General features: G+C 63.8%; 52 protein-coding genes and 1 pseudogene (1 of these 53 only partly in view). 20 read left to right on the top strand and 33 right to left on the bottom strand.

Annotation, left to right across the window (positions count from 1 at the left end):
• A protein-coding gene (locus AWB82_RS24000) for an FAD-containing oxidoreductase (RefSeq protein WP_086971663.1) crosses the window boundary here: on the bottom strand, window positions 1-335 show its beginning. The gene continues 1,048 nt to the left of window position 1, outside the view; the window shows 335 of its 1,383 coding nt (coding positions 1-335); its start codon is at window positions 333-335; its stop codon lies off the left edge, out of view.
• Window positions 336-578: 243 nt separating this feature from the next.
• On the opposite strand from AWB82_RS24000, the gene AWB82_RS23995 reads away from it, so the two are divergent.
• Window positions 579-1,892, top strand: coding sequence for a cation:proton antiporter (locus AWB82_RS23995; RefSeq protein WP_086971695.1), 1,314 nt, complete (start codon window positions 579-581; stop codon window positions 1,890-1,892).
• Window positions 1,889-2,503: an AAA family ATPase gene (locus AWB82_RS23990; protein WP_407643038.1), complete on the top strand. Its 615-nt coding sequence runs from the start codon at window positions 1,889-1,891 to the stop codon at window positions 2,501-2,503. The genes AWB82_RS23995 and AWB82_RS23990 overlap by 4 nt, the downstream gene beginning before the upstream one ends.
• On the opposite strand, the gene AWB82_RS23985 is transcribed toward AWB82_RS23990, so the two are convergent.
• The 3 genes from AWB82_RS23985 to AWB82_RS23975 all read right to left on the bottom strand — a co-directional run bounded on the left by AWB82_RS23985 (window position 2,500) and on the right by AWB82_RS23975 (window position 5,219).
• Complete coding sequence (locus tag AWB82_RS23985) at window positions 2,500-3,609, bottom strand: saccharopine dehydrogenase family protein (RefSeq protein ID WP_086971661.1); 1,110 nt, start codon at window positions 3,607-3,609, stop codon at window positions 2,500-2,502. The two genes, AWB82_RS23990 and AWB82_RS23985, sit on opposite strands and share 4 nt — an antisense overlap.
• 151 nt (window positions 3,610-3,760) lie before the next feature.
• Complete coding sequence (locus tag AWB82_RS23980) at window positions 3,761-4,216, bottom strand: Lrp/AsnC family transcriptional regulator (protein WP_086971659.1); 456 nt, start codon at window positions 4,214-4,216, stop codon at window positions 3,761-3,763.
• 112 nt (window positions 4,217-4,328) lie between these two features.
• Entirely contained in the window at window positions 4,329-5,219 is an 891-nt protein-coding gene (locus AWB82_RS23975; RefSeq protein ID WP_086971658.1) for a LysR family transcriptional regulator, read from the bottom strand.
• Window positions 5,220-5,382: 163 nt separating this feature from the next.
• Here AWB82_RS23975 and AWB82_RS23970 point away from each other — a divergent pair, with 163 nt between their 5' ends.
• Both AWB82_RS23970 and AWB82_RS23965 read left to right on the top strand, forming a co-directional pair.
• A complete protein-coding gene (locus AWB82_RS23970; protein WP_086971656.1) occupies window positions 5,383-5,898 on the top strand; it encodes a Spy/CpxP family protein refolding chaperone in 516 nt (171 codons plus the stop codon).
• Between the two features lie 117 nt (window positions 5,899-6,015).
• Window positions 6,016-6,444 (top strand): PGDYG domain-containing protein, encoded by a 429-nt coding sequence (locus AWB82_RS23965; protein WP_086971691.1) that lies wholly within the window; start codon window positions 6,016-6,018, stop codon window positions 6,442-6,444.
• 7 nt (window positions 6,445-6,451) lie between these two features.
• Here AWB82_RS23965 and AWB82_RS23960 read toward each other — a convergent pair whose 3' ends face one another.
• The 8 genes from AWB82_RS23960 to AWB82_RS23925 all read right to left on the bottom strand — a co-directional run bounded on the left by AWB82_RS23960 (window position 6,452) and on the right by AWB82_RS23925 (window position 14,086).
• Window positions 6,452-6,817, bottom strand: a complete 366-nt coding sequence (locus AWB82_RS23960; protein ID WP_086971654.1) for a DUF3022 domain-containing protein — start codon at window positions 6,815-6,817, stop codon at window positions 6,452-6,454.
• Between the two features lie 51 nt (window positions 6,818-6,868).
• Window positions 6,869-7,660 (bottom strand): YhfC family glutamic-type intramembrane protease, encoded by a 792-nt coding sequence (locus AWB82_RS23955; RefSeq protein WP_086971653.1) that lies wholly within the window; start codon window positions 7,658-7,660, stop codon window positions 6,869-6,871.
• Window positions 7,661-8,752, bottom strand: a complete 1,092-nt coding sequence (locus AWB82_RS23950; RefSeq protein WP_086971651.1) for a LacI family DNA-binding transcriptional regulator — start codon at window positions 8,750-8,752, stop codon at window positions 7,661-7,663.
• A gap of 104 nt (window positions 8,753-8,856) precedes the next feature.
• Window positions 8,857-9,825, bottom strand: coding sequence for a 2-hydroxyacid dehydrogenase (locus AWB82_RS23945; RefSeq protein ID WP_086971649.1), 969 nt, complete (start codon window positions 9,823-9,825; stop codon window positions 8,857-8,859).
• A gap of 49 nt (window positions 9,826-9,874) precedes the next feature.
• Complete coding sequence (locus AWB82_RS23940; RefSeq protein WP_086971647.1) at window positions 9,875-11,158, bottom strand: MFS transporter; 1,284 nt, start codon at window positions 11,156-11,158, stop codon at window positions 9,875-9,877.
• Between the two features lie 44 nt (window positions 11,159-11,202).
• A complete protein-coding gene (locus AWB82_RS23935) occupies window positions 11,203-12,204 on the bottom strand; it encodes a sugar kinase (protein ID WP_086971645.1) in 1,002 nt (333 codons plus the stop codon).
• Between the two features lie 41 nt (window positions 12,205-12,245).
• Entirely contained in the window at window positions 12,246-13,061 is an 816-nt protein-coding gene (locus AWB82_RS23930) for a sugar phosphate isomerase/epimerase family protein (protein ID WP_086971644.1), read from the bottom strand.
• A 134-nt stretch (window positions 13,062-13,195) separates the two neighbouring features.
• A complete protein-coding gene (locus tag AWB82_RS23925; protein ID WP_086971642.1) occupies window positions 13,196-14,086 on the bottom strand; it encodes a LysR family transcriptional regulator in 891 nt (296 codons plus the stop codon).
• A gap of 116 nt (window positions 14,087-14,202) precedes the next feature.
• Here AWB82_RS23925 and AWB82_RS23920 point away from each other — a divergent pair, with 116 nt between their 5' ends.
• The 4 genes from AWB82_RS23920 (at window position 14,203) to AWB82_RS23905 (ending at window position 20,099) form a co-directional block, all read left to right on the top strand.
• Window positions 14,203-15,276: a YeiH family protein gene (locus tag AWB82_RS23920; RefSeq protein WP_086971641.1), complete on the top strand. Its 1,074-nt coding sequence runs from the start codon at window positions 14,203-14,205 to the stop codon at window positions 15,274-15,276.
• A 196-nt stretch (window positions 15,277-15,472) separates the two neighbouring features.
• Window positions 15,473-18,406, top strand: a complete 2,934-nt coding sequence (locus tag AWB82_RS23915; protein WP_086971639.1) for a molybdopterin oxidoreductase family protein — start codon at window positions 15,473-15,475, stop codon at window positions 18,404-18,406.
• Between the two features lie 15 nt (window positions 18,407-18,421).
• The gene (locus AWB82_RS23910) at window positions 18,422-19,141 is read left to right on the top strand and encodes a 4Fe-4S dicluster domain-containing protein (protein ID WP_086971638.1); all 720 of its coding nucleotides are present in this window, start codon (window positions 18,422-18,424) and stop codon (window positions 19,139-19,141) included.
• Between the two features lie 19 nt (window positions 19,142-19,160).
• The gene (locus AWB82_RS23905; protein WP_086971636.1) at window positions 19,161-20,099 is read left to right on the top strand and encodes a dimethyl sulfoxide reductase anchor subunit family protein; all 939 of its coding nucleotides are present in this window, start codon (window positions 19,161-19,163) and stop codon (window positions 20,097-20,099) included.
• A 22-nt stretch (window positions 20,100-20,121) separates the two neighbouring features.
• Here AWB82_RS23905 and AWB82_RS23900 read toward each other — a convergent pair whose 3' ends face one another.
• The gene (locus AWB82_RS23900; protein ID WP_086971635.1) at window positions 20,122-21,363 is read right to left on the bottom strand and encodes a cystathionine gamma-synthase family protein; all 1,242 of its coding nucleotides are present in this window, start codon (window positions 21,361-21,363) and stop codon (window positions 20,122-20,124) included.
• Window positions 21,364-21,554: 191 nt separating this feature from the next.
• On the opposite strand from AWB82_RS23900, the gene AWB82_RS23895 reads away from it, so the two are divergent.
• The 8 genes from AWB82_RS23895 to AWB82_RS23860 all read left to right on the top strand — a co-directional run bounded on the left by AWB82_RS23895 (window position 21,555) and on the right by AWB82_RS23860 (window position 31,063).
• Window positions 21,555-22,289 carry a glutathione S-transferase gene (locus AWB82_RS23895; RefSeq protein WP_086971633.1) on the top strand — a complete coding sequence of 245 codons (735 nt, stop codon included), beginning with the start codon at window positions 21,555-21,557 and terminating at the stop codon, window positions 22,287-22,289.
• A gap of 26 nt (window positions 22,290-22,315) precedes the next feature.
• Window positions 22,316-23,119: an aldo/keto reductase gene (locus AWB82_RS23890; protein ID WP_086971632.1), complete on the top strand. Its 804-nt coding sequence runs from the start codon at window positions 22,316-22,318 to the stop codon at window positions 23,117-23,119.
• Window positions 23,120-23,343: 224 nt separating this feature from the next.
• Window positions 23,344-25,233 (top strand): tetratricopeptide repeat protein, encoded by a 1,890-nt coding sequence (locus tag AWB82_RS23885; RefSeq protein ID WP_235023416.1) that lies wholly within the window; start codon window positions 23,344-23,346, stop codon window positions 25,231-25,233.
• A gap of 141 nt (window positions 25,234-25,374) precedes the next feature.
• A complete protein-coding gene (locus AWB82_RS23880; protein WP_086971628.1) occupies window positions 25,375-27,111 on the top strand; it encodes a ClcB-like voltage-gated chloride channel protein in 1,737 nt (578 codons plus the stop codon).
• 228 nt (window positions 27,112-27,339) lie between these two features.
• Window positions 27,340-27,606 carry a hypothetical protein gene (locus AWB82_RS23875; RefSeq protein ID WP_086971626.1) on the top strand — a complete coding sequence of 89 codons (267 nt, stop codon included), beginning with the start codon at window positions 27,340-27,342 and terminating at the stop codon, window positions 27,604-27,606.
• Between the two features lie 39 nt (window positions 27,607-27,645).
• Window positions 27,646-27,888, top strand: a complete 243-nt coding sequence (locus AWB82_RS23870) for a DUF2795 domain-containing protein (RefSeq protein ID WP_086971624.1) — start codon at window positions 27,646-27,648, stop codon at window positions 27,886-27,888.
• A gap of 521 nt (window positions 27,889-28,409) precedes the next feature.
• Window positions 28,410-28,793, top strand: coding sequence for a DUF2946 domain-containing protein (locus tag AWB82_RS23865; protein ID WP_200818195.1), 384 nt, complete (start codon window positions 28,410-28,412; stop codon window positions 28,791-28,793).
• Between the two features lie 161 nt (window positions 28,794-28,954).
• Window positions 28,955-31,063 (top strand): TonB-dependent receptor family protein, encoded by a 2,109-nt coding sequence (locus AWB82_RS23860; RefSeq protein ID WP_086971620.1) that lies wholly within the window; start codon window positions 28,955-28,957, stop codon window positions 31,061-31,063.
• Between the two features lie 21 nt (window positions 31,064-31,084).
• On the opposite strand, the gene AWB82_RS23855 is transcribed toward AWB82_RS23860, so the two are convergent.
• Window positions 31,085-33,475, bottom strand: coding sequence for an AsmA family protein (locus AWB82_RS23855; RefSeq protein WP_086971619.1), 2,391 nt, complete (start codon window positions 33,473-33,475; stop codon window positions 31,085-31,087).
• 125 nt (window positions 33,476-33,600) lie between these two features.
• On the opposite strand from AWB82_RS23855, the gene AWB82_RS23850 reads away from it, so the two are divergent.
• A complete protein-coding gene (locus AWB82_RS23850) occupies window positions 33,601-34,293 on the top strand; it encodes an ABC transporter ATP-binding protein (RefSeq protein WP_086971617.1) in 693 nt (230 codons plus the stop codon).
• On the top strand, window positions 34,293-35,108 hold the full coding sequence (locus tag AWB82_RS23845) for an ABC transporter permease (RefSeq protein ID WP_086971615.1): 816 nt from the start codon (window positions 34,293-34,295) through the stop codon (window positions 35,106-35,108). The genes AWB82_RS23850 and AWB82_RS23845 overlap by 1 nt, the downstream gene beginning before the upstream one ends.
• A 10-nt stretch (window positions 35,109-35,118) precedes the next feature.
• Here the strand turns inward: AWB82_RS23845 and AWB82_RS23840 are convergent, their stop codons facing one another.
• From AWB82_RS23840 to AWB82_RS23790, 11 genes are all read right to left on the bottom strand, one after another.
• Window positions 35,119-35,592: a VOC family protein gene (locus AWB82_RS23840; protein WP_086971613.1), complete on the bottom strand. Its 474-nt coding sequence runs from the start codon at window positions 35,590-35,592 to the stop codon at window positions 35,119-35,121.
• A 50-nt stretch (window positions 35,593-35,642) separates the two neighbouring features.
• Entirely contained in the window at window positions 35,643-36,110 is a 468-nt protein-coding gene (locus AWB82_RS23835) for a VOC family protein (protein WP_086971611.1), read from the bottom strand.
• Window positions 36,111-36,240: 130 nt separating this feature from the next.
• Entirely contained in the window at window positions 36,241-38,178 is a 1,938-nt protein-coding gene (locus AWB82_RS23830) for a hybrid sensor histidine kinase/response regulator (protein WP_086971609.1), read from the bottom strand.
• A gap of 74 nt (window positions 38,179-38,252) precedes the next feature.
• The gene (locus tag AWB82_RS23825) at window positions 38,253-38,717 is read right to left on the bottom strand and encodes a response regulator (protein WP_086971607.1); all 465 of its coding nucleotides are present in this window, start codon (window positions 38,715-38,717) and stop codon (window positions 38,253-38,255) included.
• Window positions 38,710-41,082 (bottom strand): ATP-binding protein, encoded by a 2,373-nt coding sequence (locus tag AWB82_RS23820; RefSeq protein WP_086971605.1) that lies wholly within the window; start codon window positions 41,080-41,082, stop codon window positions 38,710-38,712. Before AWB82_RS23820 ends, AWB82_RS23825 begins: the two co-directional genes overlap by 8 nt.
• A complete protein-coding gene (locus AWB82_RS23815) occupies window positions 41,079-41,708 on the bottom strand; it encodes a biliverdin-producing heme oxygenase (RefSeq protein ID WP_086971603.1) in 630 nt (209 codons plus the stop codon). Before AWB82_RS23815 ends, AWB82_RS23820 begins: the two co-directional genes overlap by 4 nt.
• Window positions 41,709-41,913: 205 nt before the next feature.
• Complete coding sequence (locus AWB82_RS23810) at window positions 41,914-42,216, bottom strand: hypothetical protein (protein WP_086971602.1); 303 nt, start codon at window positions 42,214-42,216, stop codon at window positions 41,914-41,916.
• A 21-nt stretch (window positions 42,217-42,237) separates the two neighbouring features.
• Window positions 42,238-44,964 (bottom strand): DNA ligase D, encoded by a 2,727-nt coding sequence (gene ligD / locus AWB82_RS23805; protein WP_086971600.1) that lies wholly within the window; start codon window positions 44,962-44,964, stop codon window positions 42,238-42,240.
• Between the two features lie 45 nt (window positions 44,965-45,009).
• Complete coding sequence (ku, locus tag AWB82_RS23800; protein WP_086971598.1) at window positions 45,010-45,939, bottom strand: non-homologous end joining protein Ku; 930 nt, start codon at window positions 45,937-45,939, stop codon at window positions 45,010-45,012.
• A 307-nt stretch (window positions 45,940-46,246) separates the two neighbouring features.
• Window positions 46,247-46,798, bottom strand: coding sequence for a DUF6013 family protein (locus AWB82_RS23795; protein ID WP_086971596.1), 552 nt, complete (start codon window positions 46,796-46,798; stop codon window positions 46,247-46,249).
• Window positions 46,799-46,952: 154 nt separating this feature from the next.
• Window positions 46,953-47,969: a zinc-binding alcohol dehydrogenase family protein gene (locus AWB82_RS23790; protein ID WP_086971594.1), complete on the bottom strand. Its 1,017-nt coding sequence runs from the start codon at window positions 47,967-47,969 to the stop codon at window positions 46,953-46,955.
• A gap of 110 nt (window positions 47,970-48,079) precedes the next feature.
• On the opposite strand from AWB82_RS23790, the gene AWB82_RS23785 reads away from it, so the two are divergent.
• On the top strand, window positions 48,080-49,036 hold the full coding sequence (locus AWB82_RS23785; protein WP_086971592.1) for a LysR family transcriptional regulator: 957 nt from the start codon (window positions 48,080-48,082) through the stop codon (window positions 49,034-49,036).
• A 60-nt stretch (window positions 49,037-49,096) separates the two neighbouring features.
• Window positions 49,097-49,936, top strand: a complete 840-nt coding sequence (serB, locus tag AWB82_RS23780) for a phosphoserine phosphatase SerB (protein WP_086971590.1) — start codon at window positions 49,097-49,099, stop codon at window positions 49,934-49,936.
• 39 nt (window positions 49,937-49,975) lie between these two features.
• On the opposite strand, the gene AWB82_RS23775 is transcribed toward serB, so the two are convergent.
• The 8 genes and pseudogenes from AWB82_RS23775 to AWB82_RS23740 all read right to left on the bottom strand — a co-directional run.
• Window positions 49,976-51,175, bottom strand: coding sequence for a cystathionine beta-lyase (locus AWB82_RS23775; RefSeq protein WP_086971588.1), 1,200 nt, complete (start codon window positions 51,173-51,175; stop codon window positions 49,976-49,978).
• Between the two features lie 70 nt (window positions 51,176-51,245).
• Window positions 51,246-51,890: a hypothetical protein gene (locus AWB82_RS23770; RefSeq protein WP_086971587.1), complete on the bottom strand. Its 645-nt coding sequence runs from the start codon at window positions 51,888-51,890 to the stop codon at window positions 51,246-51,248.
• A gap of 11 nt (window positions 51,891-51,901) precedes the next feature.
• Entirely contained in the window at window positions 51,902-53,086 is a 1,185-nt protein-coding gene (bktB, locus tag AWB82_RS23765) for a beta-ketothiolase BktB (protein ID WP_086971585.1), read from the bottom strand.
• A gap of 42 nt (window positions 53,087-53,128) precedes the next feature.
• Window positions 53,129-54,052 carry a sugar kinase gene (locus AWB82_RS23760; RefSeq protein WP_086971583.1) on the bottom strand — a complete coding sequence of 308 codons (924 nt, stop codon included), beginning with the start codon at window positions 54,050-54,052 and terminating at the stop codon, window positions 53,129-53,131.
• 3 nt (window positions 54,053-54,055) lie between these two features.
• Entirely contained in the window at window positions 54,056-55,447 is a 1,392-nt protein-coding gene (gene rimO / locus AWB82_RS23755; RefSeq protein WP_086971581.1) for a 30S ribosomal protein S12 methylthiotransferase RimO, read from the bottom strand.
• Between the two features lie 197 nt (window positions 55,448-55,644).
• Complete coding sequence (gene phaR / locus AWB82_RS23750) at window positions 55,645-56,220, bottom strand: polyhydroxyalkanoate synthesis repressor PhaR (RefSeq protein ID WP_086971579.1); 576 nt, start codon at window positions 56,218-56,220, stop codon at window positions 55,645-55,647.
• Window positions 56,221-56,374: 154 nt separating this feature from the next.
• A complete protein-coding gene (locus AWB82_RS23745; RefSeq protein WP_086971577.1) occupies window positions 56,375-57,115 on the bottom strand; it encodes a 3-ketoacyl-ACP reductase in 741 nt (246 codons plus the stop codon).
• A gap of 74 nt (window positions 57,116-57,189) precedes the next feature.
• Window positions 57,190-57,327 (bottom strand): annotated as a pseudogene (locus AWB82_RS23740) (acetyl-CoA C-acetyltransferase); the annotation flags it as partial.

The raw sequence follows: 57,327 nt of genomic DNA, 5'->3' as shown, positions 1-57,327 counted from the left end.
AACACGGTGAGATTCTTCGTCCCGCGCAGCCACTTTTCGATGCCCGTGCGCGAGCCGCCGATCACCTCGTCCTTGCGCGCCTTCACACGCGCCATGTCGATGGTGATGTCGCCGCCGATCATCACGCCATACTGCGCCGCAGTGCGCGCGACATGCGCGGCCCGCGCGCTCGCGACATAGGTCTTCGTCGGCGTGCAGCCGACGTTCACGCAGGTACCGCCGAACAGATGCCGCTCGATCACGGCTGTGCGCTTGCCGCTCTGCGCGAGCCGCGCGGCAAGCGGCGAACCGCCCTGTCCCGTGCCGATGACGACCGCATCGAAGTGCTGTGACATGTTGGATTCTCCCCGGTACTTTGCATGCACAACGCAAAAGACCGTGCGAATGAAGCGGATGATGAATGGCGTTGCCGCAATCGAAATGCATATTACGCGCAAGTCGGCGAGCAGGCAGCGACCCTGCCCGAAGCGCGCTTTTCGGACACACGGGCACGGCGCGTGCTGCGGTTGATCCGGGCGTCCCGCGTATCGCGGCGCGCGGTCCGCTCAGCCATCAGCATACGAAGTCCCAAGGCATTCATGATCGAGACGATCTGGTTTCTCGTCGTAGGCGGCGTGCTCATTTTCATGGGCCTCGCCAGTTCGACGTTCAAGCGCCTGCCGATCAGCACCGCGATGTGCTACCTCGCGATCGGCTTTGCGATAGGTCCCGGCGCGGCCAATCTGCTGACGCTCGACCTCGCGAGAGACGCGACGGTCCTGAGACGCATCACCGAAGTCGCGATGCTCGCGTCGCTCTTCGCCATCGGTCTGCGGCTGCGCGTGCCGCCCACCGACCGCATCTGGATTCTGCCGATCCGCCTCGGCTTCGTCGCGATGGTGCTCACCGTCGCCGTGCTCACGCTCTTCGGCGTCTATGTGCTCGGGCTCAGTTGGGGACCGTCGCTGCTGCTCGCCGCGATGCTCGCGCCGACCGATCCCGTGCTCGCCCATGACGTGCAGGTAGAAGCGCCCGGCGACATCGATCTGCTGCGCTTTTCGCTGACGGGCGAAGGCGGACTCAACGACGGCATCGCGCTGCCTTTCGCGCTGCTCGGCATCGCGGTGTGCCGCTTCGAGGCGACGCCGAACGAGGTGTTGCACTGGGACTTCGCGTTGCAGGCGATGTGGGGCATCGCGGGCGCGCTCGTAAGCGGCTGGCTGCTCGGCGCGCTCTCAGTGCGGCTCGTCGCCTATCTGCGCACGCGCCACGGACAGGCGCTCGGGCCGGAAGGCTTCTATGCGCTCGGGCTCATCGCGTTGTCGTACGGCGTCGCCGAATTGCTGCACACATACGCGTTTCTCGCGGTCTTCGCCGCGGGTCTCGCCATGCGCCGCGTCGAGCAAAAGGCAAGCGGCGACAAGTCCGCTCGCCAGGCGGTCGGCAATATCGATGCGGACGACGTCGGCGCCGCCGCGGCCGATCCCGAACGCGCGCACGCATTCATGGCCGAGCGCGTGCACGGCTTCACGATCGAACTGGAACGCATCGCCGAAGTGGCGATCATGTTGATAGTCGGCGCCGTGCTCGCGACGATGTGGCGCGATCTGTTCACGTGGCGGTCCTGCGCGCTCATCGTCGCGCTCTTTCTGGTGTTGCGGCCCGCGGCGGTCGAAGCGTCGCTCATCGGTTCGCAGGCGACGAGTCCGCAGCGACGCCTCATGAGCTGGTTCGGCATACGCGGCATCGGCTCGTTCTATTATTTGCTCTATGCGCTCGAACATGCGCCGCGTGATGCGGCCGGGCCGCTCGTGCCGCTCGTCATCGCGACCATCGTCGCTTCGGTTATCGTGCACGGCATCACCGCGACGCCGCTCATGAACCGGTATCGGCGCGCGCGCAACGATGAATGAACTTCGCAACTTCTTTCGAGGATCGATCCGGCGTGAAGCATCTGATTTTCTTTTGCGGTCATGCCGGCACCGGCAAGACGACGCTCGCCAAACGGCTCTTCGCGCCGCTCATGCAGACGACCGGCGAGCCCTTCTGCCTGCTCGACAAGGACACGCTCTATGGCGCTTATAGCGCAGCGGCGATCGGCGCGCTGACCGGCGATCCGCACGATCGCGACAGCCCGCTTTTCATCGAGCATTTCCGCGATCCGGAGTATCGCTGTCTCGTCGATACCGCCGCCGAGAATCTCGCGCTCGGCGTAAGTGTCGCGGTCGTCGCGCCGCTGACGCGCGAGGTGCGCAATGCACGCCTTTTCGATCGCGCGTGGCTCGGCATCGCCGACGATGTCGCCATTCGCGTCGTCTGGGTACACGTGGATGAAGACGTGGCGCGCGAGCGCATCGTCGCGCGTGGCGATCCGAACGACGCCTACAAGCTCGCGCATTGGGAGGAATATCGCGAGCGCCTCTTCTTTCCCGATGAAGCGCTCGCCCGGACGCTCGTGATGTTCGACAACACGACGCCGACCGATAAGGCGCGCGATGAACTGCTCGCGCGCCTGACCGGTTAAGCCGCCGCGAGCTGACGAGCCGTCGCCACCGCGTTTGCGCCTTCGTACAGCTTGCCGAAGCGGTTGTTCAGGAACGCCGCGAGCGGCACCTGCTCCTGACGCACGAAGCCGCTTTGCGGCAGCACGCCTTCGCGGAAGAGATCGAGCTCCGCGCAAATCGCGCCGGCGGTCGTGATCTGGATCGCGCTCATCGGCACGCCGCACACCTCCTTCGCGAAAATCTTGCGCGTGAACACGTCCTGCACAAGCTGCCCGCGCCGCATGCCCGTCACGGTGACGAAGATCAATACGACGTCCTGCGCCGTGGACGGCACCGCGCGTTTGAGCATCGTCTTGAGACCGTCGCGGTCGGTGGACATGCGCAGATCGTCGAGCAGGAACTTCATCAGATCGCGATGCCCCGGATAGCGCACCGATTTGTAATCGAGCGTCTCGACCTTGCCCGCGAGCGTTTCGCAAAGCGTGCCGAGTCCGCCGGACGTGTTGAACGCCTCGTACTCGATGCCATCGAGCGAAAAGTGCTCGACACCTTCGAGTGGCTGCACCCATTGCGTGCGACCCTCGCGGATCGCCTCGCACGGCTGGCAATACTCGTTGATGAGGCCGTCGATGCTCCACGTGAGGTTGTACTTGAGCGCGTTGGTCGGAAACTCGGGCAACGCGCCGACGCGCATCGCAACGATGCGCACATCGTCGAGACGCTTCGCCAGGTCGTGCGCGACGATACCGATGAAGCCCGGCGCAAGACCGCATTGCGGCATGAACGCGAGTTCGGAATCGTCGGCTATCGCACGGATCGCGTGCGTCGCGCGCACGTCCTCGGTCAGGTCGAAGTAATGCACGCCCGCCGCTTTCGCCGCAGACGCAACGTTGATCGCGAGGTAATACGGTAGCGCGTTGATGAGCGCATCGAAGCCGATCAATGCCTGGCGAAGCGCGGGCGTATCGGCGGAATCGACGCGGCGCGTCGGGATGCCTTGCGCATCGAGGAGCGCGAGCGCGTGTTCGTCGCGATCGAACGCGACAACTTCGAAATCCCCCGTTTCACGCAGCAAATGGGCAATGCTCTGACCGATCAATCCGGCGCCGACGAGGGCCACTTTCATATTCATCTCCTTTATGTGTGCGTTTGGCCGATCCACTTCCTCACACAGTTTAGGAGCGCGCGAATACTGATCCTAGACGCAAAATGATGCGCTTCGACGATGTTTTTCGTCGTTATGACGATCGAACAATGCGATTCGTATCGATCGATGTTTAACCGGCGCGTTCGATCTTGCGCGCGAGAATGATGGACGTCGTCGTCCGTTCGACGCCTTCCAGCGCGCCGATTTCATCGAGCAGATCGTTCAGGCGATCCGGCGAATCGGCGCGCAGCCATGCCACGTAATCGAATTCGCCGCTCACGGCGCATAACAACTGAATCTCCGGCATGCGCGCAAAGCGCTTCTGCAAGTCGCGGCCGTACTTCGGCGCGAGCTTGATGCCGACATACGCCTGAATGCTCGCATCGAGCACGTCCTGACCGAGCCGCACGCCGTAGCCCGCGATCACGTTGTTTTTCTCCAGCCGCGCAATGCGCGCGATCACCGTCGTGCGCGCGACGCCCAGTTGCCGCGCGAGATTCGCGACGCTTTCCCGTGCGTTCATCTGCAAAAGCGCAATGAGATTGCGATCGATGTCGTCGAGCTGGTCGAGGCGCGGCGGTCTCATGTAGGCGTCGTCCTTGGCATTTTGTGTTCTGCGTTATGCGTTTTGAATGCCATCTGGCATTCGGCATTTTGTGTTTTGCATTATCGCCGAGACAACGCGGAACGAACGCCCGTCAGACACCGAGCTTCGTCACCATGAAATCGACGAAGCTCGCGAGCTTGGGCGTCGTGCGCGTATCGCGCGGATAGACGAGATGCACGGGCGAAGGCTTCGGCAGGAAGTCCCGCAGCACGGCGGCGAGCGCGCCGCTTCTCAATTCGTCTTCGACGAGCGCATGCGGTTGCAGCACGAGACCGAAGCCGGCGAGCGCGGCCTTTTTGAGCGCTTGCCCGTTGTTCGTGCGAAAGCGTGCGGACTGCGTGCGGCGCGCATGCATCGCCTCGTCCTCGCCTTCGAGCCGCCAGCCCGCCTCGCGACCCCGATGCACGAAACCGAGGCATTCGTGGCGCGCGAGATCGGCGGGCGTCGAAGGCGTGCCCGCGCGCGCAAGATACGAAGGCGATGCGCACACCGTCATCGCGTACGGCTTGAGCGGACGCGCGACGAAGCTCGAATCGGCGAGCGTGCCGATACGCACGGCGGCGTCGAATCCTTCTTCGACGATATCGACCATGCGGTTGGTCAGATCGAGTTCGACGCTGATCTGCGCGAACGCCGCGAGAAACTCGGTCACGGCGGGCGTGACGAACTGCACGCCGTAAGTCAGCGGCACGGTGACGCGCAATACGCCGCGCGGGGTCGCGCTCATCGATTCGGCGAGCGAATCGGCCGAGTCGACTTCCGCGAGAATGCGACGGCAGCGTTCATAATATTCGCGGCCGATCTCGGTCAGACTCTGACGGCGCGTCGTGCGCACGATGAGACGCGCATCGAGCCGCGCCTCCAGCGCCTGAAGATGCTTGCCCGCCATCGGCGCGGAGATCGAAAATCGCTCGGCTGCGGCGCTCAGGCTGCCCGCCTCGACGATGGCGACGAAAACCCGCATGCTCAACAAAGTATCCACTGCGTTTTTTCCAGAGACGTTTCGAATGTAAGCAGTTGTGGCAATGCGGCCGAATCCGCACGCAATCGTGATACTAATATCCGCCGATGGCGTGATCGTCGCGCTGCCTTTCGACGCAGCTTACGAAGCACGCCGCTCTCCATATCGATCGAAGGTAATCTGAATGAAAAGAACACTCGTTGCATTGGCCGCTTTCTGCGCATTGAGCCCGGTTTTCGCGCAGTCGTCGGCGCCCGCTGCCGCATCGGCGCCGGCCGCGCAGGCCGCTGCATCCGCACCCGCCGCCAGCAAGCGCGAGGCGCGTGTCGAGGAGCGTATCGCGCAACTGCATTCGAGCCTCAAGATCACGCCGCAGCAGGAAGAGCAGTGGTCCAGGTTCGCCGACGTGATGCGCGATAACGGCCGCACGATGGCCGATCTGTACCGGCAGCGCATCGCGCAGCGCGACTCGATGTCCGCGCTCGACGACATGAAGCAATACGAGCAGATCACGCAAGCCAACGCCGACGGCACGAAGCGGCTCGTCGAGGCTTTCGAGCCGCTTTACACGAGCCTTTCGCCCGAGCAGAAGAAACTGGCGGATACGAGCTTCCGCTCGGACCACGGCAAGGCGCATCACACTGCGCATCGTCGTCCGCATGCGGCGCCCGCGGATGCGGCTTCGACGACGAAGCCCTGAACGAGCGCAGAACCGGAAAACCCGCATCGCACGATGCGGGTTTTTTCGTGCGCGAAGGTGCATATTGACGCGAATGCCGTTACGATCCGCTCCCTCACCGTCACTCCCGATCGCACCATGCTCCATGTTTCCCAACTCGATCTCGCTACCGATCCCGCCGCGCGCCGCGTCGTGAAAGACGAAGCCGTCGCCGTCGAATTCGCGGCCGCCGCGGGCGAACTCATGAGTCTCGAAGGCCCGAACCGCTACGCAAGCGGCGACGCCATCGTCACTGCAGGCAGCGGCGAGCGCTGGGTCGTGTCGCGCGAGCGCTTCGATCCGAAGTACGTGCCCGAAGGCGGTATCGCGCACGGCGAGGCTGGCGTCTATCGCAACCGTCCGAGCGTCGTGCTCGCGAAGCAAATGCACGAGCCCTTCTCGATCGCGCGATCGGCCGCCGGCGACACGCTCACCGGCGACGCCGGCGACTGGGTCATGCAATATGCGCCGGGCGATTACGGCGTCGTGAAAGCGGCGCGCTTCGCGAAGGTCTATCGCGACGCTTGAGCCAGGCTCAGGCGAAGTCCTCGCCCATCTCGATGTCCACTTCGCGCGGCACGCTCTGGCCGTTCGCGTACATCTCTTCGAGCGAGCCGAGCGTCGCTTCCACATACGCGCGCAGCACCGCGTAGCTGCGCGAGTGCATGCGCGGCGGCAACGCGCGATATCGCGCGAGCGCGGCCGGATCGAAGCGCACGTCGATCGCGATGCGCCGCGCGCTCGAACCGAAGCGCATCGCCACGTAATGAATCACGAGCGAGGTCCGTCGCGCATCGTCGCGGCGCTCGGCAAACTGCGTCTGCTCGGGAAAGAGATCGCAAATCACATGCGCGAGCGTGTCGATGTCCGCGCTCGGGCAGTCGTATTGATAGTCGTCCATTCGATGTCGATATTCGATTGAGGCAGCGGCCCGGATGCGCCCGGAACCGGTCTATGCGCCACGCGCCGCTGCCCGCCGATAGTAGCGCACGAGCGCCACCGCGACGATCACGCCGAGCACGAGATACACGGCGTCGGCGGCGATGAGCGGCACGAGCCGCGCCTGAAAGAGCGCGGCGGGCAAGCCGACCAGCGCGTGTGCGGCGATGAGCAGTGCGAGCGCATGACGCGAACGTTCACGCAGCATTTGCCACATCAGCGCGGAAAAACCGAGTTGCAACACGAACGCACTCGCGCGCTCGACGATAAAGATGCCCGCCGACACCGGCGACAAACTCATCAGCACCAGATGGATGCGCGCGATCGCTTCGAGCGGCGCGGTCGCGAAATGCGCGTCGAGCGTGCCGCGATTCGCGAGCACCGCATAGACGATCCACTGCGCCTGCACGAGCACGCCGACGATCCACGCTTCCGCCCCGCCGTGCCCGATGCCGTAACCGAGTCCCGGTCCGTGCCGGTCGAGCGCGCCCGGCTCGCGCGAAATCATCCATTTCATCGCGAGAAAGCGTCCGACTTCCTCGCACAGGCCTGCCGCGATCGCGCCATAGATGACGAACACGGCGGGATTCATGAGCCATACCGACGTGACCGGATTGCTCAGCATGAAGCCGTGCAGCGCGCGCTCGATGACCATCGCGAAGAGCGCGAACACCGCGACGCCGAGAATCGCCTCGCGCGGCGCGATGGCGAAGCGCGGCCGCAGCTTCTTGTACAGCACGATGGGCATCGCGGCGATGATGAGCGTCGCGAGCACGAGGCTCAGCAACGTCGTAACACTGATCATTCAAATTCCTTGTGATGCGTGCTGCGTGTCGTTGGGTATCGCTCGCGCGGTGGATGCGCGCACGACGAGTTCCCCCGGCAGCAGACATTCGCGCGCGGGCATCGCGGCGCCGCCGAGACGCTCGTGGAGAAATTCGACCGCGCGCCGGCCGATATCGTATGTCGGCTGGCGGACCGCCGTCATGCCGGCGAGCTGCGCCCATTCGGAATCGTCGATCGACATCAACGCGACGCTCGCCTGCCAGTCCGCGCCGTGACGCTCTTTCAGATGCACCGCGACGCGCAGCGCGACCGGCCCGTTCGCCGCGAAGAGCGCGACGCGTTTGCCCGCTGCTTTCGCCGCCGCGACGCGCGAGTCGAGCTCCGCGAGCGCGGGCGTCGCATCGGCGAGATCGATCACGAGCGTCGAGCCGTTCGCATTGAGCGCCGCCACGGTCTCGCGAAACGCGGCTTCGCGCAGGCGCCGCGAGCTGACATGCGTGACCGGCTGCACGACGAACAGCAACTCGTCGAAACCTTCATCGACGAGATGACGCGTCGCGAGTTGCACGGCGGCCGGGTTGTCGAGCCCGACCATGTCGGTGACGAAACCTTCGACCGAGCGATCGACGAGCACGACCGGAATGCCGCCGCGCGCGAAGCCTTGCAGCAGCTCTTCCTTCACGCCGAGCGCGTTGACGATGACGCCTTCGACGCGATACGTCGTGAGCAGTTGCAGATAGCGCCGCTCCATGTCGATCTCGTTGGCCGCGTGACAGATGAGCGGCATGTAGCCGAGCGCGTGGCACGCCGACTCGACGCCTTGCAGCACTTCGACGGAATACGGATTGGTGAGGTCGGCGAGCAGCATGCCGATCAGGCGATTGCGGCCGCGCTTGAGGCCTCGCGCCATCTGGTTGGGCCGATAGTCGAGCTTGGCGATGGCCGCCTCGATGCGCTCGCGCAGATCGGGCGACAGCACGCTGATCTCGCCATTCAGATAGCGCGAAATGCTGGTCTTGCCCGTTCCGGCTTCGCGGGCGACATCGGTGATGGTGGCGCGGCGCGCGCCGAATGCGAGCGTACGGTTCGTCAGTGTGGGATCGTCGGACATAGTGGTCGTGGGCGCGCGCTTCGCCGTTAAGCGAGACGCGATGCCGTCATTATCGTGCTCCTCGCATCGCGCATGTTAGCGCATGCCCGCGCGACCCCGCGTTTTCAGCGCGCGAGCACGTCGCGATTGACGATGTTGCGCGTGAGCGTGCCGTCCAGCGCGCCGATGAGATTTTCCGCGGCGTTGCGCGCCATCGCGTGACGCGTTTCGTGCGTGGCCGAGCCGATGTGCGGCAGCGCGACGACGTTTTTCATCGCGAGCAACGGCGAATCGGCGGGCAGCGGTTCGTGCTCGAACACGTCGAGGCCCGCGCCGCGGATCGTGCCGTTTTTGAGCGCTTCGATGAGCGCGTGTTCGTCGACGGTCGGCCCGCGCGATGCGTTGATCAGAATCGCGCTCGGCTTCATCTTCTTGAGTTCATTCGCGCCGATGAGCCCGCGCGTCTCAGGCGTGAGCGGCACTTGCAGGCAGACGAAATCGGATTGCGCGAGGAGTTCATCGAGTTCGACACGCTTGGCCGCGTATTCCTTTTCCGCCTGCTCGTTCGCGCTGCGATTCGTGTAGAGCACGTTCATGCGAAAGCCGAGCGCCGCGCGCCGCGCGACCGCCCCGCCGATGCGTCCGAGACCGACGATGCCGAGCGTCTTGCCTTGCACGTCGACACCGAAGAGCGTCTCGTCGATGCTCGCCTTCCAGTTGCCTTCCTTGACCCATTCGGCGAGTTCGACGACGCGGCGCGCGCTTGCGAGGATCAGCGCGAAGACGGTATCCGCGGTGGATTCGGTGAGCACGTCGGGCGTGTGCGTGAGCACGATGCCGCGGCGCGTGAGGTCTTCCACGTCGAATTGATCGAAGCCTACGGAGACCGTCGAAAGTGCTTTGAGGCGTTTGGCGCCTTCGATCATGTCGGAGGATATTTTCACGCTCGCGCCGATGGCGCCGTCGGCATCTTTCAGCGCCGCGACGAAGGCAGCGTGGTCTTTCGGATCGACGTTCACCACTTCGGCGTGATCGCGAAGGTAGGCTTCGACATCGGTGGGCAAGGCTTTGTAGGCTACGATTTTTCGGGTCATGGTGAGATTGCTCGCTGGTCGGTGTTGTTTGGATTGTCGCCGATGAAAATCAAGAGCGCACGGCAACACCCGCACGAACCGCAGCTTGCGGCTTCACAGCCAACGTAAGCCACACAGCGAGCAGCAACGCAGCGCTCATGAACACATAGGAAGCAGCCGGCGATCCGGTCGCGCCATTCAAATACCCCACGAAATACGACCCGACGAACGACCCCAACGCACCCATGCTATTGATGAGCGCCATCGCCCCGCCAGCGACGTTCTTCGGCAACAACTCGGGCACGATCGCGAAGAACGGCCCATACGGCGCATACATCGCGGCGCCCGCGATCACGAGCAGCGCATACGATGCCCAGAAGTTCGTCGAGCCGAGCAAGTACGATCCCGCGAACGCCAGCGCGCCGATCAGCAGGAACGGCCACACGAACGCCTTGCGTGCCTGAAGCTTGTCGGAGGCCCACGAAGCCAGCAGCATCGCGACGGTCGCGGCGAGATACGGCACCGCGGAGAGCCAGCCCGTCTCGACCATGCCGAGCGTCGATCCGCTTTTCAGAATCGAAGGCAGCCACAGCACGAAGCCATAAACGCCGATGCTCCAGCAGAAATACTGCGCGCACAACTTGATCACCGCCGGCGACTTGAACGCCTCGCGATAGTTCTTCACCGGCTTGATCGCCGCCTGCTCGGCGCGCATCGTCGCATCGAGATCGTTCTTTTCCTGATCCGTGAGCCAGCTCACCTGCGCGGGCTTGTCCTTCACGATGAACCACCAGATTACCGCCCACACCACCGCGGGCGCACCTTCCGCGATGAACATGTGGCGCCAGCCGAACGAGTTCACGAGATAGCCCGATACGACCGACATCCACAGCACCGTGACCGGATTGCCGAGAATCAGGAAAGTATTCGCACGCGAGCGTTCCGACTTCGTGAACCAGTTCGCGATGAAAACGAGCATCGCCGGCATCACCGCCGCCTCGACGACGCCGAGCACGAAACGAATCGCCATCAGCGACGGAATGTTGCTCACCATGCCCGTGAGCGTCGCGCAGCCGCCCCACAGAACAAGACTCCAGAACACGAGCTTCTTCACGCTGCGGCGCTCGGCATAGATCGCGCCCGGAATCTGGAAGAAGAAGTAGCCGAGGAAGAACAACGCGCCGATCAGCGACGACAGTCCCTTGCTGATGCCGAGATCCTGATTGATGCCCGCGGCCGCCGCGAATCCGTAGTTGGCGCGGTCAAGATAAGCGAGGCTGTACGTGATGAACACGATCGGCATGATCGCCCACCAGCGGCGCACGGCCAGCGTGGGAGTGGAAGAACTTTGCATGGTTGTCTCCGAACGCAATTCGGTTGAATCCCGGTTGGTGGCTTTCAAGCCAGATCGAATGCGGCTTTCGCCGTCTTGTCGTTTGAATCCTGCGCTTCGAGCAGATCGAGCGCGGCGCGCGTCGGCAGGCCTTCGCTGTCGCCGATCACCTGAATCGCCAGTGCGCCGATGCGGTTGCCGCGCGCGATCGCGTGGCGCACGTCGCGTCCTTCCAGCAGTGCGCTCACGACGCCGACCGCGAAGCCATCGCCCGCGCCGACCGTATCGACGACATCCTGGACCGGCACGCCCGGCACGATGCCTTGCTCGCCGTCCGCCATGCGGAAATACGCGCCGTGCGCGCCCAGCTTGACGACGACGCCTTTCGCTCCCCGGTCGAGATAGAACGCGGCGATGTCCTCCGGCTTCGCGTAGCCCGTCAGCGTCAAACCTTCCGACACGCCCGGAAGAACCCAGTCGGCCAGCGCGGCGAGCGCGTTGAGCGATTCGGCCATCGCCTCTCGCGACGGCCACAGCGTCGGGCGCAAGTTCGGATCGAACGAGATCGTCTTGCCCGCTGCACGCATTTCGCGGGCCATGTGGAAGGCGAGTTCGCGCGAGGTCGCCGAGATCGCGGGCGCAACGCCCGTCAGGTGCAAATGACGCGCGCCGAGCACGTAATCGGCGGCGTAATCGCCGAGCGAAAGGTGGCTCGCGGCCGAACCTTTACGGAAATATTCGACAGCCGGATCGCTGCCGTCGTCGCACTTGCCCTTGAGCTGGAAGCCGGTCGGATAACGATCGTCGATCGTCACGCGGCGCGCGTCGATGCCTTCGGATGCGAGCACGTCGAGCACGTAGCGGCCGAACGAATCGTTGCCGACGCGGCTCATCCAGCCCACCTTGAAGCCGAGGCGCGACAGTCCGATCGCGACGTTCAGGTCCGCGCCCGCGACGCGCTTCGTGAATTGACCGGCCTTCGCGAGATCGCCGGTGACGGCCGCGACGAACATCGTCATCGCTTCGCCGTAGGTGACGACGTCGAGGGCGTAAGGCGTGGCTTGCATGTCGACTCCTTCAGATGAATGCTGAATGCAAAATGCGTAATTCAAAATGCCGCGATTCGTGCGACCTGGCGCGCGGCGTCGGCATCGAGCGAAACGTCCGCGCCGGGAATGAACGGATATTCGATACCGCGCGGCACGGCGTCCGGCAACTGTGCGAGCAGCGTCGCGAAACGCGCGTCGCCGTTCGCGGGCGCGGCGGCGAAACGGCGCGCGCCCTCGCCCATCACCGACTTGCAGTGCACATAGCCGACGTGCGGCGCGAGGCGCTTCGCCGCGTCGAGCGGATCTTGCTCCGCCCAGTGCCAGTTGCCGGTGTCGAAAGTCATCGCGAGGCCGCTTTGCGCGGGCAGCGCCGCGAACAGCGCATCGAACGCGCCGATCGTGCCGCCCGCCTTCAGTTGCCCGTTCTCGACGACGACGCGCGCGCTCGATGCGGCGATTCCCGACATCAGACGGTCGAGCGTCGCCGGATCGGTTGCGACGCCGCGCTCCGTGCCGCCCAGTTGCAGCTTGACGATGCGCGCGTCGAGCGCCGACGCCTCGTCGATGGCGAGCCGAAGCGCGTCGAGGTCGAGCGAGCCGTCGTCGCGAAAAAGCGTCGCGGGCGTCGAATAGACGGCCCACAATCCGTGCGCGCGAATCCGTTCGCCCAGTTGCGCGAGCGCGTCGGACTGCGCATCGGCTTCGCTGCCGAATAATTCGCGACGCACTTCGAAGCCGTCCGCGCCCGCACGCGCCGCGGCGGCGGCCCAGACTGCGTGGCCGTCGCGTCGGATTGCGTCCGCGCCGAACGCGCTCGCGACGATTACGATCTCGGGGCGCTTCTCATGAATCCGGGAACACTCGCTCACTTGCATCTCGCTGTCTGTTTTGGCACCAAAATCTCTGCTGGAACCGGTTCCATAAACGATTTTCAAAAAGGACGCCGAAGCGCCCGTGTCGTGAACGAATGGTGCGTCAGACCGCCATCGACGCGCCATAGTGGAATTCCCTAGCCGAGCAGACCCGGCTCCTCGCACAACTCCAGGAAGCGCGCGGCGACGCGCGACGGCGTTGCCGCGTGCGGCAGCAGGATCGAAAAACGACGCGTGAGCGGCTGCGGCGCAATACGCACGCGCTGCAACGCGCTGTCTTCGTGACGAATCGACATCGCCGAGACGAAGCCGATGCCCATGCCCGCGCGCACCGCCTCCTTCACGCCCTCCACGCCCGCGATTTCCAGCGCGACGCGCATGGGCGCGCCGGAGTCGGCGAACGCACGCTCGATGATCTGGCGCACGCCGGAGCCGGGCTCGCGCAGCACGAGCGGATGCTCGCTGAGTTGCTCCAGCGTGACGGCGTCGCGCCCGTCGGCGAGCGTATGGCCGTTCGGCAGGATTGCGACGATCTCGTCCTCGCGCCACGACGTCACGGTGGTGCCGAGCGGCAGATCGTGCCCGGGCGCGCCTTCGACCAGCGCGATATCGAGCGAGCCGAGCGCCGCGACGATATCCGCGGTATTCCCGTCGATGGTCGTCACGACGACTTCCGGAAAGCGCTTGTGAAACGCCGCGATCAGATACGGCAACAAGTAACTCGCCGGCGTCGTGCTCGCACCGATGCGCAACGTGCCACGCTCCAGCCCGCGCAACGCGTCGCGCAGCGCGTGCGCAGCGCGGAACGTCTCGCGCAGGCGCTCCGCATGGCCGAGCAACTGCTCACCGGCGGCGGTCAGGCGCACGCCGCGGCCATCGCGTTGATAAAGCGGCTCGCCGAATTCCTCCTGCAAGAGCCGCAACTGCCCGGACACGGCGGGCTGCGACAGATGCAGCGCCACCGCCGCCCGGCTGATGTTGCCGTGCTCCGCGACCGTCGCGAAAGTTATCAGTTGTTCCGGGGTCATTTCTCTTAAATATCAGGTTATCCGATAGTTCACATTCTAAATCACGATTTTTCATATTGATATATCGGGAATAGGATTAGCCCATCGAGTCATCCAACATTTCAACGGGTTCATCCATGTCCACGGTTCAGTCCGCTCAATCCCTGGCGCCCGCCGCGTCCTCCACGCGCGGACAGCTCAACGGCATTCTCTTCGTCGCATTGTTCGCAGCGGCCGTCACGCGCCTCGCCTCACTGCCCGCCATCGCCGGGCTCGGCATCAGCCCGTTGATCGTCGGCATCGTCGCGGGCGCGATCTACGGCAACGCGTTGCGTCACGGCATGCCGGATAGCTGGGCCGCCGGCGTCAACTTCTCCGCGCGCAAGCTGCTGCGCATCGCGGTCGCGTTCTTCGGGCTGCGCGTGAGCCTTCAGGAGATCGCGCAAGTCGGCATGTCGGGATTCACGGTGTCGGTGCTGGTCGTGGTCAGCACGCTCGCGATCGGCACGTGGGCCGGCATGAAACTGATGAAGCTCGATCGCGATACCGCCCTTCTCACGGCGGCCGGTAGCGCGATCTGCGGCGCGGCGGCGGTGCTCGCGTTCGAATCGACGCTGCAATCGAAGCCGCACAAGAGCGCGATGGCCGTCGGCAGCGTCGTGCTGTTCGGCACGCTCTCGATGTTCCTCTACCCGCTCGCGCTCAACGCCGGCTGGCTGCATCTCGATACGCTCGGCGCGGGGCTGTTTTTCGGCGGCACGATTCACGAAGTGGCGCAGGTCGTCGGCGCGGCGAGCAATGTGAGCCCGGAAGCGACGCACATCGCGACCATCGTCAAGATGACCCGCGTGATGCTGCTGGTTCCCGTGCTGCTCGTGATCGGCTTCTGGATCAACCGCTCGCGCAACGCGTCGGCAGAAGGCGCGGCGCAGGGCAAAGGCAAGATCGCGGTGCCCTGGTTCGCGCTCGGCTTTCTCGCGCTCGTCGTCGTGAACTCGCTGAACGTGCTGCCCGATGTCGCGACGAGCACGATTAACACGCTCGACACCTTCGCGCTCACGATGGCCATGACCGCGCTCGGCATGGAAACGCGCATCGCGCAGATTCGCCAGGCCGGCCCGCGCGCGCTTGCCACTGGCGCGATCCTGTACGCGTGGTTAGTCTTCGGCGGTCTTGCGATCACGCTCGGCGTCGAACGTCTCTTCGGCTGACCGGTTGCACCGAGGTCTGCTCACCTATAAAACGGCCATGCGAACGCTCGAAATCGACACTATTGCAATGCAGCCGGGCTCGGCCCTTCCCGATGACCGAATTTTTAGTCACGGATGACCGTTTTGTATGTGAGCAGACCCTAAGTACCTCGCGCGAGCGTCCCCTCGCGCGACATCGCTTTTTGAAGGAGCACTCATGGAACACGGCGCTCGCACCCAGAACGAGAAGCTCGATGTCAAGACCACGACGTGCTACATGTGCGCGTGCCGCTGCGGCATCCGCGTGCATCTGCGCGACGGCGAAGTCCGGTACATCGACGGCAATCCGAACCATCCGCTCAATCAAGGCGTGATCTGCGCGAAAGGCGCGTCGGGCATCATGAAGCAGTACTCGCCCGCGCGTCTCACGCAACCGCTGATGCGAAAACCCGGCGCACTGCGCGGCGAAGCGCAGTTCGAGCCAGTCACATGGGACGTCGCGCTCGATACGCTCGAAAAACGTCTCGCGCATCTTCGCGCCACCGATCCAAAGAAATTCGCGCTGTTCACGGGACGCGACCAGATGCAGGCGCTGACCGGCCTCTTCGCGAAGAATTTCGGCACGCCCAATTACGCGGCCCACGGCGGCTTCTGCTCGGCGAACATGGCCGCGGGCATGATCTATACGATCGGCGGCTCGTTCTGGGAATTCGGCGGCCCGGACCTCGATCGCGCGAAGCTCTTCTTCATGATCGGCACGGCGGAGGATCATCACTCGAATCCGCTCAAGATCGCGCTATCGAAGTTCAAGCGCGCGGGCGGGCGCTTCATCGCGATCAATCCGATCCGCACGGGTTACGCGGCCATCGCCGACGAATGGATGCCGATTCGCCCCGGCACCGACGGCGCGCTTTTCATGGCGCTGATCCACGAGCTGATCGCCGCCGATGCCTACGATCACGAGTTCGTCACGCGCTACACGAACGCGGCCGAACTGCTCGACATGAACGAAGCGAGCGACACCTTCGGCCTGTTCGTGAAAGACGGCGACGCGCCCGAGCGCAATGCGCTCTTTCCGCAAAATCATCTGTGGTGGGACACGTTGACGAATCGCGCGGTCGCGCATCATGCCGACGACGCCGCGCCCGCGCTCGATGGCCGCTATACCCTCGACGACGGCACGCCCGTCGCGCCCTCCTTCGCGTTGCTGCGCGAGCAGGCGGCGTCGTGCACGCCGGAATGGGCCGCCGAGATCACCGGCATTCCCGCCGCGACGATCCGGCGCCTCGCCGACGAGATGATCCAGGCGAGCCGCGATCACAAGATCACGCTGCCGATCCAATGGACCGATTGCTGGGGCAAGAAGCACGACACGGTGACGGGCAACCCGATCGCCTTTCACGCGATGCGCGGGCTCGCCGCGCACTCGAACGGCTTCCAGTCGATCCGCGCGCTCGCCGTGCTGATGTCGCTGCTCGGCACGATCGACCGGCCGGGCGGTTTCCGTCACAAGTCGCCGTTTCCGCGCGCGGTGCCGCCGTCCGCGAAACCGCCGAATCATCCCGATCAGGTCAAGCCGAACACGCCGCTCGCAAGCGGCCCGCTCGGCTGGCCCGCCGCGCCCAGCGACTTGTTCATTCACGATGACGGCACGCCGGTGCGCATCGACAAGGCGTTCTCGTGGGAGTATCCGCTCGCGGTGCACGGCGTGATGCACAGCGTCATCACGAACGCGTGGCGCGGCGATCCGTATCCCATCGACACGTTGATGATCTTCATGGCCAACATGGCATGGAATTCGTCGATGAACACGATGGAAGTGCGCAAGATGCTCGCCGACAAACACGAAGACGGCGAGTACAAGATTCCGTTTATCGTCGTGTGCGATGCGTTCCAGTCGGAGATGACCGCGTTCGCCGATCTCATCTTGCCCGACACGACTTATCTCGAACGCCACGACGCTATGTCGATGCTCGATCGCCCGATCTCCGAGTTCGACGGTCCGGTCGATTCGGTGCGTGTGCCGGTCGTGCCGCGCACGGGCGAATGCCGGCCGTTTCAGGAAGTGCTCGTCGAACTCGGCAGCCGGCTTAAGCTGCCTGCGTTCACGACGCCGGAAGGCACGCGCAAGTATCGCGATTATCCGGACTTCATCGTCAACCATCAGACGTCGCCGGGTTCGGGCGTCGGATTTCTGATCGGCTGGCGCGGCAAGGACGGCCGCGATGCGCTCGTCGGCGAGCCGAATCCGAATCAGTGGGAAGAGTACGCCAAGCACGATTGCGTCTATCACTACACGCTGCCTGAAGAACTGCAATATATGCGCGGCCAGAACGGGCCGTATCTGCAATTCGCCGTCGACAAGGGCTTTCGCAAATTCGACGAGCCGATCCTGATCCAGCTTTATTCCGACGTGATGCAGAAGTTTCGCCTCGCCGCGCAGGGACGCACGAAAGGCAGGCAGCCGCCTGACCATCTGCGCGCGCGCATCGAGCAATATTTCGATCCGCTGCCGTTCTGGTATGCGCCGCTCGAACTCGATACGACCGATCTCGCGCAGTATCCGCTCGCGGCCGTCACGCAGCGCCCGATGGCGATGTATCACTCGTGGGACTCGCAAAACGCGTGGTTGCGGCAGATTCACGGCGAGAACCTGCTGTTCATGAATCCGCGCATGGCGAAGGCGAACGGCATCGAAGACGGCGGCTGGATCTACGTCGAATCGCAATGGGGCAAGGTGCGCTGCATGGCGCGTTATAGCGAAACGGTCGAGCCGGGAACGGTGTGGACATGGAACGCGATAGGCAAGGCGTCGGGCGCGTGGAGCCTCGGTCCCGACGCGAACGAATCGCAGCGCGGCTTCCTGCTCAATCACCTCATCACGGATGAGCTTCCGGCGTCCGGCCGCGAAGGCACGCGCTTCTCCAACTCCGATCCGATCACGGGACAAGCCGCGTGGTACGACGTTCGCGTGCGCGTTTATCCCGCTGAAGCCGACGCGCGCCACACGCTGCCGCAATTCGCGCCGATGCCTCCGGCGCCCGGCATGACGGGCTCGATCCAGCGCGTCGTGCAGACGTACTTCGCCGGACGCGGCGAGTTCGCGGCGCGTCTGCGCAATGCCGTCAAGCGAAACACGGATAACGGATAACTGAAGGAGACCAGCATGACTCAAATGGCCCTCGTGATCGATCTGAACGTCTGCGTCGGATGCCACGCCTGCGTGACGAGCTGCAAGGAGTGGAACACGTCCGGCGAAGCAGGCAGTCTCGCGGATCAGCGCCCCTACGATGCCGATCCGTCCGGCACCTTCTTCAACCGCGTGCAGACCTATGAAGCGGGCGAATTTCCGCTCGCCGATACGATCCACTTCCCGAAGTCGTGTCTGCACTGCGAAGATCCGCCGTGCGTGCCCGTCTGTCCGACCGGCGCGAGCTACAAGCGCAAGGAAGACGGGCTCGTGCTCGTGGACTTCGACAAGTGCATCGGCTGCAAGTATTGCGCGTGGGCGTGTCCCTACGGCGCGCGCGAGCTCGACGAAGAGCGCAAGGAAATGACGAAGTGCACGCTGTGCGCCGATCGCATCTACAACGAGGCGTTGCCCGAGCGCGATCGCAAGCCGGCGTGCGTGCTCGCGTGTCCGACATCGGCGCGACTTTTCGGCGATATCCACGATCCGGAGTCGGTCGTGTCGAAGGCGATCGAGGAACGCGGCGGCTATCAGCTCATGCCCGAATGGGAGACCAAGCCCGCGAATCATTATTTGCCGCGGCGTCCCGTGAATACGTGCGGCGACGGCGGTTCGTGCGGATGCAAGTCTCAAGAGACTGAAGCGCCCGAAGCACACGGCCAACTGAATCTCGCGGCGATGGCCGTGCGCGTCTGAACTTTCATCGGAGTCGAATATGAAACCCGCGTTTTCCGTCGTGTTTCTCACGACATTGAGCGGCGCCGCGCAAGGTTTGCTGATCGCGCTCGTCGGTGTCGAAGTGTGCGCGAGGCTCGGTCTGATCGAAACGCCATCGCAGATGCTCTTTATCGTCGGCGCGGCGTTGTCGGTCGTGCTCGGCGGACTTGGGCTCGTCGCTTCGTTCTTTCATCTCGGACATCCCGAGCGCGCATGGCGCGCGATCGCGATGTGGCGCACGTCGTGGCTTTCGCGCGAATGCCTGTGCCTGCCCGCGTTTCTCGCGTGCGCTGCGTTGTACGGCGTCGCGCATTGGCTGGGCACGCCGTGGTCGCTCGCCATCGGCCTGATCGGTGTGATCGCGTCGGCGGCGCTCTTCGTCTGCACCGCGATGATCTACGCTTGCCTGCGCTTCCTGCAGGAATGGGCGACGCCGCTCACGATGGTCAACTTCGTGCTGCTCGGCTGCGCGTCCGGATTCACGCTCGCGACCGCGTGCGCCGCGTGGCTCGCGCCCTCGCTCGCGGCGGGTCTTGCGGCTTGCGCATGCACGCTGACGCTCGCGGGATGCGCGACGCGTGTCGCCGCGTTGAAGCGCAACGCGAAGCTGCGGCCGAAATCGACCGTGCAGAGCGCGACGGGCATCAAGGGGCCGAACGTCGTGCAGAAATCGCGCGGCTTCACGGCGGGCGCGTTCAATCTGCGAGAGTTCTTTCACGGCCAATCGGCGCAAGCGATCGCGCGCATCAAGTGGACGTTTCTCGTCGGTGCGTTCGGCGTGCCGTTCGTGCTGATGCTGCTCGGGATCGGCGCGCAGTCCGTCGCGCTGTTCTGCCTTGCTTGCGTGACGCAATATCTGGGACTCGTCGCCGAGCGATGGTTTTTCTTCGCCGAAGCGCGGCATCCGCAGAATATTTATTACGCGCGGGCTTCGTAAAGTTACGAGCCACGCCCTTCCATCACACCGCGAGCTTCAGCGCCTGCTCGAAATCGGCGATCAGATCGTCGGTATCCTCGATGCCCGCGGAAAGCCGCAGCATGCCGTCCGAAATGCCCATCGACTTGCGCACTTCGGGGCCGGCTTCGAAGAAGATCGTCGGCGCGACGGGAATGATCAGCGTGCGCGTGTCGCCGAGACCCGTCGCCTTGACCGGCAACTGCAGCGCGTTGACGACTTCGATCATGCGATCCGCGTTACGCAATTCGAACGAGAGCAGCCACGACGCGCCCTTGAACAGCGCCCGCGCGGTCTCGTATTGCGGATGACTCTTCAGCCCCGGATAAAACACGCGCCCGATGGCCCCGTGCTGCTCCAGAAACTGCGCGAGCGCCAGCGCGTTTTCGCTGCATTTCGCGACGCGCAGCGCGAGCGTTTCCGCGCCCATCGCGATCGAATGCGCCTGCTCCGAGGAAAGCGACGCGCCCATGTCGCGCAGCCCTTTCTTGCGAATCTGCAGAAGCCCTTGTTCCTTCGGCGGCGACTTGCGGTATTCATCGGCGATATTCGGATACGCGCTCCAGTCGAAGAGACCCGTGTCCGTCACCGCGCCACCGAGCGCCGCGCCGTGACCCGCGATGGTCTTCGTCAGCGAATTGACGACGAGACTCGCGCCGACCGCCTTCGGGCGGAACAGTGCCGGCGACGTGATCGTGTTGTCGACGACATACGCGAGGCCGCGCTCGCGGCACAGCGCGCCGATGCCTTCGAGATCGGGAATCTGCGTGCCCGGGTTCGCGATAGTCTCGACGAAAACCATGCGCGTGTTCGGCTTGATTGCGTCCGCGACGTTCTCGGCGGACGTGGCGTCGACCATCGTCACTTCGATGCCGAGCGTGCGCAGCGTGCCGAACAAACTGTTGGTGTTGCCGAACACGTAGCGGCTCGACACGAGATGGTCGCCCGCGCGCAGCAAGGTGAGGAAAATGGCCGTCAGCCCGGCCATGCCGGTGCTGAAGCAGATCGATCCGACGCCCTCTTCGAGGCTCGTGATCTTGCGCTCCAGCGCGGCCGTCGTGGGCGTGCCCTGGCGCGCGTAGTTGAAGCCGCCCTTCTTCGTGCCCTGAAAGACGCCGATCAGATCCTCCACGCGCTCGAATCCATACTGGACCGATGTGTGGATCGGCTGACGCACGCCGCCGTGCTCGCTGCCCACGCTTCTGTCGCCGTGAACGATGCCTGTGGTGAAGCCTTGCTTGTTCATCCCTTCTCCGCTTCGAGTCGAATCGCAAAACATCGATTTTGCACGATTCGCGCCGATTCATGGCGTCGCCGCGAAACGGGAACGCGTGTTGCTCGCCGATTCCTTCGTCCGCGCTTTACGTCGCATCATCTGAAGAGCGCACACTCTCATCTCGCCGCGAATGCGGCATCCCCGACGAGGAGCCCTTTCTCATGGCTTACGAACTCTATTACTGGGACGGATTGCAAGGACGCGGCGAATTCGTCCGGCTCGCGCTGGAAGATGCCGGCGCGCCATACATCGACGTCGCCCGCGAAACGAAGAAAAGCGGCTACGGCACGGACGCGATGATGAAAGTCCTGAACAGCAAGACGGAGCCGCATATTCCCTTCGCTCCGCCGTTCCTGAAAGACGGCGAGTTGATCGTGCCGCACGTCGCGAACATTCTCTTGTATCTCGGGCCGAAGCTGAAACTCGCGCCGAAGGACGAAGGCCTGCGCCATGTCGCGCACGGCTTGCAATTGACGATCGCCGATTTCGTCGCCGAAGTGCACGACACGCATCATCCGCTCGCGACCGATCTCTATTACGAGGATCAAAAGGACGCGGCGAAAATTCGCACGCGGAATTTTCTGGACAAGCGCGTGCCGAAGTTCATGAACTACTTCGAGCGCGTGCTGAAGCAAAATCCGCACGGCGACACGCAGATGATCGGCAATACGACGACTTACGTGGATCTGTCCATCTTCCAGATCGTCGATGGTCTGCATTACGCGTTTCCGCGCGCGATGAAGAAGTTCGGCGCGCTGTATCCGCGCGTCGCGGCGATTCACGACGCGGCGCTGCAACGGCCGAACATCGCGGCTTATGTCGATTCGGAACGGCGCATCCCTTTCAACGAGTCGGGCATTTTCAGGCACTATCCCGAACTCGATCAGGACGCTTGAAACCTCAACGTTAAACAGGAGCCAGCATGGTAGAAACGATTCCTTCATTCGGTCTCGGCACGTTTCGCGTCGATGCCGCGAAGACCACGAACGCCGTGAAGAGCGCGCTGCAGATCGGCTATCGTCATATCGACACGGCGCAGTACTACAACAACGAGGCGGCCGTTGGTCAGGGCGTGCGTGAATCGGACGTGCCGCGCGACGATATCTGGGTGACGACGAAGGTCTGGTGGGAGCGGCTTTCCCGCGACGCGCTCGTCGCGAGCCTGAAGGACAGTCACGCGAAGCTCGACATCGGCACGATCGATCTCGCGCTCGTGCACTGGCCGTCGCCCGACAGCGCGGTGCCGATAACCGAAACGCTCGCGGCGATGCAGGAGGCGCAGAAGCTCGGTTTGATCCGTCATTACGGCGTGTCGAACTTCACCGCGCCGCTGCTCGAAGAAGCGCTGAATGCGCCGGGCGGCAAGGAAATTGTCACGAATCAGTTCGAAGTGAGTCCGTTTCTCGCGAACCGCAAGCTCGTCGAAGCGACGCAGCAGCTCGGCGTGGAAGTGACCGCCTATATGCCGCTTGGCGAAGGCCGCGCGCATACGGACGCGACGCTCAAGGCGATCGCCGACAAGCACAAGGCGACGCCCGCGCAAGTGACGTTCGCGTGGCTGCTGGCGCGCGATATCGTGGTGCTGTCGGCATCGACGAATCCGGAGCATCAGAAGGCCAACTGGGACGCGCAGAAAATCAAGCTCGATGCCGACGACATCGCGAAAATCGATGCGCTCGACGAAGGCAAGCGCCACGCGAATCCGCCGTTCGCGCCAAAGTGGTAACACTTTGGGAAACGTGAGCTTGCCCCGTGGTTTGTTTTGGGGCAGGCTTTTCGTTCATTTCATAAACCTCGACTACGCAGCGCTGTGCATTCCGAGTGCGCCTTCGAGCTCCTATAGAATGCATCGATGGGCAATTTTTCGCGCACCCGAGAGAAACTCGGTGTCGATTCAGAATGGACAAAACTGTAAACAATCTTAATGACGGTGCTCAGGAATCCTTTGAGTTGGGCGTAGAGGCACACTCGAACGGAGATAAATCCCGAGCCGAAAGCCACTATCGCCGGGCAATCGAATCGGCGCCCGGTCACGCGGCGGCGCTGAACAATCTCGGCGTATTGCTCGAAGAATCGGGGCGACTGGACGAAGCAGAACAACTCTATCGGCAAGCAATATCCGCAAGGCCCGATTATGTCGATGCCCTCAACAATCTTGCCGCGCTGTACGGAGCGCGCGACCGGTTCGCCGAATCGGAAGCGGCGCTCGGGCAAGCGCTCTCGATCGAGCCGGAAAATGTCACCGCGCATCGACAACTGGGCGACGTGTTCGCGCAGACCGGCCGCCCGACCGAAGCAGAGAAGCAATTCCGCCATGCGCTGCTAGGCGGCGACGACGGTGTAACGTTGCTCAAACTGGCGTTGCTTCTGGAAGGACAGAAGCGCCTCGCCGAATCCGAAGCGCTCTATCGGGAAGCGCTCGCCGCTCGGCCCGGACTGGTGAACGCGCATATCCGCCTGGCCATGCTTCAGCAAAGCGACAACCGGCTTGACGAAGCGCAATCTCACTTTCGTCAGGCGCTCGCGCTGGACCCGAATCAACCTCAAACATTGTGTGGTCTCGGATCGCTCCTGGACAAAATCGGCCGCACTGAAGAGGCGCAAGCGTGTTTCCGTCAGGCGCTCGATGTCGATCCCGGCTTCCTGAACGCCTGGGGAAATCTCGGCATTTTGTGTCACGCGGCCTCGAAGTATGAGGAAGCGGAGCAGTGTTATCGCCGGACGCTCGACATCGACCCGTCGTCGATCGAAGGCCTGAACAATCTCGGGCGCGTGCTCGAAGACGCGCATCGCCTGGGCGAGGCCGAGCAGTGCTTCCGGCAGGTTTTGTCTATCGATCCGGCGAGAATCCCGACGCAACTGAATCTCGCTCTCGTGCTCCTCAAAGCAGGACGCTACGAGGAAGGCTGGCCGCACTACGAATCGCGCTACGCGCAATCGTCGTTCTGGGGCGAAACAGGCGCGCTCTCAGCCCCGCCGCAGGTCGCATTTCCGCAATGGGAAGGAGAATCGCTGGCGAACCGTTCCTTGCTGATCTGGCCCGAGCAGGGTTTCGGCGACAGCCTGCAGTTCGCCCGATATTTTCCGCTGCTGAAGGCACGCGGGCTGACCCGGCTCAGCGTCGCGTGCCCGTCCGCGCTTGCGCGCCTGTTCCAGGAAATCGACGGTGTCGATGAATGCATCGTCACGGACAAGCCACACGAGATCGCGCCCCACGACTTCTGGTGCTTCACGATGAGCGTGCCCATGCATCTCGGCACGACACTGGCCTCCATTCCTGCTTCCGTGCCCTACCTTCACGCGCCTCGGGCCGCCGTCGATCGTTGGGCGGGACGACTGCCGCGCGCCGGCCTCAAGGTCGGACTGGTTTGGGCGGGAGACCCACGACCACAGTTATCCGACGCTCACGCAACGGACCGCCGCCGGTCATTGAACGCGCAAGCGTATCTGCCGCTGCTGCGCATTCCCGGCATCACGTTCGTCAGCCTTCAGAAGGGAGCAACGACGCAGCCGCAACTTGCGTCCCTGCCGGAAACGTTGCGCCCGCTCGACTTCATGAACGAAGTCGCCGATTTCGCCGATACCGCCGCGATCATCGAACAACTGGATCTGATCATCACGGTCGATACCTCGGTCGCCCATCTGGCGGCGGGGTTGGGCAAGCGTGTGTGGATTCTGTCTCGATTCGACGGCTGCTGGCGTTGGCTGCAAGGCCGGGACGATTCACCGTGGTATCCGAACGTACGCCTTTTCCGGCAGACGCGCCCCGGTGAATGGTCCGACGTCATCGAACGCGTGGCGGGCGAACTGGAAAAAATCGATCCGATTCGGATAGCTTGATGCGTGTACGGCGGCGTCGCGCTGAGTTCGACGCTCCAAAGCCGCGATACCGCCGCCGAGCAACGTTCGCGCGCCCCGCAATGCTATCCTTGCACGTCTCGTTATTCCATTTCCTTCTAAGCTTTCCACGATTTCGCAAAAGTGCTCTCATTCCTGCTCAAGCTCCGTACACGCGCTCAGCGGGTCTTCCGCCTGTCGGACTCGCATACGATGCTCGTCTGGGCGGTGGTCGTCGGCGTGGCCGGAGCTTTCGCCACCTCCGTCTTTCGTGAAGGCATCGAGTTACTCCAGCGTCTGCTGGGCAACGATTCGGAAGGCCTCGTCGCACTCGCGCGCGGGCTGCCGTGGCCCGTGCGCGTCCTGTTGCCCGCGGCGGGCGGCCTCATCGCCGGCTTTTGTTTGCTGATCGCCCGCAAGCACGCCAGCAAGAATTCGAGCACGGACTACATGGAAGCCGTCACCATTGGCGACGGCGTGGTCCCGGTATGGCAAAGCCTGTGGCGCAGCGTGTCCTCGCTCATCACCATTTCCAGCGGCGGCTCCATCGGGCGCGAAGGCTCGATGGTGCAACTCGCCGCGCTGGTGTCGTCGCTCGTCGGACGCTGGGTGCATTTCGATCCGCCGCGCCTGCGACTGCTGGTCGCGTGCGGCGCGGCCGCCGGTATCACATCCGCGTACAACGCGCCCATCGCGGGCGCGTTTTTCGTCACCGAACTCGTGCTCGGCTCGATGGCGATGGAAAGCTTCGGGCCGATCGTCGTGTCGTCGGTCGTCGCCAACATCACGATGCGCGAGTTCGCCGGCTACAAGCCGCCGTATGAGATGCCGGTGTTCCCGACCGTCACGGGCATCGAAGTGCTGCTCTTCGTCGTGCTCGGGCTGCTCTGCGGCGTGCTCGCGCCGTACTTTCTGCGGCTGCTCGCGGCATCGAAAAAGCGCTTCTCGACATTGCCGCTGCCCTTGCCCGTGCGCCTCGCGCTGGGCGGACTGATCGTCGGCATCATTTCGATCCGCTGGCCCGAAGTCTGGGGCAACGGTTACGAAGTCGTGAACTCGCTCCTGCACGAACAGTGGACGTGGACGGCGCTCTTGACCGTGCTCGTCTTCAAGATCATCGCGACGGCGGCCACCGCCGGCTCGGGCGCGGTAGGCGGCATCTTCACGCCGACGCTCTTCGTCGGCGCGGTGCTCGGCTGTCTCTTCGGCATCGGCGCGCACACGATCTGGCCGGACTCCACCTCCGCGCCTTTCGCCTACGCGATGGTCGGCATGGGCGCGTTTCTCGCCGCCGCCACGCACGCGCCGCTCATGGCCATCCTGATGATCTTCGAGATGACGCTCTCGTATCAGGTCATGCTGCCGCTAATGGTCTCGTGCGTGATCGCGTATTTCATCGCACGCACGTCCGAGCAGACGTCGATGTACGAAGTCACGCTGCGGCGCAATCGTGAGGAGAAAGAGCGTCTGCGTCTCGCCGCGACGCAGATGCGCGAGCTCGTCAAACCCGCCGATACCGTCGTGCCGCTCAGCGCGAACGTCAAGGACATGACGCGCGTGTTTCTCGAATATCCGGTGAAGTATCTGTACGTGGTCGATGAAGCCGGGCGCTTTCAGGGCGTGGTCGCGCTGAAGAACATCACATCCGATCTGCTCGACGACAAAGGCTGCGAATCCAAGACCGCCGCGCACTATCTTCAGCCGGAATTCGACGTGCTCACACCCGACATGTCGCTCGGCGAAGCACTCCAGCACTTCCTCGCCTTCCAGGGCGAACGCCTGCCGGTGATCGAGAAGAAGACGCAGCCGCTCTTGCTCGGCGTTGTGTACAAAACCTCGCTTCTGGACGCATACTTCCGTTTGAATCCGACGCCGCGCTGAAACTGCGCAGCCGTGCAATTTCGTGGCGCTCAAGCGTGCATGCGCGCGTGTTTCGCGCCAGCCGGATCAACTTCACATTTCACTCGAAGTACGTCTGCGCGACGCCCACTTGTCGCGCCCGTGTGCGCAGCGTTTCAATGGTCCGCGCGCACGGCGGGAAGCGGAAAGAATCATCGGCATAGCCTTTGCTTGGTGATTTCTGCTGCCTACGTGAGGAGGGGTTGCCCGATGAAGACCTCAACGTTGTTGTCGATGGCCCTGGTTTCGGTCTCGTGCTACGCCGCACCGCTGCACACGAGTTCGACGGACGAATCCACCGCCGCCGTTGCCGCGATGCGCGCCGCGTTGCGCGTGAACGCCGCGCCCGTATCGCCGCCCGCGCCCGAAGTCTCGGCGCAGGATCTCGATCACGCGCGCTGGCGCCACGTCCCGCTGCCGAAATCGCGCACGCCCAGCCGCGGCATGGTGAACCCGACCATTCAGGTACAAACCTGACGCGCCTCCTCTTTCACTGACTCGACACTGGACCCCGGAATGACCGACACGCACGCCAAACACGCCTTGAACGACGAGCCTATCGACGACGAGATCGCCCAAGTATTGCGACTCGTGACGTACCCCGCCAACAAGGACGCGATCGTCGACGTGGCGCGCGCGGCGGGCGTTTCCAACGACGTCGTCACCGTGTTCGATGGTCTGCCCGAGCAGGACTACACGGACGCGGATTCGGTCGAGCAACTGCTGGGCAGCAACGGCGGTCCTGGAATTTCGATCTGAAACGTGCGTGACGCATGAGCGCGATGCGTGTCATCGCGCGCGTGGGCTCGCGCATATTCGATCAGGTCCTACAAAACCTTATTCATCAAATACTTAACGCGCATTCATGGGCGTTTTCAACACCGCTATCCACAGAAATTGTGGACAACTCGGGCATCGGTCCGATGCGTCGCTCGCGGACGAAAAAGTGGCGCAATCCGCGCCGCATGGGGATTTCCGCGCGAAATCAAGAAACTAGATGAGTCGCCAAGCGGTTGTCCACAGCCCTTTCCCCGTCCGCTGGGGATAACTTATGCAAAGTCCAATGCGCGTTTGACGCAACCTGAAGCGCGCATGACTTCTCGTTCAGCGTCAGTCATTTAGCAGACTTTTCGGCGCGTTCTCAACAGGGTGATCCCCAATAGCTGGGGACAACATGCGCGCCCGCTGATGCCGAAAATTTATGTCCGCTTCGCTTTGTAATACAAAGTAACCAGGTGGCATAATCCCGGCACTCGGGATTCGCACACACCTTCGTCTTCATGCGCCGTCGCTTCCACCAACGAACGGGTTCACTGCTGGCATTGTTCGCAATGCTGCTGATCACGTTCGCGCCGGTGGTTTCGCAACTGATCGCGGCCAACGCGCACGGCGGCGAACTGACCGCCGAGCTTTGCTCGGCGCACGCGCCCGCGATCGAGCGTTCGGCCGGCCATCATTCGGCGGACGCGCTCGCTCATCTCGACGATCAGGCCTGCGGCTATTGCCACTTCTTCGCGCACGCGCCGGCGGTCTCCGACGCACGCGCGTCCGCCACACTCGACGTCCCGGCGCGTCCTGTCGTCGCCGTCGCGCGGGTTCGCGGCGAGCGTCCCGCTCCTGCCTTCACCACGGCGCAGTCTCGCGCCCCTCCGGTTCTCGTCTGATTTCGTCCAAATGGATCGATGCCTTCGCGGCATTGAACGGTGTCGCGCGTCGATAGCGTCGCGCGCGCCCCTTCATCACGACTTCGAAGAAGAACCATGCTCACTTTCTCAGCAAGTGGCGGCTTCGCGCCGTCCGTACCCGTTCACGCGAGGACGCAGCCATGAAGCGACTCGCCCGACAAAGCGCCCTCGTGACGGGCATCGCCACACTCATGGCCACGCGCGCATTCGCGCAAACGGCGCAAGCCTCCGACAGCACCGAACCCGCGACGCTTCCCGCCGTGATCGTGCAAGCGCAAGCCCCGCATTCGCTGACATCGCAAAGCGTCGCCGATCAGAAACGCACGCTCGACGCGACGGTTGGCTCGGTCGGTTTCGTGGATAGCGCCGAGTACCAGAATACTTACGCCTTCACGCTGCGCGACGTCCTCAAGAACGTGCCGGGCGTCTTTGTGCAAAACCGCTACGGCCAGGAATTGCGCCTGTCCATTCGCGGCTCGGGCCTCGCGCGCGGCTACCACACGCGCGGCCTGGAGATTCTGCAGGACGGCATCCCGACCAATTCCGCCGATGGCAGCGGCGACTACTATCAGATCGACCCGCTCGCGCTGCAATCCGCCGATGTCTACAAAGGCGGCAACGGTCTCGCATACGGATCGTCGATGATGGGCGGCGCGATCAACTTCGTCACGCCCTCCGCGTACACCGCCGATGCGCCCAACATCCTGCGGCTCGAAGGCGGCAGCTTCGGCACGGTCAGAGGCAGCGCGCAGTTCTCGCGCGTGATGGGTCCGCTGGATTTCATCGGCACGTTCTCGGTGAATCACGCGGACGGTTATCGCGATCACGAACGCGGCCAATACGAGCAGCTCAACGCGAATATCGGCTATCGCGTCTCGCCGGACGTCGAGACGCGCTTCTATCTCGGCGCGTATATCGTCGATCAGCAGCTTCCCGGCACGCTCTCGCTCTCCGACGCGCTGAACAATCCGACCAAGGCATCGCCGAGCGCGCTGGCGGGCGATCAGGCGCGCGACACGCGCACCGAGCGCATCGCCAACAAGACCACGGTCAAGCTCGATGTCGGCCAGCTCGACTTCGTCACGTGGGCGATCCACAAGAGCCTGTATCACCCGATCTTTCAGGTCATCGATCAGGACGGCTGGACCTACGGTTTCGCGCCGCGCTATACCGCGACGTTCGACGTGAGCGGAATGCGCAACGATGTCATCGCGGGCGCGCGCTTTTTCGGCGGCAACACGCAGGCGCGGCAGTATGTCAACGTGTCGGGCAACGAACGCGCGCAAACGCTCAATTCGACGCAAAGCGCCTACAACTACGAGGCGTATGTCGAAGACCGTCTTTTCTTCCTGCCGACCGTCGCCCTGATGGCCGGCTTCAAGGCATTGCGCGACGTGCGCAAATACGTCGATCATGGCGGGCTCGCGGCCGATCCGAACTACAAGTCGGCGAGCGAGACGTTCAGCGGCGTGAATCCGAAGCTCGGCGTGATGTGGCAGCCGAATCGCGAGATCCAGGCTTATATCGACATCACGCGCAGCCAGGACGTACCGGACTTCACCGATCTCACGCAGACCTTCGCGAACACGACGCGCTTCACACCGCTCACGTCGCAGCACGCGTGGACACTTGAACTCGGCACGCGCGGCGCGCGCGATCGCGTGAGCTGGGACGTGAGCGCGTATCGATCGCTCGTGCGCGACCAGTTGCTTCAGTACACGACGAATCCCGACGTGCCGGCATCGACGTTCAACGCGAACAAGACGGTGTTGCAGGGTATCGAAGCAGGCGTATCGGTCGATGTCTGGCGCGACGTCACGCATGCGGGCGCGGGCGACAAGATCACGCTGTCGGGCCTTTGGAACCTGAGCGATTTCCGTTTCAAGGATGATCCGCAGTACGGCAACAACCGCATCGCGGGCGTGCCGGTCAACGTGCTTCGCGCGGTGCTCGGCTACGCGCGGCCCAACGGCTTTCACGTCTCCGCATCGGTCGACTGGGTGCCGGCGGGCGCGTGGGCGGACGACGCCAACACGTTGCGCGTGCCCGGCTACACGCTCCTCGGCGTGCAGGCGGGAATGGATTTTCGCAACGGCCTGTCGGTGTTTCTCGATGCGCGCAATCTGACCAACAAGCGCTATGTGAGCGACATCAGCACCGTCGCGGATGCGCGCACCGCGTCGTCAACCGCGATCTTCTATCCGGGCGAAGGCCGCAGCATCTTCGCGGGCATGCGCTACGCGTTCTAGCCGCGCGTTCGCGACGATCCATCAACTGCCGCGATACTGCGCGGCGCTCGCGGGAGCCGGCGCGGCCGGCTTCTTCGCGCCCTTGTCCGCCTTGTCCGCCTTGTCGGTAGCAGCGCCGGTCGCCGCCGCATCCGACGACATGTAGGCCGGCGCCGCCTTCGCCTTCTGCTTCTGCCCGGCCGGCGGCGCGGTCGGTGCTTTACCGATGTCGGCGAGCATCTGCTGGCAAGGCAGCGGCTTGTTGTTGCTCGGCGCGATGAGCGGAATCAGCGCCGCGAACGGATTGATGAGACCCAGGCCCACGGCGGCCGCGCCGCGCAGCGCGAGCACCGGGCTCACGCCGACGTGCGGGTCCTTGAACGTGCCCTTCACGTACAGCGGCGAGCGCAGCGAGAAAATGCGCAGGCCCTTCGTGTGCGGATGAATGCCGAGATCCATGTCCTCCGTCTTTAGGTTGATCGTGCCATCGACGTTGATGACCGCGTCGTCGGTATCGAGCGCGAACACGCGCGAATCGAGCACGCCATCGGTCACGACGAAATCCGCCGCCGCGCAGTTGATGCTCACGTCGCGCTTACCGAAGAGCTTCTCGTACACCACGTTCGCCACGTTCAAGCCCGCCGCCTCCATGTACAGGCGGCTGACGGTGCCCTGCGTGATGAGCGCCTTTATCTCGCCGTTCGATGTCGCCGCGAGCGCCGCGGGCGAATTACCGGTCGCCGAGAGCGCGGCGTCGCCGTTGATCTCGCCGAGCGCGGATTGCATCGTCTTCACGGTCGGGAAAAGCTGCTTGAGCTTAAGATGCCGCGCCTGCGCCGACACGCGGCCCTTGAGCGGCGCGGCGCTGCCGTCGAGATGAATGTTCGAGGCGAGCGAGCCGCCCGCCACGCCGAACTTGAGCGGTTCGAACGACAGCACGCCGTCCTTCATCACGACGTGCGTGTAGAGATCGGTGATCGGCAAATCCGCATCCTTCACGATGCGCTGGCCGGTGAATTTCACGTCGGCGTCGATGGCCTTCCAGCGATCGGTCTTGAACTCTTCGGTGGGCAGCGCCTTGGACGACGGCTGCTTCTCCGTCTCGCCGCGCTTTGCCTTGCTCGCGTTCGAATCCGCGCCGATGATCGGCGCGAGATCCTTGAACTGAAGCAGATGCGACACGAGTTCGCCCTGCAGGAGCGGACGCGGCTTCTTGCCCGCATAGACGAGCGAGCCGTTGATGTCGCTGCCGCCCACGCGCCCCGTGAAATTCTCGTAATGGAATACGTTGCCGTCCTCGCGGAACTGGCCGGTGAGACGCCCTTCGGTCGCGAACGGCGGCGTCTCGGGCAAGGTCACGCCCGTGAACGGGTAAAGATGCGCCATGCTCACCGCCTGAACCCACAGGCGCAAATCGAGCGCGGCCAGATGCGCCGGATCGGTCACGGTGCCGACAAACGCGATGTGCGTGTCGCCGAGCCGCACATCGGCCTGCACGGGGAACGGGCGCGTCGCGTCCTGCACGGCGAGCACGCCGCCGAGCTTGCCGTCGCCCGACACCTTCCCGCCGTTGTAGGTGCCCTTCAAGGTCCAGCCGAACGCGTAAGGCGGAATCGGCGGCTTCGGACCTTCTTTCGTCGTGATGCTCGTATTCGCCGATGTGCTCGCCGGATTGGGCGCCGATGCGTTCGCCGCCGCCGCTGCCGATGCAGCCGATGCCGCCGACGCCTCGGAGGCCGCCGCCGCATCGGCCTGTTTGTTGAGCTTCGCCGCGCCGTTCTTGCCGACCATCTCCGCCGACGACTTCGCCGAAGCCGCTTCCTGCTGCTTCATCACTTCGCCGATCGGCACGGCCTGCCCGAGCGTATCGATGACGACCTGCATGTCGGCCTTCGTCACTTCATCGCGCACGCCGACGGTACCTTTCGCGAGCGAGATATCGCCGAGCTTGAGATTCCACGTCGACGGCTCGGTCGACTGCTTGAACTTGAACGTCCAGTTGTTGCGGTTGTCCTTGAGCCGCTCGACATCGATCGACGGGTTCACGAGATTGATCGTCGGAATCACGATGTCGTGCGCGAGCAACGGCAGCACGGCCACCTGAAAGTCGATCTCGTCGAGCGTCGCGAAGGATTTTTGCCGCGCCCAGTCCGGATTCGCGATGGTGATTTTTTCAGCCGAGAAGCGCGGCCACGGCACCCAGCGTTTCCATCCCGTCTCGTTGGGGGGACGACGCCAGCCAACCTTCAGGTCGCCCGTGATTTCGAAGCGCCGGCCGATCGCTTCCGAGACTTTGTCGTCCACCCACGGCCGCAGCCTGTTCCAGTCGAACGTCAAGAAAATGACCACCAATATTGCAATCAGAACCGCCAGAACGGCAAAAAACCATGCGACGATCCTTCCGATTTTTCCGGGCGTTCGGGCCTGCACCATGACGCTTCCATCCGTTTTTTCGCGATTATGTTTGGCGCAGCACATAGTGTGCCCGCGCGGTCTTGCGCCGCTCGGCGACGAATATCCGTAAGATGTCCGCTCGAAGAACGAGACCCCTATCAACGATGCCCGACGCGACATCGACATCGCCCGAACTCGTGGCCGCGCACGGCGTCGTGCGCCGCGACGCCGTGCGCGGCACGGTGCTTTTGCATCCCACGGATTTCGCCCTCGACAACGGCCAGCGCGCTGCGATTACCGGACCTTCCGGCTCGGGCAAGAGCGTGTTCCTGCGCACGCTCGCGCTGCTCGATGCGTGCGATGCCGGCTTCGTCACGTGGCGCGGCGAGCGCATCGCGCGTTCGCACATTCCGGCTTACCGGCGGCGCGTCGCGTATATCGCGCAACGGCCCGCGATGCTCGACGGCACCGTCGAAGACAATCTGCGCTATCCGTTTTCGCTCAGAACCTATCGCGACACGCATTTCGACCGCGATGTCGCGATGCGGCTCGCGCAGGCGGCCGGACGCGGCGCGGACTTTCTCGACAAGTTCGCGAGCGATCTGTCCGGCGGCGAGGCGCAGATCGCCGCGGTCGTGCGCGTGCTGCAACTCGCGCCCGACGTGCTGTTGCTCGATGAACCGACCGCATCGCTCGATCCGGCGTCGGCGCGTTCGATCGAAGCGCTCGTTTCCGCCTGGTTCGACGCCGACGCCGCGCGCGCGTGCATCTGGGTGTCGCACGATCCGGATCAGGCGCGGCGCGTCGCCACGCGTCATCTGACGATGAATGCGGGCGTGCTGGGAGGCGACGCGTGATGAACGGCTACCAAAACCTCAGTCTCTTCGATATCGGCCTGGCTGCCCTGCTTATCGTCGTCAATGGCGCGCTGTCGGTCGCGCTCGATCTCGGGCTGGAACGCAAGCTCTTCGTCGCCGCGATCCGGACCATCGTGCAACTGCTGCTGATCGGTTACGTGCTCGGCTGGGTGTTCGCGTTCAATCGCTGGTATGTCGTGCTGCCGCTGATGGCGCTGATGACGGTCATCGCCGGGTTCGCCGCGTCCGATCGCGGGCGGCGCACCTACAGCGGACAGCGCGCGGACAGCATTCTGTCGATCTGGGGCAGCTCGTGGCTGATCGGCGCGTTCGGCCTGTTCGTGGTGATCCGGATTCATCCGTGGTACGAGCCGCAATACGCGATTCCGATTCTCGGCATGATCCTTGGCAACTGTCTGACGGGCGTATCGCTCGGCATCGAGCGCATGACGGAAGAACTCACGTCGGGACGCGCGGCGGTCGAGATGTCGCTCGCGCTCGGCGCCTCGCGCTGGGAAGCGGCGCAGGGCCCCGCGCGCCAGGCCGTGCGCGCGGGCATGATTCCGACGCTGAACCAGATGGCCGTGGTCGGCCTCGTCAGCTTGCCGGGCATGATGACCGGTCAGGTGCTCGCCGGGCAGTCGCCGTTGCAGGCGGTGCGCTATCAGATCGTCATCATGTTTCTGATCGCGGCGGGGTCGGGGCTCGGCGTCGTCGGGGCCGTCCTGTTGACGTATCGACGGCTTTTTTCGAGCGACCATCGGTTCATGGCGTCGAGGCTCGTCGAACGAAAAGCCCGCAAACGCGCCGCTTAGGTTACGTGTTTTATGCGCCGTTGTACGCCCGGTCGAGCGCCGCGATATCCAGCTTGATCATCCCCATCATCGCTTTCATCGTGCGATCGGCTTTCACCGGATCGGGGTCCTGCAGCATCTTGAGCAGGCGCGCCGGCGCGATCTGCCACGTCACGCCGAAGCGATCGGTGAGCCAGCCGCACGCGATCGGCTTGCCGCCGTCCGTCAGCTTGTCCCAGTAGTGGTCGATCTCGGCTTGCGACTCGCATTTGATGAACATCGAAATGGCCGGCGTGAACTTGTATTCCGGGCCGCCGTTCAGCGCCATGAAGTCCTCGCCTTCCAGCTCGAACAGGACGGCGAGCACGCTGCCCTTCGTTCCCGGGCTGGATTCGGTGTGACGCATGATGTCCGTGATGCGCGCGCTTTTGAACACGCCGAGATAGAAATTCGCGGCTTCCTCGGCGTTGCCGTCGAACCATAGGCAGGGCGAAATCTTTTGCATGTGCGAGTCTCCGTTTTTGTGAAGTGTCGTTCAGTGGACGAGCGCGCGAATCACTGGCGCGGCGCCGAGATGGCGGCTTTCATTGCTTCGGGGCTGACGTCGCGCACGTGCGTCGCGACCGACCATTGATGGCCGAACGGATCTTCCAGACGGCCGTAACGGTCGCCCCAGAACATCTCTTCGACGGGCATCGTCACTTTCGCGCCCGCTTCGGCCGCCTTTTTCAGCGTGGCGTCGGCGTCCTGGACGTACAGATGGATCGTGACCGGCGATGCACTGCCCGCCTTCGGGCCGAACATGCCGCACGACGCGTTTTCGTCGACGAGCATGAGCACGGAATCGCCGATTTTCACCATCGCGTGCATGAGCTTGCCGTCGGGTCCGGGCAGGCGGCCCAGCTCGACGGCATCGAATGCGCGCGTGTAGAACTCGATTGCTTGCGCCGCGCCCGCGCAGACGAGATGCGGGGTCAGCGAATGCATGCCTTCGGGAATCGGCTTGACGGCTAAATGAGACATGTCGGCTCCGTGCAGTGAATGAGCGCGCCGGGTTTGGCGGGGTCTCATAGCCTACGACGAACGGACCGCGCGTCGATCGACACGTCTGCGCGCACGGCCGTTAAATTTTTCGTTCCGACGCGCAGATAGCTTATTCCGACTGCTGTTCCGCGAGCGATTGAATCAGCGCTTCGAGCCGCGAGAAATTGACCGGCTTGGTCAGGTGATCCCGAAAACCGGCTTCGCGGCAGCGGCGAATGTCGTCGTCCATGCCGTAGCCGGTAATCGCCACCGACGGTTTCCCGGGCTGCAAATCCTGCCACGCGCGCGCGATGTCGAGTCCGCTGCCGTCGGGCAGGCCGATATCGCTGACGAGGAGATCGAACGGTCCGCCCTTCGCGCGTGCGAGCGCCTGCCCGACCGTCACCGCGACTGTCACTTCGTGGCCGAGCATATCGAGCACTTCGGCCATTGCCGACGACGTCTGCTCGTTGTCCTCGACGAGCAGCACTCTGAGCGCGCGTCCGCGCTCCTGACGCGCGGCCTCGACGAGCGGCTCGTCCTCGCGCGCGGGTTGCAGCTTCGCGAGCGGCAGCGTGAGCGTGAAGCGCGCACCCGCATCGCGGCCTTCGCTATACGCCGAAAGCGTGCCGCCGTGCTTCTGCGCCAGCGTGCTCGCGATCGCGAGGCCAAGGCCCAGCCCGCCGAACGAGCGCGTGATGGAATCGTCGGCCTGTTCGAACGCCGAGAAAATGCGCGGCAACGCCTCCGCGCTGATGCCGATGCCGCTGTCCGTCACCGAAACGGCGATCGTCGCCGGGTCCGGATTCCACGTGCGCACGTCGATGCGCCCGCCCGCCGGCGTGAACTTCACCGCGTTCTTCATGAGATTCCAGACGATCTGCTGAAGCCGCGCGGCATCGGCGAGCACGACGAACCGGGCGGCGTCGAACTGCGTTTCGAGCGTGAGGCTCTTTGCGCGCAGATCGGCCTCGGACATATCGAGCGCGCTCGTCAGCAAGGTATCGAGCGCGACGCTCGCGAAATTGAGCGACAGCTTGCCGCGCGCGATGCTCGTGAGATCGAGCAGATCGTCGATGAGACGCGCTTCCAGTTCCACATTGCGGCGGATGAGATCGAGCGTCGGATGCGCCTCGCGCGACAGCGAATGCTTCATTTCGAGCAGACGCACGGCGGCGAGGATCGGCGTGAGCGGCGTGCGCAGTTCATGCGAGAGCACCGCCAGAAAATGGTCCTTCGCGCGATTCGCGGATTCCGCCTGATCCTTCGCGAGCCGCAACGCATCGGCGGCCATGTGCGCGTCGGTCGCGTCGCGCACGATCTTCGAGAAGCCGATCAGTTCGTCGTGCTCGCTGCGGATCGCCGTCGTCACGCCCGAGGCGAAGAACGAATGGCCGTCCTTGCGCCAGAGCCAGCGGTCGTCGCTTGCACTGCCCTCGCGCCGCGCCGTCTCCAGTTCGGCGTCGAACAAGCCCGCCTCGCGATCCTCCTGCGCATAGAAGATGTTCGCGGACTGGCCGAGCACGTCCTGCGCCGGAAAGCCCAGAATGCGCTCCGACGCCGCGTTCCACGTACGAATGCGCCCTTCGGGATCGAGCGTGATGACGGCGTAATCCTTCAGCGCGTCGATGAGCAGGCGGAAATGGGTTTCCGTCTCGCGCAACGCCCGCTCCACCGCGATGCGTTGCGCGCGTTCGGCGCTCTCACGCATCGCGCGGCGCACGACCGCGGGCAGCCGCTGCAGACGCTGCTTGAGCACGTAGTCGGTCGCGCCGCGCTTGAGCATATCGACCGCATGCTCTTCGCCGAGCAAACCCGACACGAAGATGAACGGCGTGTCCGGCGAGCGCTCGCTCGCGATCGTAAGCGCCTCGATGCCCGAGAAGGTCGGCATCACGAAGTCGGCGAGGATCACGTCGAAGCGCTTTGCCGCAAGCTCGGCGATGAACGCCGCGGCGTCGTACACGATCGATGCCTCGACCGCGTAGTCCGCGCGCTCCAGTTGGGCGATCGTCAGCTCGGCATCGAGTGCGTTGTCTTCGACGAGAAGCAGATGCAGGGGCTGCATGATCTAGGCGTCCTCTTGTAAGGACGCTTGCGCGCGCATCGGGCGGGGCGAATTCTTGAACATGGGCACAGCGATCATTGCGCGGACGGCGCGCGGCGAAAGCGCGTCGAGCCGGGCGGCGGCTCGTTGAGCACGGCCCAGAACACGCCGAGGTCGCTGATCGCCTCGACGAACTCGGCGAATTCGACCGGCTTCACCACATAAGCGTTCACGCCGAGTTCGTAGCTGCGCACAAGATCCCGTTCCTCGCGCGAGGACGTCAGCATGACCACCGGAACGCTCTTCAGCGATGCATTCGAGCGGATCATGTCGAGCACTTCGAGGCCATCGATTTTCGGCAGCTTCAGATCGAGCAGAATCACCGCCGGATTGCCGGGCGCGCGCTCCTTCCATTCGCCCTCGGAATTGAGATAGTCGATGGCTTCCTGACCGTCGCGCGCCACGATCACCTCGTTGGCGAGCTGAGTCTTGTCCAGCGCGACGAGCGTGAGTTCGAGATCGTTCGGATTGTCTTCGACGAGCAATATCGGTTTAAGCATGGTTTTTTCTTGGCTTTGTAGTTGGCGCGCCCTGCGTCCCATTCGCATTGCGGAATTCCGCCGGCAGCGAGAAATAGAATACCGCGCCCTCTCCCAGCCGCCCTTCGGCCCACGTGCGCCCGTCGTGGCGCTCGACGATGCGCCGCACGTTGGCGAGCCCGATGCCCGTGCCCTCGAACTCTTCCGCGCGATGCAGCCGCTGAAACACGCCGAACAACTTCGCGCCGTACTTCATGTCGAAGCCGACGCCGTTGTCGCGCACGCCGATCACATGTTCATCGCCGCCGCGCGTCGCGAATATCTCGATTTTCGCCGATTCCCGCGTCCGCGTATATTTCACCGCGTTCGAAATCAGGTTGCGCAATGCAAGCTGGAGGAAAGCGGCATCGCCGGTCACGCGCGGCAACTCGCCGATCGCCCATTCGATGCGCCGCCCCGAACCTTCCACCTCGAATTCCTGCACGACGGAGCGCACGAGTTGATCGAGATCGACCGGCGCGGGCCTGAGCGCCGCGCGGCCCATTTGCGAAAAAGTCAGCAGGTCGTCGACGAGCGTGCCCGCGAAGCGCGCCGAATCGAGCATGTTGTTCAGAAAGCGCCGGCTCTTGTCCGACATGCGTTCGCCTTCCTGCTCGCGCAGCAGATCGCCGTATCCCGCGATATGACGCAGCGGCGCGCGCAGGTCATGCGACACGGAATACGAGAACGCTTCCAACTCCTTGTTCGCGCGCGCAAGTTCGTTCGCGAGTTCGGCGCGCTCTTCCGCGCGGCGCAGCACGATGTTCAGTAGCGCGCCACGCAGTTCGCCGGCGATTTCGAGTTCGCCTTGACGCCACATCGCGGAATGGCCGCGCACCGTTTCGAGCCACGGCGAAAAATTCGTGCGCGGCGCGCTCGCGCCGTCCGCGCCTTCAATCTTGACCGGCTCGCCCGCCCACTGGATGGTCTGCATCAGTTCGGGCCTGAACCACAGCAAATAGTTGCGAAAGATCTGCGAGACCGGCACCGCGAGCACGCCGCACGCCTTGTCCTCGTGCGCCCGCGCCTGCGGCCATTGGCGCGCGAGCGAATCCGTCGCCCATACGCCGGAGGTGTGTTCCGCGAGCCAGTGCGTGAGCGCGCGCACGGTGTCCTCGTCGGGTGTCGAGCCGAGCAGCGTGATCTGATCGTCGAAGACGATCGCCGCGCCCGCCGAGCGCGCAAAGCTCAGCACGTCGTTCGGCACGGCGCGCAAGCCGGCGACGAAGTCCTCGTGCTCGCCCATCGCGGAGACGAGACGGCCCATCGTGCGGCGCAGCGCGCTCAGATATTCGCCTTCGGCGCGCTCTTCCTTCGCTTCGATCTGCAAGGACAGCATGTGCCCGAGATGCTCGACCGCGACGCGCGTATTGAACGGCACGATGCGCGCGTTGTGATCGTGGCACGAGACGAGGCCCCACAACTGTCCGCGCACAACGATCGACACCGACATCGACGCATGCGTGCCCATGTTGCGCATGTACGCCAGATGCACGGGCGAGAAACTGCGCAGCGTGGTGTAGGTGAGATCGGTGAGACGGCCGGTGACGGGATTCACGCTCGGCACGAGGCGCGCCGGTTTGTAATCGACGTCGGCGACGAGGCGGATGCGGTTCTTCAGATACAACGCGCGCGCCTGACGCGGAATGTCCGACGCCGGGAAAAACTGATGCAGAAACGACGCATAACTTTCGTCGCGATCTTCGGCAAGCACGTGACTGCGGCCTTCCTCGTCGAAGCTATAAAGCATCACGCGGCCGAAGCCCGTGATCGCGCGCACTTCGCGCACGGCGATTTCGGCGAGCGCCTGCACGCTGTGCGCTTCCTGAAGTCCGCGCGCGAACGTGCGCACGAGCGGATACATCGAAGCGAACGCGTCGCCCGTCGCAACGGCGGTTTCCAACTCGACGATGAGCGCGCCGTCGTGACGATGCATCGTGGCATCGAAGCGCATCGCTTTATCGGACGACGACGGCGCGACGTCGATCGAGCCGATATAAAGCGGCGCGTCGTCGAGTGCGGACGTGGCCGCCATCTGCGCGATGCGTTGCGCGCCCGCCGCGCCGAACACGACGTCGAGCGGCGCGCCGAGCAAGGCATCGACCTTCGCGCCCGTCAGCGAGTCGAAATTCTCGCTGACCTGCGCGACGCGCAAATCGTCGGACAGCACGAGCAAAAAGCCGTGCGGCTGGATTCCGCCGGGAATGTGGATCGGCTCGGCATCGCAGTCTCGGTTCGCGACGCCGGAGCTAAGCGTGCGCCGTCGCGCTTCGGCATCGGGCGGTCCCTGCGATGCTTCGCGCCCGGCCCGCGCACCGATGGGTGGCTCGCTCGCGGACTCGCTCATAAAGCCGCTCCCCGCGCCGGTTGCGAAGAATCGGCCTCGACTGCTTCGGGGCACAGCCACGCATGCAGAGTTTCGAAGGTCGAGATGGCGGCCTTCACCGCATCGTCGTAATCGCGTTCGGGCACGCTCGCCACCGCCGTCTCGCGAAACGCGTTCCACATGCTGCCCGTGCGCGGCCCGTAGCCGTCGAAATACGCGTTGCCGATGCCGGGCGCAAGATCGAGACGCTCGGCGACATGCGGCGCGATGAAGCGTCCGCCGAGCGTGCTGCCTTCCATCACGTACATCGAGCCGAATGCATCGCCGATGTTATGCATGCGCGGCAGGTCATGATGCGAATCGGCTTGCGGCAGCGATCCGGATGAGCGCTTTTCACCCGTCAGCGCGACAAGATCGGCGACGAGCAGCGGCGTCTTGCGGCGCGCATCGAAGAAGTCAGCGAGCGATGCCGGCATGCACGCGGCCGCCGCATCTTCCCACGGCGCGACATAGCCGTGGAATCGTTCTAGCAGCGCGATGTATTCGTCGCGTTGAAGGTCGTCCCGCATCAGGTCGAGCGCATTCTCAAGCCGCGCGTGACACGCGGCGGTTTCGTTCTTCAAACGGGACAGAAGGTCGAGTGGCATGTTCCGTTGTGTGGGCTTCGGGCCGTGAGGCGGTCATGGGATGCAGACATCGGAAGGGCTTACCGGGCGGCGCGGGTCATGCAATGCGCGCATCGGTAGAAGAAACGCGGCAAACGTCGCGTTCGAAACCCGCTCACGATCAACGATTCATTCTACGCAAGCGGCCCGTGCGGTGCCATCCGCGAAGGGCTTTTCACCGTTCGGTTCAAGGCTTCCGCGCCCCGCCTTCGTCGCTGTTCACATTCGCGTGTTCGTCGCGCTGCGTGTCGCGTTGATAGTCGCCGCCGCCCCGGCGATCAGTATCGACGAGACCGCGTTCGATGTCCTCGTGCGCCTGCTTGCCGACATCGCGCGCGTCATGTTCGTGCTGCGATTCGACGTTCTGATCCGCTTCGTGAGGCAGCGGCGCGTTCGACGCATCGTCGCGCGCCTGCTTCTCGTGGTCCTTGCTCGCCAGTTCGCGTCCGCGTTCGGGCACGCTTTCGGGCGCTGTGTTCGACTGCTTCATGATCGTCTCCTGAGTGAACGCTCACTTGCGCGATGCGTTAATGCCGAGCCGCTTCTTCATCTCCGCCGTGAGCCGTTGACGGGCCTTGTCATAGCCGGCCCACGGATCGCCCTTCAACGCATCGAGCCGCTCGCGCACGTTGCCGATATGCCATTGATCGCCGCTCGTAACGCTATCGACCTCGTCCCACGCAAGCGGCATCGAAGCGCCGAGCCCGGGCCGCGCTCGCAGCGAGAAAGCCGCGACCGTGCTAGACCCGCGGTTGTTGCGCAGATAGTCGATGAAAATCTTGCCCTTGCGATTCTGCATGCCCATCTTCGCGGAGAAGAGCTTGGGCAGCGTGCTCGCCATGTGCTGCGCGACGGCCTGCGAGAAGTCCTTCATGACGTCCCAGCTCGCTTGCTTCGCGAGCGGCACGACGACATGAAAGCCTTTGCCGCCACTCGTCTTGCAGAACGAGGTGAGCCCGAGTTCGACGAGCAGATCCTTCGTGAGCTTCGCGGCCTCGATCATGCGTTCCCAGCCGACGCCTTCGCCGGGATCGAGATCGAATACCATCCGATCCGGCTTTTCGATGTTCGACGCCACCGCGTTCCACGTGTGCAATTCGATCGTGCCCATCTGCGCCGTGCCGACGAGCGCCTGCGGCGATTCGATCGTGAGCAGCGGCGGATGGCCCGGATCGATATCGGCATGTTGCGTGATGTGCGGAATCGCGAGCTTCGCGCTGTGCTTCTGAAAGAACAACTCGCCGCCGATATCGTCCGGCGCGCGCACGAGCGACACCGGGCGGTCCTTCAGATGCGGCAGCATCCACTCGGCGACCGACGCGTAATACTCGACGACGTCGATCTTGGTCCGGCCCGTCGATTTGTCGATCACACGTTCGGGATGACTGATCTTCACGCCTTCGATTTCGGCCGAACTTGCGCGCGCCTTGGTCGCCGATGTTTTTTTAGCGGCCGTCTTCACTGCCACTTTCTTCGCCGATGCAGGCTCTTCCTTCACGATCTGACGCGCGGGTTTATCGTCACGCAGACTGACGAACGATGCTTGTCGCACGATGCGCTCCTTGGTCCATTCCGCGAAATTGCATTCGGCCACGAGTTCGGGCTTCACCCAATGCACCGGCGTGCGGCTGCGTTCCTGCGGCTCGCTTGCAAAGGGCATGCGCCGTGTCTCGCGCTTGTCGAGTTCCTTCTTCACCGCGGCGAGCGTCGCGTGATCGAAGCCGCTGCCGACGCGTCCGGCGTACTGCAATTTGCCGTGCGTGTCGTAGACGCCGAGCAGCAGCGCGCCGAACTGCCCGCGGCTGCCCGATGGTTCCGAATAGCCGCCGATCACGAACTCCTGGCGGCGTCTGCACTTGAGCTTGATCCACGACGCACTTCGCCCCGACACATACGTGCTGTCGATTCGCTTGCCGATGATGCCTTCTAGCGCCATGTCGCAAGCGCTCTTCAGAAGGTCCTCGGCGTGAAAGGCGAAGTCCTGCGAATAGCGCAGCACCGGATCGTCGAGCGGTTCGATGATTGCCTTCAGGATCGCGCGACGCTGCACGAGCGGCACGTTGCGAAGGTCGTAGCCGTTCAGATACGGCACGTCGAAAAAATACACGACGATGTCCTGCGGACGTCCCACATCGAAAGCGTTCTGCAGCGCCTGAAAATCGGGCAGGCCGCGCTCGTCGAGCACCACGGCTTCGCCGTCGAGCCAGCCGCTTTCGATATCGAGTCCGTCGAGCGCCTTCACCTGCTTCGAGAATTTCGCGGTCCAGTCGTTGCCGTTGCGCGTGTAGATGCGAACCTCGCGCTTGCCTTTGACCGCCTCGATGCGTACGAGCACGCGATAGCCGTCGAATTTTATTTCGTATCCCCAATCATCTCCGGGCGGCGCGGCATCGACGAGCGTCGCGAGCTGCGGCTTGAAGGTCGCGGGCAGTTTCGCCTTGACCGCACCTTCGATCGCCGGTTCGTGCGACAACGTGCGCAACGATTCGGCGTTGCGATTCGCGACGATATCCGGATGCGCGTGACCGCTCGACTCTTTCCCCGCTTTCGGCTCTTTCGGCTCTTTCGCCGTCACCTTGCGCGCCGGGGCTTTTTTCGCGCTCGCCTTGCGTTCGCCGCGCTCGCGTACAGCACCGCTCTCGTCGCGCGCACCGAGCGAGTCGGACATCACACTGCCGGGCTTTTTTAGCAGGATGTCGTACTCGGCTTCGGGGCGCGCTTCGTCGTCGCGTTCCTTGATGAGCAGCCACTGCTCCTTGTCGCCGCTGCCGCGCATGTGGCTCTTCACGAGCGTCCAGCCGCCGTGCAGCTTTTCACCGTCGAGCGTGAACTTGAGCTTGCCCTTTGCGTACTCGCGCGCCGCGTCCTCGACGCTGCCCGATTGCGGCGCCCAGGTCCCGCGATCCCACACGATGACGCTGCCCGCGCCGTAATTGCCCTCGGGAATGTCGCCTTCGAACGAGCCGTAGTCGAGCGGATGATCCTCGACATGCACCGCGAGCCGCTTCACCGATGGATCGAGGCTCGGGCCTTTAGGCACCGCCCATGATTTGAGCGTGCCGTCGAGTTCCAGACGGAAGTCGTAATGCAGGCGGCGGGCGTCGTGTTCCTGGATCACGAAGGACAACGCGTTCTGCGCGGACTTCTTCGCGCGCGCACTGCGCTTCGCGGCTCCGGACGGCTCCGGCGTGTTGTCGAAACGCCGCATCCGTTGATAGGTTTCGAGTTTCTCAGCCATCTTCGTCTAGTCGTGACTCGTGACTCGTGGTCGTGACGCGTGCGCTCATGCGCGTTTGCGGCGCGTCGTCTTGCGCGCGGGACGCGCGGGTTCCTCGCCGCTTGTTTCGCCTGAATCGTCGCCCGAGTCGCCCGAATCGTCGCCGGATTGCGCGGCCTTGCCGCCGCGTTTTGCCGCGCCGCCTTTCTTCAGACTGCGCTTGAGCAGTTCCGACAAGTCGAGAATGTCGGCCGATGATTTCTCCTCGCCGCCCTCGTCGATTTTCATCACCTCGGCGACCTTGCCTTCCTTCACCTTCCGGTCGACGAGCGCCATGATGTCGTCCTTGAAGGTGTCGTGATACTTCGCCGGGTCCCACGTGTCGCTCATGTCGTCGATAAGGCGCTTGGCCATCTCCAGTTCCTTCGGCGCGACGCCGGCCTTCTTCGTGTCTTCGTCCGGAAACTTGAACTGGCCGAAGTCGCGCACTTCGTCGCCCCAGCGCAGCGTGTTGAGCGCAAGCGCGGGACCGACGGGAATGAGCGCTGCCAGATGCTGCTTGTTGTGCAGCACGACGCTCGCGATGCCGACCTTGCCGGTGTCCTTGAGCGCATCGCGAAGGAGCGCGTAGACCTTTTCGCCTTTGCGGTCGGGCGCGAGGTAATAAGGCGTATCGAGCGAGAGAAACGAGATTTCGGGTGCATCGACGAACGCGAGAATGTCGACCGTCTGCGTCGATTCCGGATTGGCCGCGCGAATCTCGGCGTCGGTCATCACGACGTACTTGCCCTTCTCGTATTCGAAGCCGCGCACGATGTTGTCGCGCGTGACTTCCTTGCCCGTGTTCTTGTTGATCTGCTTGTAGCCGATCGGATCCATTGAGCGCTTGTCGAGCAGATTGAAGCCGACCTTCTCCGACTGCGTCGCCGGATAGAGTTGCACGGGCACGTGGACCAGCCCAAAGCTGATCGCGCCCTTCCAGATCATGTGCGGCATCGCGGCACCTTCGCTTTCGGATCGAATCGATGGATACGCTTCGGATAGTGCGTCGAGCGTTTATGCGCGCGGTTTTCAGCGCGGTATCGACGAGAATCGCACGAAGCGTGCCAAGCGGCGCGAGCGTGCGGATGCAAGCCGCGTCGGGCGGATGGCGTTTAATCGCGACGCGTTTCGCGCCCGCCATCTGTAAGCTTTACTGACGGTGAACCGGAGCAAGCAGTCTGCGGATCCCACAATTAAAGACCGTTAGTTGCATAGCCGGCCTTTAAAAAAACGCGCCGGACAAGGCCAGCGCGCCGGACGATTATTTTCGGCTCGCGGTGACGGTCAACTGCGTGCCGTCATCGAGCGTGACGGTTTTCTTGGAGCCAGTGGAAGTCGGCATGGAAAAGCGCACGATCTGGCTGAAGCGATTATCGACGGGACATTGCAGGCTCTTGCCGCCCACAGTCACCTTGCTCGTGCCCTTCGGCGCGTAGGCGCGAAAGCTGATCTGCACGTTCGCCGAGCCGTTGTCCGCGACGACCGGCGCGAAGCGGATCTGCACCTGCCGCACCGCCTGCCCGTCCGCGCTCTTCGGCACCGACGCCGCCTGCGGACAACCGTCCGGCACCGCTTGCGCGCCGCTCGGCGCGGTGCCCTGCCACGTGAAGTCATCGGTCTGGCCCGAGCGGATGGTGCGCGTTTCCTGTTCGTTGCCGAAATTCTTCGACGCCATCTTCACCGTGTACTTGATGGGGCCGTCATTGGGCGCTTCGGAGAGAACCTTGATGCCTGGCGTCGCGTGGGCGGTCGCTGTGAACAGCGCGAGCGCGGCGACGGAAACGATGCGACGAACGATCAAACGACGATTCATGCCGCCACCTCCGTATCGAGCGCTTTGAAGGAAGGCCGGCGCCGCGAAGCGCCAGCATGCTGTAGGGCCGATTCAGTCTAGCGCCCCGCTTGCTGGCTCATCCTAGTGGAATACCCGTGTGCGCCGCAACGTCAATGACGTTCGTCAAACACCATCAGAAGCCGGTCAACACGAGCTTGCCGACGGTGCGCCCTTCTTCCAGCAGGCGATGCGCCTCGCGCAGATTCGCCGCGTCGATCTTGCCGAGATTCTTGCCTAGCGTCGTGCGGATCGTACCTGCGTCGATCAGCCGCGCCACTTCGGAAAGCAGCTTGTGTTGCTCGATCATGTCGGGCGTCTTGAACATCGCGCGCGTGAACATGAACTCCCAGTGAAACGCCGCGCTCTTCGATTTCAGCAATTCGACCGCAACGGGCTTCGCGTTCTCGACGATCGTCGCGATGCCGCCTTGCGGCTTGATGACTTCGGCGGCGGCGGGAAAATGCTTGTCGGTGTCGTTGAAGATCAGCACGTAATCGACTTGCGCAAAGCCGATGTCCTTCATCTGCTTCGGAATGTCCTCGAAGTGATTGACGATGTGATCCGCGCCGAGGTCCTCGGCCCATTTCGCCGATTCGGGCCGCGATGCCGTCGCGATCACCTGAAGCTTCGCGACACGCTTGGCGAGCTGAATGCCGATCGAGCCCACGCCGCCCGCCCCGCCGATGATCAGCACCGACTTGCCCGCGTCCTCGCCTTGCGCCGACACGCCCAGCCGCTCGAACAGCGCTTCCCACGCGGTGATCGTCGTGAGCGGCAGCGCGGCGGCGCAGGTGAAATCGAGCGATTTCGGTTTCGCGCCGACGATGCGCTCGTCGATCAGATGAAACTCGCTGTTCGCGCCCTGACGCGTGATGTCGCCCGCATAGTAGACGGCATCGCCGGCCTTGAAGAGCGTCACGTCCGGCCCCACGGCTTCCACGACGCCCGCCGCGTCCCAGCCGAGCACGCGCGGCGTTTCCTCGATCTTGTCTTTCGGCGCGCGTACTTTTGTGTCGACCGGATTGACGGCGATCGCCTCGATCTTCACGAGCAGATCGCGACCGGTGGGCGTGGGCTTTGTCATCTCGATATCGATAAGCGACTCGGGATCGGAAATCGGAAGGTAGCGCGTCAGACCAATGGCTTTCATTTTCTGCTCCGTCTTGAGTGGATTAGTGCGGACTGGCCTCGATGTTAAAGCGTGCCCGGTCTTTCGAAAACCACCATAATCACTGAAACATTTTTCTGAAAATCCATCGAATGGCGAGCGATCCTTGGTCGGACGGTGCGACGCGCGAGCGGCTCGATCTGCTGGACGTCGGTCTTTTCGTGCGTGCGGCGGCGCTGGCGAATCTGTCCGCGGCGGCGCGGGAGTTCGGGTTGTCGCCGGCGGTCGCGAGCGCGCGTATCGCCGGGCTGGAACGTATGCTCGGCGCGCGACTTTTGCATCGCACGACGCGGCGCGTCTCTGTCACGCAGGAAGGCGAGATTTTCGCGGCGCACGCGCGCGAACTGCTCGACGCCGCCGAAGCCGCGCGCGCATCGGTCGGGCGCGCGCGGGCGCATCCGCACGGGCGGCTACGCGTGACGATGCCCTCCTCGCTCGGCCGGCAGCACATCTCGCCGCTGATACCCGTGTTTTTGCGCCAGTTTCCCGGCGTGACGCTCGATCTGCGAATGACCGATCAGGTCGTCGATCTCGTCGATGAAGGCATCGACCTCGCGATCCGTATCGGCGCGCTGAAGGATTCGACGCTCGTCGCGAAAAAGCTAGCGAGCAACCGGCGCGTGCTGTGCGCTTCGCCCGCGTATCTCGCGGAACACGGCACGCCGCGCCATCCCGCCGATCTCGCGGACCACGAATGCGTGATCCTCGCCGATCAGCGCGACTGGAGTTTCGTCACGCCGGCCGGCGTGATCGACGTGCGCGTGTCCGGGCGAATCGTGACGGATAACGGCGAAGTGATCCGCGATGCGCTCGCGGCGGGCATCGGCATTGGGCTGAAATCGACGTGGAGCGTCGCGCCGCTGCTCGCGAGCGGCGAACTCGTCACCCTGCTCGACGATTACCCGCTCGCGCAAACCGTCGCGATCTGGGCCGTGTATCCGAGCCGCGCGTTCGTGCCGCCGAAGACGCTCGCGTTCATCGAGTTTCTCGCGGCTCAGTTCGGCGAGCCGCCTTACTGGGATGTCGATCCGGCGCGCGTGCAGCGCTGAAGCTTCTTTACAATGTCGGCTTCCGTTCTTACTTTCCGCCCTTACGCGCTTTCGCCTCCGATGAATCTCGTCATTCAAAGCCCCGCCCCGATTTCCGACTCGCATGTGCGGCCGCTCGCGGCGCTCGCGCGCTCGCAAGAAACGCATCGCATCGACGACACGCTGCTGCGTCTCACCGACGCCGATCCGCTGCAACGCCCCGATATCGACGCGTATTGCGGCGCGCATGCGCTCGATTACGCCTACGTCGAGGCGGGCGCGAAGCTCGCCGATTTCGGCCTCGTCGCGATGGACATGGATTCGACGCTCATCACGATCGAATGCATCGACGAAATTGCCGATTTCTGCGGGCTGAAGGCCGAGGTCGCGGCGATCACGGAAGCGTCGATGCGCGGCGAGATCAAGGACTTCAACGAAAGCCTCACGCGCCGTGTCGCGCTGCTGAAGGGTCTCGACGCGAGCGCGCTTGAACGCGTCTATGAAGAGCGCCTGCAGCTTTCTCCGGGCGCGGAACGCATGCTCGAAGGCGCGCGCGCGGCCGGCCTCAAGACGCTGCTCGTGTCGGGCGGCTTCACGTTCTTCACCGAGCGTCTGAAAGCGCGCCTCGGCCTCGATTACACGCGCGCGAACACGCTCGAAATCGTCGATGGCAAGCTGACCGGCAAAGTGGTCGGCGAAATCGTGAATGCGGACGTGAAGGCGCGCACGCTCGTCGAGACATGCGCGCAAATCGGCATCGATCCGAAGCGCGCCATCGCGATGGGCGACGGCTCGAACGATCTGAAGATGATGGCGGAAGCGGGTTTGTCGGTGGCGTTTCGCGCGAAGCCGGTCGTGCGGCAGTCGGCGAGCGTCGCGTTCAATTTCGTCGGGCTCGACGGGTTGTTGCGCCTGTTCTGATCGACGTGAGAACGGCGCCGTTGCGGCGCCGTTTGCCGTTCAGCCGAGCGCCTTGACGAGCGCAGCTTCCAGATCCGCGCGCAAGTCCGCTTCTGCTTCCAGGCCGATGTAAAAGCGCACCAGCACGCCTTCGTGCGGCCATTGCGATGCGGTGCGCATCGAGCGAATGTCGTACGGCATCGCGAGGCTGTGCGCGCCGCCCCAGCTCCAGCCGATCGAGAACAGGTCGAGCGCTTCGACGAATGCATCGACTTGAGCGGCCGTGTAACGGCCATCGAACACGATCGAGAACAGGCCGCCCGCGCCGCCCTTGAAATCGCGCGCATAGAACGCGTGACCCGGACAATCCGCGAACGCCGGATGCAACACCGCCGTCACCTCCGGGCGCGTCTTGAGCCATTGCGCGAGCGCGTACGCGGTGCGGTCGTGCGCTTCGTAACGCGCTTTCATCGACGCAAGGCTGCGCAGCACGAGCGACGCATCGTCTGCCGACACGCCGATTCCCATGCGCATGCGCGCGCGCTTCAGCTTCTTGTGCAACTGCGCGTCGCGCGTGATGGTCGCGCCCATCAGAATGTCGCTGCCGCCCGACTGATATTTCGTCAGCGCCTGCACGGAGATGTCGACGCCATGCTCGAACGGCTTGAACGTGAGGCCTGCGGAGTACGTGTTGTCGATCGCCGTGACGATGCCCTTCGCGCGCGCGACGGCGACGATCGCCGGCACGTCCTGCACTTCCATCGTCACCGAGCCGGGCGCTTCGAGCCAGATCAGCTTCGTGTTCGGACGAATCGAATCGGCGATGCCCGCGCCGGTCATCGGATCGTAGTAAGTCACTTCGAGACCGAAGTCCTCGACCAGCCAGTCGGCGTGATCGCGATTCGGCCCGTACGCGTTGTCGGGCACCAGCACGTGATCGCCTGCCTTCATCAGGCCGAAGTAGACGTTGGAGATCGCCGCGAGTCCGGACGGCTGCAAGAGCGCGTATTCGCCGCCCTCGATCGCGGCAAGACGCTGCGCGAGCGCGATGGTCGTCGGCGTGCCGTGCAGACCGTAGCGCCACTTCGAATCGTCGCTCCAGACGAGCGAGCGCATCGTCGCGAGATCGGGAAACACGACCGTCGATGCGCGCGCCACCGGCACCGAGAACGACTCGAAGCCGGGCGTGATGCGGTCCTCCGGCTGGACGATGCGGGTTTGCAGATCGCGCTCGGGAGCGTTGTTGTTGGAATCGGTCATGACGTCGATGTGAGGCGAAATAAAGAAGAGCGCGCCGCCGGAAACACCGGCGGCGCGTAGGGAAGACCGGCTATTCGCCGATGATGACGTTGTTCGTGCCGCCCACCGCGTTCTTCGGCGGCGCGGGAGGCGCAGGTTCCAGCGACGGCGCGGGCGGCGCCTTGGCCGTGCCCGTCGCGGGCAACTTGACGCCCGCCACCGCCGGACGCAGATCGAAGGGCTGTCCGTTCGAATCGTCCGGGTCCATGCGCTCGCCTGACACGCTGCCGTCCGCCGCGAACTTGCCGACCCAGTTGCCCGTGATGTGCGTGCCGTCGTTCGATTCCTCGATTTCGAGCGTGTCGCCGTCGCGATCGCCCGCGACGAGAATCACGTTCGGGCTGCCGGCAAACTTGTATTCGCCGTGTACGCCGGACGGCTCGTCGGTTTTTGCGCCGATCTTCATCTCGATCTGCCTGTCGCCGAGCGTGCCGATGTAGCGCGGAAAGCGCGCGTACTCCGGATTCGGCGTGAGCGGTTTCGGCGCAGGCAGCGCGAGTTCCTTGATGGCCGCCTTCGCGCCGTGCGCGTCGGCGCCGGCTGGCTCGCGCTGATCGGGTGATAAAACGCCGGTCGAGCCGGCCGGCATCGGCGAATTGCAGCCTGCCAGCGCAACGAGCGCGGCCGACAACATCAAGGCCGCGGCGATCCGCGACCCTTTCATACTTTGCGTCATCCCTCAGTCCTTCAAATACGCTCGAAAATCGCCGCGATACCCTGCCCGCCGCCGATGCACATCGTCACGAGCGCGTAACGCCCGCCGATGCGCTGCAGCTCGTACAGCGCCTTCACGGTGATGACCGCGCCGGTCGCGCCGATCGGATGCCCGAGCGAAATGCCCGAGCCGTTCGGATTGACCTTCGCGGGATCGAGCTTCAACTCCTGCGACACGGCGCACGCCTGAGCGGCGAACGCCTCGTTTGCTTCAATGACATCGAGATCGTCGACGGTGAGGCCCGCGCGCTCCAGCACCTTCTGCGTCGCGGGAACCGGGCCGATGCCCATGATCTTCGGATCGACGCCCGCGTGCGCGTAAGCGACGAGGCGCGCGAGCGGTTTCGCGCCGCGCTTCTCGGCCGCGCCACGCTCCATCAGCACGACGGCCGCCGCTGCATCGTTGATGCCCGACGCGTTGCCCGCCGTCACCGTGCCGTTTTCCTTCGCGAAGACGGGCCTCAGCTTGGCGAAGTCTTCCGCCGTCGCGTTCATGCGCACGTGCTCGTCGCGGTCGAACACGGTGTCGCCTTTCTTCGAGGCGAGCGTGATCGGCAGAATCTGTTCCTTGAAGTAGCCGGCTTCGATCGCCTTCGCCGCACGCCGATGCGATTCGAGCGCGAGCGCGTCCTGCATCTCGCGCGTGATGCCGAATTTGGCCGCGACGTTTTCGGCCGTCACGCCCATGTGGATCTTGTCGAACGGATCGTTCAGCGCGCCGACCATCATGTCGACGATGCGCGTGTCGCCCATGCGCTGACCGAAGCGCGCGGCGGGCATGATATACGCCGCGCGGCTCATGCTTTCCGCGCCGCCGCCGATGGCGACGTCGGTATCGCCGAGCAGAATCGATTGCGACGCGGACACGATCGCCTGCAGGCCCGAGCCGCACAGCCGGTTCACCGTGAGCGCGGGCGCGTGCTGAGTGACGCCGCCGTCGAGCGCGGCGACGCGTGCGAGATACATGTCGCGCGGCTCGGTATGCACAACGTTGCCGAACACGACGTGACCGACTTCGTCGCCCGCGACGCTCGCGCGGGACAGCGCCTCGCGCACGACGCGCGCGCCGAGATCGGTCGGGCCGAAGTCCTTCAGCGAGCCGCCGAAATCGCCGATTGCCGTGCGCACGCCGCTTACCACCACCACTTCACGTTGCATGATGTCGTCTCCGCCGTTTGTGTTCGTTGATGGATTAACGTGTCATTGCGCGAGCGCGCGCTCGACCGTCGCCTTCGTCGGGATCGGCGCCACGGCGCCGAAGCCTTGCGTCGACAAAGCCGCCGCGACATTCGCATAGCGCGCCGCCGCGAAAGGATCGTCGCCTGCCACGATGCGCGCGATGAACGCGCCGCCGAAGCAATCGCCCGCGCCGGTCGCATCGACCGCCTGCACGACGCGGCCCGGAACGACGCGCCGCTCGTCGGGCGTCGCGATATACGCGCCCTCTTTGCCGAGCTTGAGCGCGACGACCTTCGGGCCGAGTTGCAGCAGCGCGTCGACGATGGCGTCTTTGTCTTCGTGGCCGGTGAGCAGCGTAACGTCGTCCCAGCTCGGCAGACAGATGTCGGTCGCGCGGATCGCTTCGAGCATCACCGCGCGGGCGCGCGCGAGCGGCCACAGCTTCAGGCGCAGGTTCGTGTCGAAGCTGACTTTGACGCCGTGCGTGCGCGCATGATCGATCGCGGCGAGCGCGGCATCGCACGCGCTCACGCCGATCGCGAGACTGATGCCCGACAAATGCACGACCTTCGCGGCGGCGATCGCGTCGAGCGGCAGATCGGACGGTGCGTAGCGGCTCGCCGCCGAGCCCGCGCGCAAATAGTCGAAGCGATGCCCGTTCTCGCCGTGCGACACGAAATAGACGCCCGTGGGCGCATCGTGATCGACGCGGACCGTCGATGTATCGACGTTTTCCGCGCGCCAGAGATCGAGCAGCAATTGCCCGAAGTGATCGTTGCCGACCGCGGACACGAAGCCCGTCGACGCGCCCTGGCGCGATGCCGCGATCAGGAAGTTAGAGACGTCGCCGCCGAAGCCTTGCAGATAATTCGGCTGATCGCGCGTCGACTGATTGAACTCGATCATGGCCTCGCCGAGCGCGAGAACCTGCGGCGTTTGTGGCATGGGTTACACCTCGCCCCAAAGATCGTGGCCATCGGCGCCGGTGATCTTCACCGACACGAAGTCGCCGGCCTTGTAGCGCTTCGATGCCTTCGTCGCCGGCGCGATGTACACGACGCCATCGATTTCCGGCGCATCCGCCGCCGTCCGACCGACACCGCCTTCGGCGCTCAGTTCATCGACGAGCACCTTCAGCGTCTTGCCGACCTTCTTCTTCATGCGCTTCGCGGACAGTTCTTCCGCAAGTTCCATGAAGCGCGCGCGGCGTTCCTCGCGTACTTCGTCGGGCAATGCGCCGTCGAGTTCGTTGGCGCTCGCGCCTTCCACCGGCGAATACGCGAAGCAGCCGACGCGATCCAGATCCGCTTCCTTCAGGAAATCCAGGAGCGTCTGGAACTGCTCTTCCGTCTCGCCCGGAAAACCCGCGATGAACGTGCTGCGGATCGTCAGATCGGGACAGATTTCGCGCCATGTCCTGACACGTTCGAGCACCTTTTCCGCGTTGGCCGGGCGCTTCATGCGCTTCAGCACGTCGGGATGCGCGTGCTGGAACGGCACATCGAGATATGGCAGCACGTGGCCGCGCAGCGGTCCTTCGGCCATCATCGGGATGACTTCATCGACGCTCGGATACGGATACACGTAATGCAGGCGCACCCACGCGCCGTACTGCGCGGCGAGTTCGCCGAGCGCGCCGACGAGATCGGTCATGCGCGTCTTGAGCGGCTTGCCGTTCCAGAAGCCCGTGCGGTACTTCACGTCGACGCCGTAAGCGCTCGTGTCCTGCGAGATCACGAGCAGCTCCTTCACGCCGGATTTGAAGAGATTTTCGGCTTCCAGCATGACTTCGGCGACCGGGCGCGAAACGAGATCGCCGCGCATCGACGGAATGATGCAGAACGTGCAGCGATGGTTGCAGCCTTCCGAAATCTTCAGGTACGCATAGTGGCGCGGCGTGAGCTTGATGCCGGCGGGCGGCACGAGATCGGTGAACGGATCGTGCGGCCTCGGCAGATGCGCATGCACCGCGTTCATGACTTCGTTGGTCGCGTGCGGGCCGGTGACGGCGAGCACTTTCGGATGCACTTCCTCGATGAGGCCCGAGCCGCTCGCGCTCTTTTTCGCGCCGAGGCAGCCGGTCACGATGACCTTGCCGTTTTCGGAGAGCGCCTCGCCGATGGCGTCGAGGCTTTCCTGCACGGCTTCGTCGATGAAGCCGCACGTGTTGACGACCACCAGATCCGCGCCGTCATAGGTGCCGGAGATTTCGTAACCTTCGGCGCGAAGCTGGGTCATGATCTGCTCGGAATCGACGAGCGCTTTCGGGCAGCCCAGCGACACCATGCCGATTTTCGGCGCGGGAGTCGTCTTGGCGATTGAATCTAAAGAATTTTTCACGGGGAGACACGGTGTAGTGAGCGCCGGGCGGGCAGCGCCCAAGCGAATCCACCATTTTACCCCGGAGCGTTGGAAGCGCTGCCCGACACGCCCGCGCGCCGGTCATTTCGCGCTGCGGTTCTCTGGCGGCACCAATTAGCACTTCCGCAAGATGCCGCAGGCACCGCTACCGGCGCCCGCCCGTATGCTCGATCCGCCTACTTCTTCTCCGGCGCAGGAGGCGTGGGTGTCGGGAACGGGAATGTATTGAACATCGACTTCGCCTGCGTTTGCATCTGCTCCTGCATCTGCACGAACATGTTTTTCGACTGCTCGATGTAGCTCGTCATCATGCCCTGCATCATCGGCGCCTGCATGTTCATGAACTGCGACCAGACTTCCGGATTGAGCGCGTTGCCGTCGTACATACCCTTGCTCTGATCGGTCAGCTTCTGCTGGATGTCGATGAACGCCTGGATGTTCTTCTCCAGATACGTGCCCATCATGCCCTGCATCGCATGGCCGTAGAAACGGATGATCTGCGAAAGCATCACCGACGAGAACATCGGCAAACCGCCGCTCTCTTCCTCCAGAATGATCTGCAGAAGGATGCTGCGCGTGAGGTCGTCGCTGGACTTCGCGTCGAGCACCTTGAAGTCTTCCTGATCGAGCACGAGCTGCTTCACATCCGACAACGTGATGTAAGTGCTCGTTTCCGTGTCGTACAGCCGACGGTTCGGATACTTCTTGATAAGTCGTTCGGCGGCTTTCTTTGTAGTAGTAGTGGTGGTCATTTAACGCCTTTAAACGCAAAACTTTACTGCGATCGCAGCAAGCATGTCTTGCGTTGTCGCAAAAAAGCGCTGCTGCATGTTCGCCGCATCGTTGATCTATCCGGCGAGTAGCGGCCTCCCGCGCGCCGTGAGCGTCGCGGGAGGCCGCCGCCCGTCAGCCCATATGCAAGCCGCCGTTGAGCGAGAAGTCCGCGCCGGTCGAGAAGCCCGATTCGTCGGACGCGAGCCAGGCGCAGATCGAGCCGATTTCGTCGGGCGTTCCCAGACGCCGCACCGGAATCGTCGCGACGATCTTCTCCAGCACTTCCGGACGGATCGCCTTCACCATGTCCGTGCCGATATAGCCCGGAGACACCGTGTTGACCGTCACGCCCTTGGTCGCCACTTCCTGCGCGAGCGCCATCGTGAAGCCGTGAATGCCGGCCTTGGCGGTCGAGTAGTTGGTCTGGCCGAACTGGCCCTTCTGCCCGTTCACCGACGAAATGTTGATGATCCGGCCAAAGCCGCGCTCGACCATGCCGTCGATGACCTGCTTCGTCACGTTGAAGAGGCTCGTCAGGTTCGTTTCGATGACGGCCGTCCAGTCTTCGTGCGTCATCTTGCGGAACACGACGTCGCGCGTGATACCCGCATTGTTCACGAGGATGTCGACCTCGCCAACTTCGGACTTGACCTTGTCGAACGCGTTCTTGGTCGATTCCCAGTCGCCGACGTTGCCTTCCGAGGCGATGAAGTCGAAGCCGAGCGCTTTCTGGTCTTCCAGCCATTTCACACGGCGTGGCGAATTCGGGCCGCAGCCCGCGACGACCGTGAAGCCATCCTTGAGCAGACGCTGGCAAATGCTCGTGCCGATGCCGCCCATCCCGCCGGTTACATACGCTATACGCTTCGCCATTCCTCACTCCATTTTCGTTATGCGGACGGCGATCTCCTTACCGCCCGCTGTCCCTTCCCAATCCCGCCAGTGACTTACGGACGTTCCACCGCCAGCGCGACACCCATGCCGCCGCCGATGCACAGCGACGCCAGGCCCTTCTTCGCATCGCGCTTTTGCATTTCGTGCAGCAGCGTGACGAGAATCCGGCAGCCCGACGCGCCGATCGGATG

The sequence above is a fragment of the Caballeronia glebae genome (genome assembly GCF_001545035.1).
Taxonomy (GTDB): Bacteria; Pseudomonadota; Gammaproteobacteria; order Burkholderiales; family Burkholderiaceae; genus Caballeronia; species Caballeronia glebae.
Note: the sequence above shows the minus strand (reverse complement) of the source record. Positions and strands in the feature narration are given on the sequence as shown.

Excerpts from the sequence above, each read along its gene's own strand:
- AWB82_RS23995 (WP_086971695.1), top strand. The coding sequence starts at position 579 with ATGATCGAGACGATCTGGTTTCTCGTCGTAGGCGGCGTGCTCATTTTC.
- AWB82_RS23990 (WP_407643038.1), top strand. The coding sequence starts at position 1,889 with ATGAACTTCGCAACTTCTTTCGAGGATCGATCCGGCGTGAAGCATCTG.
- AWB82_RS23985 (WP_086971661.1), bottom strand. The coding sequence starts at position 3,609 with ATGAAAGTGGCCCTCGTCGGCGCCGGATTGATCGGTCAGAGCATTGCC.
- AWB82_RS23980 (WP_086971659.1), bottom strand. The coding sequence starts at position 4,216 with ATGAGACCGCCGCGCCTCGACCAGCTCGACGACATCGATCGCAATCTC.
- AWB82_RS23970 (WP_086971656.1), top strand. The coding sequence starts at position 5,383 with ATGAAAAGAACACTCGTTGCATTGGCCGCTTTCTGCGCATTGAGCCCG.
- AWB82_RS23965 (WP_086971691.1), top strand. The coding sequence starts at position 6,016 with ATGCTCCATGTTTCCCAACTCGATCTCGCTACCGATCCCGCCGCGCGC.
- AWB82_RS23960 (WP_086971654.1), bottom strand. The coding sequence starts at position 6,817 with ATGGACGACTATCAATACGACTGCCCGAGCGCGGACATCGACACGCTC.
- AWB82_RS23955 (WP_086971653.1), bottom strand. The coding sequence starts at position 7,660 with ATGATCAGTGTTACGACGTTGCTGAGCCTCGTGCTCGCGACGCTCATC.
- AWB82_RS23950 (WP_086971651.1), bottom strand. The coding sequence starts at position 8,752 with ATGTCCGACGATCCCACACTGACGAACCGTACGCTCGCATTCGGCGCG.
- AWB82_RS23945 (WP_086971649.1), bottom strand. The coding sequence starts at position 9,825 with ATGACCCGAAAAATCGTAGCCTACAAAGCCTTGCCCACCGATGTCGAA.
- AWB82_RS23940 (WP_086971647.1), bottom strand. The coding sequence starts at position 11,158 with ATGCAAAGTTCTTCCACTCCCACGCTGGCCGTGCGCCGCTGGTGGGCG.
- AWB82_RS23935 (WP_086971645.1), bottom strand. The coding sequence starts at position 12,204 with ATGCAAGCCACGCCTTACGCCCTCGACGTCGTCACCTACGGCGAAGCG.
- AWB82_RS23930 (WP_086971644.1), bottom strand. The coding sequence starts at position 13,061 with ATGCAAGTGAGCGAGTGTTCCCGGATTCATGAGAAGCGCCCCGAGATC.
- AWB82_RS23925 (WP_086971642.1), bottom strand. The coding sequence starts at position 14,086 with ATGACCCCGGAACAACTGATAACTTTCGCGACGGTCGCGGAGCACGGC.
- AWB82_RS23920 (WP_086971641.1), top strand. The coding sequence starts at position 14,203 with ATGTCCACGGTTCAGTCCGCTCAATCCCTGGCGCCCGCCGCGTCCTCC.
- AWB82_RS23915 (WP_086971639.1), top strand. The coding sequence starts at position 15,473 with ATGGAACACGGCGCTCGCACCCAGAACGAGAAGCTCGATGTCAAGACC.
- AWB82_RS23910 (WP_086971638.1), top strand. The coding sequence starts at position 18,422 with ATGACTCAAATGGCCCTCGTGATCGATCTGAACGTCTGCGTCGGATGC.
- AWB82_RS23905 (WP_086971636.1), top strand. The coding sequence starts at position 19,161 with ATGAAACCCGCGTTTTCCGTCGTGTTTCTCACGACATTGAGCGGCGCC.
- AWB82_RS23900 (WP_086971635.1), bottom strand. The coding sequence starts at position 21,363 with ATGAACAAGCAAGGCTTCACCACAGGCATCGTTCACGGCGACAGAAGC.
- AWB82_RS23895 (WP_086971633.1), top strand. The coding sequence starts at position 21,555 with ATGGCTTACGAACTCTATTACTGGGACGGATTGCAAGGACGCGGCGAA.
- AWB82_RS23890 (WP_086971632.1), top strand. The coding sequence starts at position 22,316 with ATGGTAGAAACGATTCCTTCATTCGGTCTCGGCACGTTTCGCGTCGAT.
- AWB82_RS23875 (WP_086971626.1), top strand. The coding sequence starts at position 27,340 with ATGAAGACCTCAACGTTGTTGTCGATGGCCCTGGTTTCGGTCTCGTGC.
- AWB82_RS23870 (WP_086971624.1), top strand. The coding sequence starts at position 27,646 with ATGACCGACACGCACGCCAAACACGCCTTGAACGACGAGCCTATCGAC.
- AWB82_RS23865 (WP_200818195.1), top strand. The coding sequence starts at position 28,410 with ATGCGCCGTCGCTTCCACCAACGAACGGGTTCACTGCTGGCATTGTTC.
- AWB82_RS23860 (WP_086971620.1), top strand. The coding sequence starts at position 28,955 with ATGAAGCGACTCGCCCGACAAAGCGCCCTCGTGACGGGCATCGCCACA.
- AWB82_RS23855 (WP_086971619.1), bottom strand. The coding sequence starts at position 33,475 with ATGGTGCAGGCCCGAACGCCCGGAAAAATCGGAAGGATCGTCGCATGG.
- AWB82_RS23850 (WP_086971617.1), top strand. The coding sequence starts at position 33,601 with ATGCCCGACGCGACATCGACATCGCCCGAACTCGTGGCCGCGCACGGC.
- AWB82_RS23845 (WP_086971615.1), top strand. The coding sequence starts at position 34,293 with ATGAACGGCTACCAAAACCTCAGTCTCTTCGATATCGGCCTGGCTGCC.
- AWB82_RS23840 (WP_086971613.1), bottom strand. The coding sequence starts at position 35,592 with ATGCAAAAGATTTCGCCCTGCCTATGGTTCGACGGCAACGCCGAGGAA.
- AWB82_RS23835 (WP_086971611.1), bottom strand. The coding sequence starts at position 36,110 with ATGTCTCATTTAGCCGTCAAGCCGATTCCCGAAGGCATGCATTCGCTG.
- AWB82_RS23830 (WP_086971609.1), bottom strand. The coding sequence starts at position 38,178 with ATGCAGCCCCTGCATCTGCTTCTCGTCGAAGACAACGCACTCGATGCC.
- AWB82_RS23825 (WP_086971607.1), bottom strand. The coding sequence starts at position 38,717 with ATGCTTAAACCGATATTGCTCGTCGAAGACAATCCGAACGATCTCGAA.
- AWB82_RS23820 (WP_086971605.1), bottom strand. The coding sequence starts at position 41,082 with ATGAGCGAGTCCGCGAGCGAGCCACCCATCGGTGCGCGGGCCGGGCGC.
- AWB82_RS23815 (WP_086971603.1), bottom strand. The coding sequence starts at position 41,708 with ATGCCACTCGACCTTCTGTCCCGTTTGAAGAACGAAACCGCCGCGTGT.
- AWB82_RS23810 (WP_086971602.1), bottom strand. The coding sequence starts at position 42,216 with ATGAAGCAGTCGAACACAGCGCCCGAAAGCGTGCCCGAACGCGGACGC.
- ligD (WP_086971600.1), bottom strand. The coding sequence starts at position 44,964 with ATGGCTGAGAAACTCGAAACCTATCAACGGATGCGGCGTTTCGACAAC.
- ku (WP_086971598.1), bottom strand. The coding sequence starts at position 45,939 with ATGCCGCACATGATCTGGAAGGGCGCGATCAGCTTTGGGCTGGTCCAC.
- AWB82_RS23795 (WP_086971596.1), bottom strand. The coding sequence starts at position 46,798 with ATGAATCGTCGTTTGATCGTTCGTCGCATCGTTTCCGTCGCCGCGCTC.
- AWB82_RS23790 (WP_086971594.1), bottom strand. The coding sequence starts at position 47,969 with ATGAAAGCCATTGGTCTGACGCGCTACCTTCCGATTTCCGATCCCGAG.
- AWB82_RS23785 (WP_086971592.1), top strand. The coding sequence starts at position 48,080 with ATGGCGAGCGATCCTTGGTCGGACGGTGCGACGCGCGAGCGGCTCGAT.
- serB (WP_086971590.1), top strand. The coding sequence starts at position 49,097 with ATGAATCTCGTCATTCAAAGCCCCGCCCCGATTTCCGACTCGCATGTG.
- AWB82_RS23775 (WP_086971588.1), bottom strand. The coding sequence starts at position 51,175 with ATGACCGATTCCAACAACAACGCTCCCGAGCGCGATCTGCAAACCCGC.
- AWB82_RS23770 (WP_086971587.1), bottom strand. The coding sequence starts at position 51,890 with ATGACGCAAAGTATGAAAGGGTCGCGGATCGCCGCGGCCTTGATGTTG.
- bktB (WP_086971585.1), bottom strand. The coding sequence starts at position 53,086 with ATGCAACGTGAAGTGGTGGTGGTAAGCGGCGTGCGCACGGCAATCGGC.
- AWB82_RS23760 (WP_086971583.1), bottom strand. The coding sequence starts at position 54,052 with ATGCCACAAACGCCGCAGGTTCTCGCGCTCGGCGAGGCCATGATCGAG.
- phaR (WP_086971579.1), bottom strand. The coding sequence starts at position 56,220 with ATGACCACCACTACTACTACAAAGAAAGCCGCCGAACGACTTATCAAG.
- AWB82_RS23745 (WP_086971577.1), bottom strand. The coding sequence starts at position 57,115 with ATGGCGAAGCGTATAGCGTATGTAACCGGCGGGATGGGCGGCATCGGC.